We start from the raw sequence: 53279 nt of genomic DNA on the forward strand, positions 1-53279 counted from the left end.
ACGCTTTGGCAGCACCGCCGAACTTGGCAGCCAACACGGTGGTGATGGCAGCAGTCAGTGTGGTTTTGCCGTGGTCAACGTGACCGATGGTGCCCACGTTCACGTGGGGTTTGGTCCGTTCGAATTTTTCCTTAGCCATTTTTCAATCCTTAAAAAGAGCAATGCCCGTGTGTTGGTTTTATGTTTGCATCAGGTTGCTTGATCACTCCGCACGGGCACAGAGTGGCACTTGATCGCAGACAGTTTTTGAATGACTGACAAGTCACCCTGATGACTCAGGATGACTGACTGGCGTTTACTTGGCACGAGCCGCAACAATGGCTTCCGCCACGTTACGAGGAGCTTCCGAGTAGTGCTTGAATTCCATGGTGTAGGTGGCGCGACCTTGCGACATCGAGCGCAGTGTGGTCGAGTAACCGAACATTTCAGACAATGGCACTTCGGCCTTGATGGCCTTGCCGCCACCAACCATGTCGTCCATACCTTGGACCATGCCACGGCGTGAGGACAAGTCGCCCATCACGTTACCGGCGTAGTCTTCTGGTGTCTCGACTTCCACAGCCATCATGGGCTCCAGAATCACGGGCTGGGCTTTGCGGCAACCTTCTTTGAAACCAAAGATGGCGGCCATCTTGAAGGCCATTTCGTTCGAGTCCACATCGTGGTACGAACCGAAGTGCAGGGTGACCTTCACGTCCACAACGGGGTAACCCGCCAACACGCCTTGACCCAAAGCTTCGATCACGCCTTTTTCCACCGCAGGGATGTATTCGCGAGGAACCACACCGCCCTTGATGGCGTCAACGAATTCGAAGCCTTTGCCTGGCTCTTGAGGCTCAACCTTCAGAACCACGTGGCCGTACTGACCCTTACCACCGGACTGACGCACGAACTTGCCTTCGGCTTCGTCCACGGTCTTGCGGATGGTTTCGCGGTAAGCCACTTGCGGCTTGCCCACGTTGGCTTCCACACCGAATTCGCGCTTCATGCGGTCAACGATGATTTCCAGGTGCAATTCGCCCTGGCCACCAATGATGGTCTGACCGGATTCTTCGTCGGTTTGCACGCGGAAAGAAGGATCTTCAGCAGCCAAACGCGACAGGGCCATGCCCATCTTTTCCTGGTCAGCTTTGGACTTGGGTTCCACAGCCTGACGGATCACGGAGTCAGGGAACACCATGCGCTCCAAGGTGATCACGGCGTTGGGATCGCACAGGGTTTCACCGGTGGTCACGTCTTTCAAGCCCACGCAAGCGGCGATGTCGCCCGCGCGGATCTCATCGACTTCTTCACGGTTGTTGGCGTGCATCTGCACGATACGACCGATACGCTCTTTCTTGCCGCGCACGGCGTTGTACACGGTGTCGCCCTTTTTCAGAACGCCGGAGTACACGCGCACGAAAGTCAACTGGCCCACAAAGGGGTCTGTCATCAACTTGAATGCCAATGCGGAGAATTTTTCTTCGTCGTCAGCCTTGCGGGTGATTTCTTTTTCATCTTCGTCGAAGCCCTTGATGGCTTTCACATCCAAAGGAGAAGGCATCAATTCCAGAACCGCATCCAGCATACGCTGCACGCCTTTGTTCTTGAAGGCTGTGCCGCACAACATGGGCTGGATTTCGCTGTTGATGGTGCGAACGCGCAGGCCGTGCGTGATTTCTTCTTCGGTCAAGTCGCCTTCTTCAAGGTACTTGTTCATCAGCTCTTCAGAGGCTTCAGCAGCGGCTTCAACCATCTTCTCGCGCCACTCTTTGGCCACTTCGACCAAGTCGGCTGGGATCTCTTCGAAGGTGAACTTCATGCCCTGGGAAGCTTCGTCCCAGATGATGGCTTTCATCTTGCGCAGATCGACCACGCCGGTGAAGTTTTCTTCAGCGCCGATTGGGATCACGATTGGCACAGGGTTGGCCTTCAGGCGCAACTTCATCTGCTCCACAACTTTGAAGAAGTTGGCACCGGTACGGTCCATCTTGTTCACAAAGGCCAAACGTGGCACTTTGTATTTGTTGGCCTGACGCCACACGGTTTCAGACTGGGGCTGCACGCCACCCACAGCGCAGTACACCATGCAAGCGCCGTCGAGCACGCGCATGGAACGCTCAACTTCAATGGTGAAGTCCACGTGGCCGGGGGTGTCGATGATGTTGATGCGGTGGTCATCGAAAGAGCCGTCCATGCCTTTCCAGAAGCAGGTGGTGGCCGCAGAGGTGATCGTGATGCCACGCTCTTGCTCTTGCTCCATCCAGTCCATGGTGGCAGCGCCGTCGTGCACTTCACCAATCTTGTGGTTCACGCCGGTATAAAAAAGAATACGCTCTGTCGTTGTGGTCTTGCCAGCGTCGATGTGCGCCGAAATACCAATGTTGCGATAGCGCTCGATGGGGGTAGTGCGAGCCATATATTTCTCCAATGATTAAGTACCAAAGCCCGCCACCCCAAATGGGGCCAGCGGGCTGGCTTCTGACAGTGTCGGGCTTCTGTGTGAAACCCGTGTGAATCAGAAGCGGAAGTGCGAGAACGCCTTGTTGGCTTCGGCCATGCGGTGAACTTCGTCACGCTTTTTCATGGCGCCGCCACGGCCTTCATTGGCCTCGAGCAGTTCGTTGGCCAAACGCAGGGCCATGGACTTTTCACCGCGCTTGCGTGCGGCCTCTTTGATCCAGCGCATCGACAAGGCCAAGCGGCGAACAGGGCGCACTTCAACAGGCACCTGGTAGTTCGCACCACCCACGCGGCGGGATTTGACTTCCACCATGGGCTTGACGTTGTTGATGGCAATCGAGAACAGCTCGACAGGGTCTTTGCCTGTTTTCTTTTCCATGGTTTCCAAGGCACCGTAAATGATGCGCTCAGCAACCGCTTTTTTGCCGCCTTCCATGATCACGTTCATGAACTTGGACAACTCGACATTGCCGAACTTGGGATCCGGCAGGATTTCACGTTTAGGGACTTCGCGACGACGTGGCATATTTCACCTCATATTGCTTCAGTTGGCGTCTTTTCAGACACCGCGAGTGTTATTCAAAACAACTCACTTACTCGACCCACCTGGACAATTCCGGGCTTCGGGTCACTTCGCTGCATCACCGCGCCACGCGGGAAACAGCACCGAAAAATTTCAACCCAAAAGGGTTTACTTGGCCTTTGGCTTCTTCGCGCCGTACTTGGAGCGAGACTGCTTGCGGTCTTTCACGCCTTGCAAGTCCAAAGAACCGCGAACGATGTGGTAACGCACACCGGGCAAGTCTTTGACACGACCACCGCGCACCAGAACCACCGAGTGTTCTTGCAGGTTGTGGCCTTCACCGCCGATGTAGGAGATGACCTCAAAACCGTTGGTCAAGCGCACTTTGGCAACTTTACGCAGAGCGGAGTTAGGCTTTTTTGGCGTTGTGGTGTACACACGGGTGCAGACACCACGACGCTGTGGAGAGTTTTGCATCGCAGGGCTTTTGGACTTGATCGTTTCGACCTCGCGCCCCTGACGCACCAATTGATTGATGGTTGGCATTGTTTGTAACGTCCCTAAACGTTGAATTTAGACAAAAGAAACTTCCCCGCCCCAAAAGCGGAAAAGCCCGCCAGTATAACCGTGTGATGGGCCGCGTGGCAAGTTATCCACAATTTTGTGGTTCCGAAGGGAGGCAACGCCCCCTGCGCATCACTTGATCCACAGCCTCACTGCATCCCAAGCACGGCCCAACACCCCGGCTTGCTCGACCGGCTCCAGCACCAGCAAAGGCACCTCAAACAAGGCTTTGTCGCCCTGCATCACCTTCAAGCTGCCCACGGCCTGCCCTTTGGTAAAAGGTGCGACCAAAGGGTCTGGGCGAACCACCTGGGTTTTGAGTTGTGCGGCGCTGCCTGCGGGGACAGCCACCACCAAGGGTCGTACCGAGCCGAGTTTGAGCACTGGCTGCTTGCCTTTCCACACCAGTGGCGTGACCACCGCCTGGTTGGCGTCAAAGAGCTTGACCGCGTCAAAGGCCGAATAACCCCAGTTGAGCAGCTTCTGACTCTCGTTGGCGCGGGCATTTTCACTTTCCGCGCCCAGCACCACACTCAGCAACCGGCGTGTACCCACATTGGGCAGTTCCCGCTTGGCCGAGGCCACCAGGCAATAGCCAGCAGCCTGGGTGTGGCCGGTTTTGAGGCCATCGACACTGGTGTCGCGAAACAGCAACAGGTTACGGTTGGTGTCGTTGGCCGCCGGGGTGCCTTCGTAGCGGTATTTCCTGATGGCGTAATAAGGCACATAGTCCGGAAAATCGCGCATCAAGCGTGTGGCAAGCAGCGCCAGATCCCGGGCGGTGGTGGTGTGGCCTGGGGCTGTGAGACCTTCAGGGTTTTTGTAGGCTGTGCTGTTCATACCCAACAACTTGGCCTGATCGTTCATCAACTGCACAAAGCGCTCGACGCTGCCCGCCACCCCTTCTGCCAAGGCCACCGTCGCGTCGTTGCCCGACTGGACAATCATGCCTTTGATCAAGTCCTCAACGGGCACCTTCATGTTGGGATCGATGAACATGCGCGAGCCGGGCATCTTCCAGGCGCGCTCGGACACCGGCATCGTCTGCTTGATGTCGATCTTGCGGTTTTTCAGAGCGTCAAAGACCAAATAGGCCGTCATCAGCTTGGTCAGCGAAGCTGGCTCCACCGCCATGTCGGGCTCTTTGACCGCCAGCACTTGGTTGGCGGTCACATCCATCAGCAAGTAGGCTTTCACCGCCATTTCGGGCGCTTGTGGCATCTGGGCCTGGGCGATCCACGTGATGGCGGCCAGCCCAGTGCCGATCAAAAATTTCAAAAAAGTATTCATGCGCTGGTGTGTGATGCGGGTCATGGATTGCCAAGTGCGCGCCCAATTGGGTGGTGCACTGGGTGTATCAAACAAAAGAAAGGCTTGGGCAGCTGGTCAGGCGCTCAGGTGGCGCATCACCAAGGATTTGAGCAGGGGCAATTGTCCGTGAAAGAAGTGCTCACACCCGGGAATCACCGTGATGGGCAAGGATTGAGGTCGGGCCCAGTCCATCACGCTGGCCAGTGGCACCGTGTCGTCCTGCTCGCCGTGTAGCACCAGGCAGCGCTCGTGCAACTCGGGGGCCACCGGAGCCACCTCAAAACGCGATGCTGCCGTGCCTACCAAGACCAGTTGTTGCGGTGGCCGTTGATCGCCCAGGGCTTGCACCACATGGCTGGTGACAAAAGCACCAAAGGAAAACCCGGCCAGCGCCAGCGGCCCCTCGGGTGCCACCTGCGTGATGACTTGCTGCATGTCGACGGCTTCACCACGGCCTTCGTCGTAAGCGCCTTCACTCGCGCCCACGCCCCTGAAATTGAAACGCACGGCTCGCCAGCCACTTTGCACAAAAGCTCGCGCCAGGGTTTGCACCACTTTGTTGTGCAAAGTGCCGCCAAACAAGGGGTGGGGGTGGGCAATCACGGCTGTGCCCTGCACGGGGCCTTCGACGGGCTCGTCCAGCAAAGCCTCAATCTGTCCAACCTGGCCTTGCAGGCTGAGCTTGCGGGTCATGGGGTTCATCAGCGCCCCAGGTGTTCGGGGGTCAGCAAACGCTCCACCACCTGGCCATTTTTCAAATGCGACTCGACGATCTCGTCGATATCGCTTGGGTCAACGTAGGTGTACCAAACGCCTTCTGGATACACCACAGCCACAGGCCCACCCGCACAGCGGTCCAGGCAGCCCGCTTTGTTGACCCGCACTTCGCCGGGGCCAGACAGTCCGAGTGCTTTCACACGGGCTTTGCAGTGGTCAAAGGCGGCCTGGGCGTTGTGCTGTGCGCAGCATGCTTCGTTGTTTTTGCGCTCGTTCAGGCAAAAAAAGATGTGGCGCTTGAAATAAGGATTGGGGGTTTCGGTGCTCATTTGGCAATTTTAGGCCCCCGACTCACGGCAGGAAGTCACCCGGCTCAGGAAAGGCCAGGCCAGGCCAGTCGGCGCACCAGATACCCCAGCAAGGCATAAGGCCACAGCCAGCCCAACCACTGGATCAGGCCATGAAAACGGATGAAACGCCCCTGCTCCCAAGTTTGTAGCGTCAAGGAAAAATACACATCGGCCGAGGCGCTGTTGAGCAAGCTCAACTGCAGCACCAAAGCTGCTAAAGCCAGCACCCAGCACAACCGGGGTGGGCACAAGGACAGCAGCGCAGCCCCCACCAAGGCCCAGGCCATGCCCTTGACCACCTCGGGACTGATCCAACCCCAGGCGTGCACGGGGCCGTATGTCAAAGCTGCTGAAAGGGCGCTGGCCAACAAACCCGCCGCCAGGCACAAACCAGCCACCACCCAGCGCTGCGGCCTGCGGCGCACCACACCAAAGGCCAGCAAACAGGGCAACAACAAACCAACGGCCACACACAAAGTCTCGGTCAAGGGCAGCAATGGCTGCAATTCAGTGGTGCGCACAGGCCACCAATCCAGCCAGGGCGTGTCTTGCAACCACTCGATCCAGGTGGTCTCCACGCGCTCAAACACATGGCCCAAGCCAAAGGGCACGGGGGCCGGAAACAGCAAGGCCAAGGGCCACAGGGCCAACAAGGCCAGCGCGCCACTGGCCTCGGATTCAAACCAGCGGTCTCTGAACCGGCTCCATCGCTCGATCAGGCCCGCCCAAGCCAAGCCGCTCGCCACCACGGCTCCCGCCCAAGCCCCGCCCACGTTCAGCACCCAATCGAGGTTGGAAGGCACCCGCACCGGCAAGAACATCTGCAGCGACTCCATCACCAAGGACAAGACTGCGGCCACCAAAGCCGCCAAGGTGATGGCTGGCCAGTGCAGGCGGCTGCGGTGCACGGCCAACGCCAGCAAAAAGCCCAAGGGGGCATAGCCCAGCACATTGGAAAACACGTCAAACCCGGTCCAATAACGTGGCCAGGGTGCCGTCAGGAATGACCAGGACACCAGGCCCTGAAACCGCCAGTTGTCGAACGGGTACAGGCTGGCATAGACGATCAGGACCGCGTACAGCCAAAACAAAGGCCAAGCGGTTGTTTTGCGCATAAGCCTTGCTTGTCAGGCCTTAAAAAGGCTTGACCACCACCAACACAACGGCTGCAAACATCATCAACACCGGCGCTTCGTTGAACCAACGAAACCAGACATGGCTGCGCTGCATCTGCCCTTTTTCAAACTTGCGCAACATCACGCCACAACTGTGGTGGTAACCCAACAAGGCCACAACGATCAGCAGTTTGGCGTGCATCCAGCCTTGGCCAGGGCCCATGCCTATGCCGTAGTAGAGCCAAAGCCACAAGCCCAGCGCCAAGGCCGGAACGGCCAGGATGGTCATGAAACGGTAGAGCTTGCGCGCCATCAGCAGCAAGCGCTCGCGCTCGGCGCTCGAGTCTGCCGGCACCATGGCCAGGTTGACATAGATGCGAGGCAAGTAAAACAAGCCAGCGAACCAGCTGGCGATGAAAACGATGTGAAGGGCTTTGATCCAGAGCATGCGTCGAGTGTAGCCAGAGATGCACGAGCCAAGGACCTGTTCACCGGGCAAAAAAAACCCCCGACCAGAGGCCGAGGGCAGGAAGCCTTTTTGCTGTCACACATCAAGGCGCCCGCTCAGGGAGGAAAAGCGGGAGGCAGCAAGCTGCCCGCTAAGGAATTTATCAAATAACAAAACCAATAACAAGGTCATGTTTGTTTTTTATGTTGTTTTTGTCATTTTGATATGGACATGCCGTTCTTGTCCCCCGCAATGCCGCCTGAGCGACTGCGTGCACCTTGCGATTTTTGGCATCCACGAGGACTTCAGGCACAATTTTCCACATGAACTCTGTCGCCCCCTTCCCCACCAACCGCCCACGCCGCTTGCGCCGTGATGAATTCACCCGCAATCTGGTGCGCCAGCACCGGGTTACAGCACACGACCTGATCTACCCGGTCTTTGTGCTGGACGGGCAAAACCAGCGCCAGGCCGTGGGCTCCATGCCCGGCGTGGAACGTCTGAGTCTGGACCTGTTGCTGCCGGTGGCCGAAGACTGCGTCAAGTTGGGCATCCCGGTCATGGCACTGTTCCCGGTGATCGACGCCAGCCTGAAGGACCCCACAGGCAGCGAAGCCATGAACCCCAACGGTCTGGTGCCGCGCGTGGTGCGTGAGCTGAAAAAGCGCTTCCCCGAACTGGGCGTGATGACCGATGTGGCGCTCGACCCCTTCACCAGCCACGGCCAGGACGGCCTGCTGGACGAAACCGGCTACATCTTGAACGACGAAACCACGGCTGTGCTGGTGCAGCAAGCGCTCACGCAAGCCGAAGCGGGCGTGGACATGGTCGCGCCCAGCGACATGATGGATGGGCGCATCGGCGCGATCCGCCAAGCCCTCGAAGCGCGTGGCTTGATCCACACCCGCATCATGGCCTACAGCGCCAAGTACGCCAGCGCGTTTTACGGCCCTTTCCGCGACGCGGTCGGCTCGGCCGGCAATCTGGGCAAGAGCAACAAAAAGGTCTATCAGATGGACCCCGGCAACACCGACGAAGCCCTGCGCGAAGTCGCCATGGACCTGGCCGAAGGCGCGGACATGGTCATGGTCAAGCCCGGCATGCCGTATCTGGACATCGTGCGCCGGGTCAAAGACGAGTTCAAGGTACCCACCTTTGCCTACCAAGTCTCGGGCGAATACGCCATGCTGAAAGCAGCAGCACAAAACGGCTGGCTGGACCACGACCTGGTCATGATGGAAAGCTTGCTGGCCTTCAAACGGGCTGGCGCCGATGGCGTGCTGACTTACTTTGCACGCGACGCCGCACGCTGGATCGCCGCCCATCCATAAAAATACACGGGCGATTGATCGGCCAGATCAGCCCACGTGCTGCTTGAAAAACGCCAGCGTGTGTTCCCGTGCCTGCTGGGCTGAGGGTGCATGCCATGAACCGCGCTGGTCGCAGTTGAAGCCGTGGTGCGCGGCATAGGTGAACACCTGAACCGCAGGATGGGCTTTTTTGAGAATCTCGACCGTGTCCAAAGGAATCCACTTGTCCTCGTCGGCAAAGTGCGCCATGACCGGCACCCGAGGTTGGCGGGCGATTTCGGCTTCTGTGGTGACACCGCCACCGTAATAAGGCGCTGCTGCACTCAAACCGGACAGCGTGCAAGCCGCACGCCAGGTCAGCAAGCCGCCCCAGCAATAACCCACAATGCCCACCTTGCCGCCTGAGGCTTGGGCGGCATGGTCAATGGCCGCTTGAATGTCCTGCATCACACCGGGTGCAGGCAAGGCCTCTACGGCCGTTTTGTAGCCAAAACCCTCACCCATGTCGGTATCGGTGTAACCCAGCTCGACCCCTGGCTTGACCCGGTGGAATGCGGCCGGGGCCACCGCCAGATAACCGTCGGCGGCGTAGCCATCGGCCACGGCGCGAATGTGGCTGTTGACGCCAAAAATCTCCTGAATCACCACCACGGCCCCTTTGGGGGTGCCTGCAGGGTGGGCTTCGTAGGCGGGCACTGCTGTGCCGTCAGCGCTTTGGAGTTCAATCATCGTTCCCATGTTTTGGTCTTTCAGGTTCAAATGTGTTCAACCGACCAGCGCACGCTCGACAAAGTCAAGTCGGTCCTGGCCCCAAAAAATCTCGCCATCGACCACATAGCTGGGCGCTCCAAACACCCCTGCATCAATGGCCGCCTGGGTACAGGTCTCATAACGCTCTTGCACCGCCTGGGTGCGAGATGCCTCCATCAGCGAAGCCGGCAAGTCCTGCTCGCTCAGCAGCTCAGCCAGCACCTTGTCATCGGCCATGTTGCGCTCTTGCGCCCAGCAAGCCGCCAAAATCGCACCCGCGATCTTCATGGCCGCCTGAGCACCTTGGGCCAGATCGGCCGCAATGATCAGACGGGCCGAGTCGTCACCCCCAACGGGGAAGTACTTGGGCTTGAGGGTCAGGGGCACATTCAGGTGTTGGCTGAAACGCTGCAACTCCACCAAGCGGTAAGCCTGCCGCTGCGGCGCCCGCTGGCCGAGAGGCAAGCCCCCCGAAATGGGGAACACCTTGCCACCCAAGTCGATGGGCATGACACGCACCGCAGCGCCAGTGCGCTGCACGATGTCGGCCAAGCGCTGGTGGCCCAAATAAGCCCAAGGGCTTTGCGGGGCGAAGTAATAGTCCACTGTGCGACCCATGCTGTCTCCTGGTGTGTTGTGTAATCTTTGAGCTGCGGTTGTAACCGCAAGCGACCATTTTTGCAGGAGACACGCGATGAACAAGGTCTTGTTGGTGACCGGCGGCAGCCGAGGCATTGGGGCCGCTACCGCCCTGTTGGCCGCCCAAAATGGCTGGTCGGTGGCGGTGAACTACACCGCCAACTCGTTGGCGGCCGACGAAGTGGTGCGCCAGATCCGCGCCGCGGGTGGCCAAGCCATGTCGGTGCAAGCCGATGTGGCCGATGAAGCGCAGGTGCTGCGCATGTTCAGCCACATCGACGCCAAATTCGGCCGCCTGAGCGGGTTGGTCAACAACGCAGGCGTGGTTGACGTGACTGCCCGCGTGGACCAGATGAGTGTGGCCCGCTGGAAACGCATGTTCGACATCAACGTGATCGGCAGCATGATCTGCGCCCGTGAAGCCGTTCGCCGCATGAGCACGCAGCACGGTGGCGAAGGCGGCAGCATCGTCAACGTTTCAAGTGCCGCATCACGCTTGGGCTCGCCCGGCCAGTATGTGGACTACGCCGCCGCCAAAGGGGCGATTGACGCTTTCACCATCGGCTTGGCCAAAGAAGTGGCTGCCGAAGGCATCCGCGTGAACGCCGTACGCCCGGGCCTGATCGAGACCGAGATCCACGCCTCGGGCGGCTTGCCCAACCGCGTCAAAGAGCTGCAGCACTTGGTGCCTGCCCAGCGCGGCGGCACCGCCGAGGAGGTGGCCCAGGGCATTGTTTGGCTGTTGTCCGACAGCGCCAGCTACACCACCATGAGTTTTATCGACATTTCGGGAGGCCGTTGATGGCTGAATTCAAGTACTACTGGGAAGACTTTGCCCCCGGCGAAGTGCGTGACCTGGGCACCATCACACCCACCCGCGAAGAAATCATCGCCTTCGCCACACAGTTTGACCCGCAGCCCTTTCACCTGAACGACGAGGCGGCCAAGGCCTCGGTGTTTGGCGCCCTTTCGGCCAGTGGCTGGCACACCTGCTCCATGGCCATGCGCCTGATGGTGACCAACTTCCTGTGCGAAACCTCCAGCCTCGGCTCGCCGGGTTTGGAAAACATCAAATGGCTCAAACCGGTTTATCCGGGCGACACCTTGCGCCTGCAAAGCACCATGCTCGAGACCAAACCCATGGGCAAGCGCCCGGATGTGGGCATGACACGCAACCTGTGGGAAATGTTCAATCAGCACGGTGACAAAGTGCTGCACATGGAAGGCTGGGGCATGTTCAGAAGGCGCACGCCTGCGGCCTGAAAGCGACCTGAAGGGGCACAATAGGGTGATGGACTTCAAACCGCTCATCACCCTGCTGGCCATCGTCAATCCTTTGGCCATCGTCCCTTTTTTCATCCACTACACGCAGGGCTTCAGCCCGGCCCAGCGCAAAAAAACGATTTGGGTGTCGTCCTTTTCGGCCTTCGTGGTGATCGCCGCCAGCGCCTTGCTGGGCTTGCAGATCCTAGAGTTTTTTGGCATCTCGCTGGCCAGCTTTCAGGTCGGCGGCGGCATGCTGCTCTTGACCGCCGCACTGTCGATGCTGAATGCCCAACCCGCTGAAGCCCGCGCCAGTGCCGACGAAGTGCATGACGCTGAAGCCAAAGCCGCCATGGGCGCCAGCATCGCCGTGGTGCCGCTGACCATCCCCCTGCTGACGGGTCCGGCCACCATGTCCACCGTGGTGATTTACGCGGAAAAAGCCAAGAACTTCGCCCAACTCGGCACCCTGGTCGGCTACGGCGTGGTCATTGCGCTGGCCACAGGCCTGTGCTTTTCGTTGGCCACACCGATTGCACGCATTTTGGGAAAAACCGGCATCAACGTCATGACCCGGCTGATGGGTTTAATTTTGGCCGCGCTCGCGGTCGAGGTGATGGCCGACGGGCTGACCAAGCTGTTTCCGGTGCTGGCGAGGGGGATTTGAAAGGAAGCAAGCCTGTCGTTCTTTCAGAACAAAGACGACACTCTTTGAGTGCTGCGCCGTAAGTGCCTAAACCGCTAAACGGCAGGAATAGCGAATTTCTTCAACCATCGATCCACCCAGCTCAAATGTTTTTGCAGTGAATTCGTCCCGGTCAAACCCGACTGCTTGATAAAAACGGATCGCTCGCGCGTTTTGCGCCAGCACCCATAAATGACACTGCCGATAGCCTTGTTCGATCAAACGATTCCGGGCTGACACCCAAAGTTGCCGACCCACGCCCTTGGACCAGACAACGGGCGACACATAAAAAGCCCAAATTTCGGCTTCGTCTCTCGCCAAACCCTCGTCCCGGCAGGGCCCGGTATTGATCCAGCCAAACATGCAGTCGCCTTCCATGGCCACATGCAAATCACCTTGTTTGTCTGCCAGAAACCGACCCCAGAATGCCTGGCGTGATGACACCGTCAAGGAAGCCAGAAACGCTTCAGGCAGGATGTCCGCATAAGCGGCTCGCCAAGCATCAACATGGATTTCAGCGACCGCCCTTGCGTCTTCAGGCACTGCATGACGAATCTGCATCATTCGATCACTTCCAGCGTGCGGTTCCAGCGCGGCAACCAATTGCCCAAGATATTGGCCGACACCAGCACCCGGTGTGCGCGTCCGATCAGCAAGTAGCGCGGCACCATGCCGATGAAGCGAGAGTCGGCGCTGTTGTCACGGTTGTCGCCCAAAAAGAAATACTGTCCCTGCGGCACCTGCACCGGGCCAAAACTACGCAACGCATTCAGTTCAGGCAAGACCTGCACGGAACGTTCATGCCCAGCAACTCGCTCGCGGGCCTGAATGGCGGGAGTGGTCAACCCGCCGCCCAGTGGCTCGGTCACGGCCACTGGGACAAGGTATTTAGACGCGACACCATTGAGGTACAGCACTTCGTCACGCATTTCCACCACATCACCGGGCACCGCCACCAACCGCTTGATCATGCGCACGCCATCTTTGGGCGAGATGAACGTGACCACATCCCCACGCTGCGGCTCAGCCAGCGGCGCTACCACCACATCGGTCAAAGGCAACTTGACATCGTAGGCCAGTCGGTTGACCAGCACCACATCGCCTTCGAGCAAAGTCGGGCGCATGGAGCCCGACGGGATCGGGTTCCAGTCGGCCACGGCCAAGCGGAAAACGCCGAAACAGCACATGAACAAGATGAAGCTGCGGTTGTCTTTGAACCAGGATTTCATGGAAAACATCCTTTGATCACAAAATAAAATAGGTCTTTATAACTCATTAAATCCTCATGTCTCTGAATTTCTCCATGGCCTTTGAGGGAAGCAGCAACCGCTGCTGGTGGCAGGCTCTCAGAGCTCGTGACGCCCTTCGAAGAAAATCAACTGTCCGCCAAATTAAAAAGCACCCGTGCAGGAACCGCCATCGCAGACTCGCTTCTGATAAAAAATATGCAAGTCGGGTATGAGAAAAAGTTCTTGAAAAAATTGCAACACCCACGTAACGGGTTAAGCGCTTTCAACCCAACTCATCTTGCCAAATTTTGCCAAACCCACTATCCTGAGCAGATGAGCACCATGAACATTTCCCTGCCCGAGACCTTGAAGACCTTCGTGGATGTGCAAGTTAGCCAGCGCGGTTACGGCACCAGCAGCGAGTACGTACGTGAGTTGATACGCAAGGACCAAGATCGCCTGCAATTACGTGAACTGCTGATGAACGGTGCCAGTTCCGCACCTACGGCTCCCGTCGATGCGACTTACTTTGACGGCTTGCGTGAGCAGGTTCACCAAGCCGCCCGGACCCACTCACCCCGGTGAAAACAAAGCCAGTCACCCCACGCGAATTGGCCCTTCGGGATGTTGAGCAAGCTGTTGCCTATTATTTAGGCGAGGGTGCGCCTTCTGCGGCTCTCGGTTTGATTGATGCGCTGGAAAAAGCCTATGCCCACATCGGTCGGCACCCCGCCACGGGATCTCCAAGGTATGCCCACGAATTGAACCTGCCGGGTCTACGGTTTTGGCCACTGACCCGCTACCCATATTGTGTTTTTTACACCGAAAAATCAGACCACATCGATGTTTGGCGGGTGTTGCACGGTCAACGAGATATTCCTGCCTGGCTTCAAACCGAACCCGATTGAGTTCACCTTGGCGGCAATTAAACAGCGGTGCAAAGTCTCATCGGTGGCCGGAAATCACACCCCAAACCCGCCCTCAAGCCCCTTCTTCAAGTGACCCACCAGCGCCGCCACGGCCCGGGGCACATGCGGCGCATAAGGGCGAATGGCGTAAATGGTTTCGGCAAAGGCCCCCACAGGTTTCCAACCCGGCAGCACGCGCACCAACTGGCCTTTGCGCAACTCGGCTTGGGCGCTGAAGTCAGGCAAAAGTGCGATGCCTGCGCCGGTCAGGGCCGCTTCGCGCAAGGCTTCGCTGTTGTTGGCGGCAAAGCGGCCACCCACGGGTACCGTGATGCGATCGCCCTCGCCTGAAGGTTGACGCGGCTCAAAGGTCCAGGCCGGGGTGTCTTGAGAGCGGGGGTAGTGCAGGCAGTTGTGGGTTTGCAGGTCGACCGGGTTTTGCGGTTCGCCAAATTGACCGATGTAAGCGCGGGTGGCCACGAGCACCGATTCGGTCGCGCACAGCGCCCAAGCCACATGCGTGTCCGGCGGGCGGGCGGTGTGGCGTATGGCCAAGTCATACCCTTCTGTGGCCAGAGCGCTCAGGCGGTCAGACAGGTCCAGCTCGATGCGAACGTCCGGAAAATCTTTCAAAAAAGCGGCGAACAAAGGCACGAGTTGCTGCCTGGCCAGCGCCACGGGCGCGGTCACGCGCAGCAAGCCGCTGGGCTGCTCGGCCAAGTCGCGTACCTGGGCAAAGCTTTGCGCGATCTGCTCGAATGAAGCGCGGGTGTCATCCACCAGCCTTTGGCCTGCCTCGGTCAGGCGCAGGCTGCGGGTGGTGCGCTGCACCAGGGTGACCTTGGCCGCACGCTCGAGCTCAGCGATGCGCTGACTCATAGCGGCCTTGCTCACGCCCAAACGGGCGGCCGCTGCCGTGTAGCTGCCCTGCTGGGCCAGTACGCTCAGCCAATGCAGGTGTGTCCACAAGGCGTTGATTTTTTGCTCTTCCATCTGCACATTGTTCACTATTTTGAACAATCAATTCAGATTTGCGGTATTGCAGGGGGGAATGTGGGTGCCTACACTGCAAGGCGAAATGTAGGGGCCCACCCTTTGGGCGATTTTTTGGTCAGCTGACCATGGGGCAATCGCCCACAGGGCGGGCTCCTACAAGAGACACATCGACAAGCAACCGGCACAAGCCACAAGGAGTCCCCCATGAGCATTTCCCAAATCGGTCATTACATTGGCGGCCAAGTCGCCGCAGGCGCTTCGGGCCGCAGCCAACCGGTCACCAACCCCGCCACCGGCGCCGTCACCGGCAACGTGGCTTTGGCCAACAGAGCCGAAGTGGACAAGGCCGTGGCCGCCGCGCAAGCCGCTTTCCCCGCCTGGTCCGACACACCGCCGCTGCGCCGCGCCCGCGTGATGTTCAAGTTCCTCGAACTGCTGAACACCCACAAAGACGAGCTGGCCCACATGATCACCGCCGAGCACGGCAAGGTGTTCACCGACGCCCAAGGCGAAGTCAGCCGTGGCATCGACATCGTGGAATTCGCCACCGGCATTCCGCAACTGCTCAAGGGCGACTTCACCGACCAGGTCTCCACCGGCATCGACAACTGGACGCTGCGCCAGCCGCTGGGCGTGGTCGCGGGCATCACGCCCTTCAACTTCCCCGTCATGGTGCCCATGTGGATGTTCCCGGTGGCCATCGCGGCCGGCAACACCTTCATCTTGAAGCCCAGCCCGACCGACCCGACGCCGTCGCTGTTCATCGCCGAATTGCTCAAAAAGGCCGGTCTGCCCGATGGCGTGTTCAACGTGGTGCAGGGCGACAAAGAAGCCGTGGACGCGCTGCTGGAACACCCGGACGTCAAAGCCATCAGCTTTGTCGGCTCCACCCCGATTGCCAACTACATCTACGAAACGGGCGCCCACCACGGCAAGCGCGTGCAGGCCCTGGGCGGCGCGAAAAATCACTTGGTCGTCATGCCCGACGCCGACATCGACCAGACCGTGGACGCTTTGATTGGTGCGGGTTACGGCTCGGCCGGCGAGCGCTGCATGGCGATCTCGGTGGCCGTGCTGGTGGGCGATGTGGCCGACAAAATCATCCCGAAATTGATCGAGCGCACCAAGACCTTGAAGGTCCTCAACGGTGAAAACCTCGCGGCTGAAATGGGCCCCATCGTGACCGACGCGGCGCGTCAACGCATCAAGGGCTACATCGACGCGGGCGTGGCCGAAGGCGCCAAGCTCTTGATCGACGGCCGCGAATTTGACGGCGCCAAGGCGGGTGCCGGTTGCGAGCAAGGTTTTTGGTTGGGCGGCACGCTGTTCGACCACGTCACCACCGACATGAAGATCTACAAAGAAGAAATCTTTGGCCCGGTCTTGAGCTGCGTGCGCGTGCCCGACTTCGCCACCGCCGTGCAAATCATCAACGACCACGAATTCGGCAATGGTGTGAGCTGCTTTACCCGCGATGGCAACGTGGCCCGCGAGTTCTCGCGCCGCATCCAAGTGGGCATGGTCGGCATCAACGTGCCGATCCCCGTGCCCATGGCCTGGCACGGCTTTGGCGGGTGGAAGCGCTCGCTGTTTGGCGACATGCACGCGTATGGCGAAGAGGGTGTGCGCTTCTACACCAAGCAAAAGTCGATCATGCAGCGCTGGCCTGAGTCGATTGGCAAGGGTGCTGAGTTCGTGATGCCGACGGCCAAGTAAGCGGCTTGACCCTCGGGCTTGCCTGAGGGTTTGCTTGCCTGAAGGAGCAGATGCCGCATCCGCGCCTCAGGCTGAGCCACATGGCCTCATCGGGCGCTTCCGCGCCAGCAAATCGGTCGCGCGGCCCATCCTGAGTCACGGACGCTACGTTCGTTCTGAACGAGATGACCATTCCAAAGGCACAATGATCGGCTGAGGAGACCGGCCAGACCATGAACCACAACAGCTTTGACTACATCGTCATCGGCGCAGGCACCGCAGGGTGTTTGCTGGCCAACCGGCTCAGTGCCGACCCCAGCAAGCGGGTCTTGCTGGTGGAGGCGGGCAAAAAAGACAACTACCACTGGATCCACATCCCGGTGGGTTACCTGTACTGCATTGGCAACCCGCGCACCGACTGGCTGTACCAAACCGAAGCAGCCCAGGGTCTGAACGGGCGCAGCCTGCGTTACCCGCGTGGCAAGGCGCTGGGCGGCTGCAGCAGCATCAACGGCATGATTTACATGCGCGGGCAGTCGCGCGATTACGAGCACTGGGCCGAGGTCACGGGTGACGAGGCCTGGCGCTGGCAGCCCTGCTTGGCCGACTTCAAAGCGCACGAAAACCACCACAAACTCGATGCAGCGCTGGCACCTGACTTTGCCCGCCAGCACGGAGGCGCTCGGGGTGACTTTGTCCAACTGCACGGTCACGGCGGTGAGTGGCGCATTGAAAAGCAGCGCCTGCGCTGGGAAGTGCTGGACGCCTTTGCACAGGCAGCGGTGCAGGCGGGCATCCCGGCCACGCCGGACTTCAACACGGGCAACAACGAAGGTGTGGGATACTTTGAGGTGAACCAGAAAGACGGTTGGCGCTGGAATGCGTCCAAGGCGTTTTTGCGCCCCGCCCAGCAGCGCCCCAATCTGACGGTCTGGACCGAAACCCGGGTACAAGCGCTCCAGCTGGCCCCCCAATCCGATGGCAGCATGCGCTGCGTGGGCGCGAACTTGGTGCGCAAGGGGCAGGCGGTGAATGTGAGCGCCCAGGCCGAGGTGATCTTGAGCGCGGGCAGCATCGGCTCGGTGCAGATTTTGCAGCTCTCGGGCATTGGCCCCGCCGAGCTGCTGCGGGCCAAAGGCGTGCCCGTGCAGGTTGACCTGCCCGGAGTGGGCGCCAACTTGCAAGACCATTTGCAGATCCGCTCGGTCTACAAAGTTCAAAACACCAAAACCCTGAACACCTTGGCCAGCAGCTTGTGGGGCAAGGCCATGATCGGGCTGGAATACGCCCTCAAGCGCACCGGCCCCATGAGCATGGCGCCGAGCCAGCTCGGTGCATTCACCAAGAGCGATCCGTCGCAGCCGCACGCCAACATCCAATACCACGTTCAGCCGCTCAGCCTGGACGCCTTTGGAGAGCCGCTGCACAGCTTTCCGGCGATCACGGCCAGCGTGTGCAACCTCAACCCCACCAGCCGGGGCAGAGTTGAGATCAAGACGCCGCACTTCGAAGATGCGCCCGCCATCGCCCCCAACTACCTGGCCACCGAAGCCGACCGAAAAGTGGCCGCTGACAGCCTGCGGGTGACGCGCCGCATCATGGCGCAACCCGCCATGGCCCCTTTTGCACCCGAAGAGTTCAAGCCCGGCGTGCAGTACCAAAGCGACGAAGAGCTGGCCAAACTGGCTGGGGACATCGCCAGCACCATCTTCCACCCTGTGGGCACCACCCGCATGGGGCGGGGTGACGACCCGATGGCCGTGGTCAACTCGCGCCTGCAGGTGCGTGGCGTAGCGGGCCTGCGCGTGGTCGATGCCGGCGTGATGCCCACCATCACCAGCGGCAATACCAACAGCCCCACGCTCATGATTGCGGAAAAAGCAGCGCGTTGGATCGTGCAAGACGCAGCCCGCTGACCCCCACACGCCAACCCCAAAACCCATTTAGCCGGGGCTGAACGTCTGCGTCAGCCGCAAAATTTCACTTTTTGACCTTTGGCACGGCTTTGCGTCTCAGGGATTTCCCCCAAATGGGGAAATCCCTGAGAAAACTTGGGGTCTTGTTACCGTACATTTCATGCACTCGATGCAAAGCAGTAACTGCATCCTGAGGGCCGAGGAGACATTTCGAGACCCGAAGAACAAGTACATCAAGCAACATCCAAACGAGGTGTGATTTCCCCAAGCGTCGCGCAAGCGGCGCTTTTTTTTGGCCGCGTCATGACGCCTTGACAGGACCAACGTCGCCAAAACCCGATGCCACAATCGACCCCATGGAATTACTGATTGTTTCGCTGGCCTCGCTGCTGGCCGGGCTGATCGACTCGATCGTGGGCGGTGGTGGCCTGATCTTGCTGCCCGCGCTGTTTGCCACCTTTCCTGGTGCGGCCCCCGCCACCTTGTTTGGCACCAACAAAAGCGCCTCCATTTGGGGCACGGCCTTTGCCACGGTGCAGTACAGCCGCAAAGTGGTCATGCCCTGGCGCTCTTTGCTCCCGGCGGCTGGCGCGGGCCTGGTGGGTTCGGTCATCGGGGCCTGGATGGTCACGCAGGTCGACCCAGCCCTGTTTCGCAAAGCCCTGCCCGTGATGCTGGCGGTCTTGCTCGTCTACACCCTGGCCAAAAAAGACATGGGCCGCCGTCACGCCCCGCGTTTTGCTGGCCGCCAAGAGGCCTGGATCGCCTCGGGCATCGGTTTGACGATCGGTTTTTATGACGGTTTTTTTGGCCCCGGCACAGGCAGCTTTCTGGTGTTTGCTTATGTGCGGCTGCTGGGTTATGACTTTTTAAACGCCTCGGCCTCGGCCAAACTGATCAACGTCGCGACCAATTTTTCGGCCCTGATGTTGTTCGCCTACCAAGGCCATGTGTGGTGGCACCTGGCGCTGGCCATGGCGGTGTCCAACATCATCGGCAGCATCATCGGCACGCGCCTGGCCCTCAAGCACGGGGCGGGCTTTGTGCGCCAGATTTTCATCTTTGTGGTGCTGGCCCTGATCTGCAAAACCGCCTACGACACCTGGCTGCTTTGACCACCGTTCAGCGCAAGCGCCACTTGATTTGCCCAGCGTACTGCGCCAGCGCAACGCCCAGCAAAGTCACGCCGGCTCCAGCGATCTTGATCCAGGTGTAGTGCTCACCCGACAGCGCCCAGGCAAACAGGCCCGCCATGGGCGGCATCAAATAGATCAAAGGCGCTGTGCGGGCCACGCCACGCACATTGTTGATCCAGCCCCAGGCCAACCAGCCGATGAAGGCCGACACCAACACCGACCAGAACAGGCCCACCCAGGCCCAAACATCGAGCGCTGCCCAGTTCGCATCCAGGCCTGCAGGCAGCGACAGCAGCATGACCGGCAAACCACCCAACAAGGTGGCATAACCCATGGTCAGCACCGGACCGTGTTCTTGCATCACAGGCTTGACCGCCACGGTGTAATAAGAGAACAAACTGGCAGCCACCAGCAAGACCAAGTCTCCCCCGCCAGCACGCCAGTTACCGCCCAATAATTTGTCCGAGAGAAACATCAAGACGCCACCCAAGGCCAAAGTCACGCCGGACAACTGCGCCGCCGTCAAGCGCTCCAAGCCCTGGATGCGCAGTATCAACAAGGTAAAAATTGGTCCGCACGCCAAAATAACCGAGCTGGAAAATGCGGTGGACCAATGAATGCCATAAGTGACCAGCCCCACATGCAAAGAGTGGCCTATGAAGCCCAACCAGGCCATATGCAGCCACACTGGGCGCGGTAGCGGCGGCAACCAGCGTCCAAAGCGCCAGCGCATCAGCAGCAACGCGCACACGGGCATGATGAGGTAACGCGCCCACAAAAAACCACCGGGGGTGATCAGGTCAAACAGGTACTTTTGCAGCGTGAAGTTGCCCCCCCAGATGACAATCAAGACCAACGCCACCCACAAGGCGAGTTGGTCATGGACGTGAGGCGGGGCGCGATGAGGCATGAACCCGATTGTGCGGCCACAGGCCTGGGGCCCATGTCTCGCCCGCAGCAAGCTTTCAGTCTTGCACCAACACGGGCACGCGCTGCGCGAGCGCACACATCAGCTCGTAACCCACGGTGCCCGCCGCTTGCGCCACCTCGTCGATGCCGAGCACCGCACCTTGGGCCGACTGCCCCCACAGCGTGACAGTGCTGCCCACACCTGCATCGGGAAAGGGACTCAGGTCCACCGTCAGCATGTCCATGCTCACGCGGCCCACGGTGCGGCCCCGTTGACCGTCCACCAGCACGGGCGTGCCCGTGGGGCAGATGCGCGGGTAACCGTCGGCGTAGCCGCAGGCCACCACGCCAATGCGCAGGGGGGCATCGGCCACAAAGCTAGAGCCATAACCCACGCTGTCGCCCGCCTGCAGTTGCTGAACGGCGATGATTTTGGCGTTCAAACTCATAGCGGGCTGCAGGCCCCAGTACGCCGCGCTGTGTTCTGGAAAATCGGGCGAGCTACCGTAAACCGCGATGCCAGGGCGGATCCAGTCGGCTTTGACAGCGGCATCCTGCGCATGACGCAAGGTGGCGGCGCTGTTGCTGAGGCTGCGCTCGCCCGGCAGGTCGCGGGTGGCTTCTTCAAAGCGGGCCATCTGCTCGGCGATGCCCTTGGGGCCATCGGCGTCGCTGAAATGGGTCATGAGCGAAATTTCGTCCACCTGCGGCAAAGCGTTCAAGCGTGTCCAGGCCGAGCGAAAACGCTGCGGTGCAAAGCCCAGCCGGTTCATGCCCGAGTTCATCTTCAAGAACACCCGGTGCGGCTCGTGCGTCTTGTGCAGCGCCAGCATATCGATCTGCTCGTCGCAATGCACCGTGTGCCACAGGTGCAGGCGGGAGCACAACTCCAGGTCACGCGCCTCAAAAGCGCCTTCGAGCAGCAAGATCGGGCCGCGCCAGCCCAGGGCACGCACCCGCTCGGCCTCACCCAGGTCCAAGAGAGCAAAGCCATCGGCCCCTCGCAAACCATCAAACACCCGCTCGATGCCATGGCCATAAGCATTGGCCTTGACCACGGCCCAAGCTTGAGCATCGGGCGCGGCTTGCTGGGCACAGCTCAGGTTGCGGCGCAGCGCGGCGGTATGGATGGTCGCTTGAATGGGGCGGGGCATGGGGTCTGGGCTTGCACAAAAGAGGTTTGCAAGTGTGCCAGCAAAGTCGTGGCTCTGGCCAAACGAAGGCCGCACTGTCCGCTGCAGGCCCACGCCGCCAGGCCCCGGGAATACCCGCCTGACCCGTCTCTGGAAGGGGCTTGCAAATGCTTTACACTGGCGCGCAGCCTGCTGACCCCCTGCATTTCGCCACCGGGTTTTGCGCCGCCAGACTTTGAAATCCATGGAAGTTTTTGAGTTCTTGATGCCCATCTTCACCGAATACGGCTATTTGGCCGTGTTCGTGATGCTGTTGATCTGCGGCTTTGGCGTGCCCGTGCCTGAAGACGTGACCTTGGTCACTGGCGGCGTGATCGCAGGTCTGGGGCATGCCGACGTGCACACCATGTTTGCAGTGGGCATGGCGGGCGTCATGGTCGGTGATGGCCTGATGTTCACCTTGGGCCGGCTGTACGGTGAGCGCATTTCCAAATTGCCCGGCTTTCGCAAAATCCTCACACCCGAGCGCTTTGCCAGCGCCCAAGACGCCTTCCAGAAATACGGCAAATGGGTCATGTTCGTGGCCCGGTTTTTGCCCGGTTTGCGCACACCGGTGTTCTTCTCGGCCGGCATGAGCCGACGCGTGAGCTTTACCACCTGGTTTTTCATGGATGGCTTTGCCGCCTTGATCAGCGTGCCGATCTGGGTGTACCTGGGCTACTTAGGTGCGCAAAACTGGGACTGGATGTTTGGCGTGCTGCACCAGTTCCAGTACGGCATCTTTGCGCTGCTCGGCATCGGCGGTGGCTGGCTGGGCTGGCGCTGGTGGCAAAAGCGCCGGTCCACTGCAGCAGCTGCCAAAGCCCCCGGCGACGCTTCTTAAGCTGCCCCACGCATGGGCCGCACCTCCCCCAAAAGCCTGGCGATTGCCGGGCTCTTGTTCAACGCCTTTGTCTGGGGCGTGTGCTGGTGGCCCTTCAAACAACTCGAAGCCCAGGGCCTGCACCCGTTGTGGGCTACGGCGCTGGTCTACGCCTTCGTCTTTGTGTCCATCGCCTTGTGGTTGTGGCGCAGCGGGCAACTGCTGAGCTGGCGCGGCCACTCCGGGTTGTGGCTCTTGTTGCTGGCCTCGGGCCTGACCAATGTGGGCTTCAACTGGGCCGTGACGGTGGGCGACGTGGTGCGCGTGGTGCTGCTGTTTTATTTGATGCCGGCCTGGTCGGTGCTGGTGGCCTGGTGGCTGCTGGGTGAAAAACCCACCCCCATGGCCCTGCTGCGCTTGCTTTTAGCGCTGGCCGGTTTGTTCATCGTGCTCAAAACCCCCGAAACGCCTTGGCCCGTGCCCGAAAGCCTGGCCGATGGCCTGGCCCTGATGGGGGGTCTGACGTTTGCCATCACCAACGCCTTGCTGCTCAAACTCAAGGACACCCCCAGCTCGTCGCGCACCCTGGCCATGTTTGGCGGTGGCGCGGTCATGGCCACGCTAGCGGCCTTTGTGGGTTTGGCCACGGGCGTCGTGGTCATCGGCGCGGCCCCCACTTGGAGCTGGCTGCCCTTGGTGGCCCTGCTGAGCATCTCCTTTTTGTTGGGCAACCTGGCGCTGCAATACGGCGCCGCCCGCCTGGCCGCCCACACCACGGCACTGGTCATGCTGTCCGAAGTGCTGTTTGCCAGCGTGTCCTCGGTGCTGCTGGGCGCATCCAGCTGGGACAGCCGCACCCTGATCGGCGGGTCTTTGATCTTGCTGGCGGCGTTGCTGTCCATCGTCGGGCCGGGCCACAAGGCCAAATGACACAGCTTGTACCGCCATCGGCTGTCGCTGGCATGATGTCCTTTTGCCCACTTCCACCGGAAAGCACCCCATGAGCCTGTACGACCTCGAAGCCCAAAGCATCGACCACCAAACCGTGCCCCTGTCGCGCTACCAAGGTCAGGTGATGCTGATCGTCAACACCGCCAGCGCCTGCGGCTTCACACCCCAGTTCACTGGCCTTGAAAAGCTGCACAAAACCTACGCCGACCAAGGCTTGGCCGTGCTGGGCTTTCCCTGCAACCAGTTCGCCAGCCAAGACCCGGGCGAAGACGCACAGATTGCCAACTTTTGCCAAAAGAACTACGGCGTGAGCTTTCAGATGATGAGCAAGGTCAAAGTGAACGGCGACGACGCCCACCCGCTGTACCAATGGCTCACGGCTGAAGCGCCTGGCATTTTGGGCAGCAAGGCCATCAAATGGAACTTCACCAAATTTTTGGTGGGGCGCGACGGGCGTGTGATCAAGCGCTATGCGCCGCAAGATTCGCCCGAAAAGATCGCCAAGGACATTGAGGCGGCGCTGACGGCTTGATGGTGTTTTGATGTTATTTTGAGGGTAGTTTGATATCAAGTCATTGGCTTCCGTACCCGGCGGCTGGGGCTGCCAGACTGAACCAACGGCTCTGCATGAAGAGCCTCCAACCCATTCAAGCGCCTCGGCTCAAGCCCACCACGTCAGCACCGCCAACCACACCAACACAGCCGCGCCACCCCACACCAACACCCGCGTGCGCAGGCGCAACACTTCCACAGCACTGACCAAGCGCGCATTTTGTTCGGCCAACTCGGCCAGGGTTTCGGTGAGTTCGCGCTGGGTCTGGGCTTGGCGATCGATCTGGCCTTGCGCAGCGATCAAGGCGTTTTTAAGCTCGCCCAAGCTGGGCACCGCACTGACCGGGGTCGTTGTGGCGGGGGTGCCCGCTTCGCCTGGGGGCTGAGCGGGTTGGCGGTCCATCAGCTTGCGTGCGGCTTTGAGCACCGAAGGCGCGTGTTCGATCACATCGCCCCAGGGAATCACTTTGAGCGCCATCAACCAAGGTATCGCCATCGTCTTGTCCTTTGTTTGCGCTGAGCAAGCGCTGTCTGCCGTCCAGTGCTGAATCCTACCCGGGTGGGCATTTTGGCGTGCATCGGCGCTGGTCTTGCCGGATGAGGAAAAGGACTTATAGGGCTGGCAACTCAGGTCGGCGAGGCAGGATTTATCCATTAAACATTGAAATACCAACGTCACACGTTAAAATTTCAAGGATGATTGACCGTCAAACCCTCACCACGCTGTCTGAGCGCCTGCACGAAGCCCCGGCAGTGGTGCTGCTCGGACCGCGTCAGGTCGGCAAAACCACCTTGGCGCTCACGCTGGCCGACACCTGGCCAGCTGGCTCAACTTACCTCGATCTGGAACGTCCGGCAGACCGTTTGCGGCTGCAAGACGCCGACGCATTTTTGCGCGCTCAAGGCGGCAAATTGGTCATCCTCGATGAAATCCACCGCATGCCGGGCCTGTTTGAAGTCCTGCGCGGCATCATCGACGAGCGCCGCCGTGCAGGCCAGCGCTTTGGCCATTTCTTGCTGCTGGGATCTGCCTCGCTTGACTTGATGCAGCAAAGCAGTGAAACGCTGGCCGGGCGCGTGGCTTATCTGGAGATTGGCCCTGTTCACGGGCTCGAATGGCCCGCCGCCGATCTGGACACGCTGTGGCTGCGTGGCGGTTTTCCGGACAGCCTCTTGGCCGCCAGCGATGGGGCCAGCCTGCGCTGGCGCGAAGACTTTGTGCGCAGCTACCTGCAACGCGACGTGCCCATGTTTGCGCCACGCCTGCCGGCCGAAACCGTGGGGCGCCTGTGGACCATGCTGGCACACCAACAAGGCGCTCTGCTGCAACAAAGCCGTTTGGCCAGTGGCTTGGGCGTGAGCAGCCCGGCAGTAGAGCGCTACATCGACTTGCTGGTAGACCTGCAACTGGTGCGCCGCCTGCGGCCCTGGAGCGGCAATGTGGGCAAACGCCTGGTCAAAGCGCCCAAGGTCTATGTGCGCGACAGCGGGCTGGTGCACGCTTTGCTGGGCTTAGGCAGCTTGCATGACCTGGCAGGTCACCCTGTGTGCGGCCCAAGTTTTGAGGGCTTTTGCATCGACAACCTGATGGCCGCCGCCCACCCGCAATGCACGGCTTACAGCTACCGCACTCATACGGGTGCCGAGATCGACCTGCTGATTGAGCGTGCCGGTCAGCCGTGGATGGCCATCGAAATCAAACGATCCACCGCGCCCACACTGAGCAAGGGCTTCGACATCGCCTGCGCAGACCTGAACATCGACCAGCGCTATGTGGTTTATCCCGGCACCGAACGCTTTCCGATGCGTTACGGCACACAAGCGATTGGCTTGGTGGAGTTGATGCAGGTGCTACGCGAGGCTTGATCGGCAAGGCTGTCCTTTTTCGTCCCCTTCTGGTCTTGCCCAGCCCTGTGCAACGCCCGGTCTGATTCGCACCATGACGACATGTTCAACGCCTGAGCCAGCGCACCATGACCCGCCTCACCAAGCCACCCAAATCCGCTCTGCTCATCATCGATGTGCAGCCATCTTTTTTGCACATGCCTTATTGGTCGTCTGGCCATGAAGCGCCATTTCAGCAAGCGCTCCTGAAGCTGGAAGCAGGTTGTCGCGCAGCGGATGTACCGGTGGTGCACATTTTTCACATCGACGACGATGCACCTTTTCGTGCCGACTCGGGCCTGATCCGTGCCATGGACTGGCTGCCGGGCGAGCCCGCCGCACGCTTTGACAAGCATGTGCACAACGCCTTCACCGACACCGGGCTCGACAACTGGCTGCGCCGTCAAGGCGTGCAGCGCCTCATCATCAGCGGCATCCGCACAGAGCAGTGCTGCGAGACCACAGCCCGAGTGGGCTCGGACTTGGGTTATGCGGTGGACTTTGTGTCTGAAGCGACGCTGACTTTCCCGATGACGCACAAAAGCAGCGGCCAGACCTTCAGCGCCCAAGACATCACCACACGCACCGAGCTGGTGTTGGCCAACAGCATTGCGCGCATCGTGAACGTGGATACTTGCCTGTCCAGCCTTTAAACCGCCCACCGGGGAACCCCATGCTCCAACTGCGCCCCAACTGTGAATGCTGTAACCGCGACCTGCCGCCTGCGGCGCAAGATGCACGCATCTGCTCGTTTGAATGCACTTTTTGCGCCGACTGCGCCGACACCCACCTGCACGGCTACTGCCCCAACTGCGGCGGCGAACTGGTGCGCCGCCCGGTGCGGCCAGCAGCCAAGCTGTTGAACAACCCGGCTTCGACCGAACGGGTGTTCAAACCGCAGGGCTGCGCGTCCGAATGACTGGCCTTTAAAAACCAGGCATGACAGTCAAGCTGCACAACCGCTGGCCATGGAAAACTTGAATCTGTCGGTTTATCTGGTTGTCACGCCCGGCGTGTTGATGCTCGACTACGCTGGCCCGGCCGAAGCCCTGCGCATGGCGCGAGACATGGGCGCACCGCTCACGCTGTACACCTGCGGGCCGCTGCCCGATGTGCCCACATCGCTGGACACCCAACTGACCGGGCTTGAACCCTTGCCCCAGCCACTGCCGCCCAACAGCCAGGTGCTGATCACCGGCAACAGCCACGAACGCGAAGACTATGCAACGCCCGCAGCTCAGCAAGTGGTGAGCTGGCTGCAAACCGCCATGCGGCCGGTGCCGCACTGGCAGCGCAAGTGGCACGGCGCTTGGTGTTGTACACCCGGCGCGGCCCCAACGACCCACAGCTGTCGCCCTGGTTAGCGCACCGCAACCACATGCACCCAGCGGTGCACCGCGCACAAGACGCCATCGCGCAAAGCCTGAGCCAAGACCCGGCCCACCGCTGGTCATTGGACGAACTGGCCAATGTGGCGTGCGTGAGCTCCCGGCATTTGTCGCGTCTGTTCATGCAACACACGGGTATCAGCGTGCTGGACTACCAGCAGCAACTGCGCATGGCGCGTGCGCAAGAGTTGATGGCGCACAAACCGTCACTGACCCAGGAGCAACTGGCCGAGGCCTGCGGCTTTGCATCGGCAAGGGATTTCAGGCGGGTGTGGGGAAGCTGGGGATCGCGCATTTCATAAAGTCAAACGACGCTGCTCGCTCAAATATGCTCCGTCCAAATACTGAGCCAACACATCCATGTCAGCATGGCGCACATTTAAGCGACTGAACAGATCTTGCTGCTGCGCATGCACTTGATCGGGATGCGCTAGGCTGCCACCTCTAAGCCGAACCGAACCATCCAATCAACCAAATAGTTTTAACAGCCCTGCTTCTTGATCTGGCGTGTACATCACTACGCCCACAGGAATTTTGTGATTCGTTTGATCCAGATGCGCAGCGCCCACAATACGCGTTGAGAATTGATCAGAAGAAAGTTCCGTGCTGTGCTTCTCAGCAGAATAGCCCGGGGCTTTGACAATATATGCAAATTTTTTAAGCAGCATCAGACCATGAACTCATGCTGTATTTGAGTTGACTGAACCAGGTCTCAACACATCTCCCGGCCTGCGCGACATGCGTCGACTGCGCTGGCGCACCGCCTCAATGTCCTGCTCCAGCGCGTTCAGGTCTTGCGCCGGAGCGGCCACTTCAGGCAGCGCAGCATGACGCCCCATGAGCCACAGCGCCGTGGCATAGACACCCATGCCCACCGAAGGATCGCCCTTTTCCATGCGGATGAGCGTGGGCACCGACACCGCCATGCGACTGGCCCAGGCGCGCAGGCTTTCCTTGCGGCGCTGGCGAGCCAGTGCCAGGTTTTCACCCAAATCTCTCAGCGCCTTGGCGGCTGAAGCGGGCAATTGATCGGCGGCAAGAGAGGGTTTTGGCATAACACAAACTTTAACAGAACGCGTTTTTTATGCCGTTTTATGAAACTCAATCGGCTTGGCCAGCGCTTGCGTTCTGCGCCCGGTGGTAGGCCACCAGCGCGTTGGCGTGGCCGTGGCCCAGGCCGTGCTCGGTCTTGAGGTGCGCCACCTGCTCCATGTGCTTTTTGCCTTGCATGCCGTCCAGCATGCTCAACCAATGCGACACAGGTTGCCCGTAGGTTTTTTCAATCGAGGGGAAATACGATGCCGGACCCTGAACTTTGCCTGTTGTGGCCATGGTGTGCTCCTGATTGTTTTTGCTCTGCCCGAGCGACCCGGTAAATGCCGGGTGCCATTAAAAACAGCAGTGCCATGGATGATATCTATCCGTCTGGCATCAAATCAGCACTTGCCGTTCACTGTTGGCTTTGGACCAGTGCAGGATTTCATAGCTTTGCCGCAGCCCTGCCAGATAAAAAGGATCGGTCTGAAGCAGCGCTTCAAGCTGTTGTTTGGATGCGGCTTGCGCGATCCACAAACCGCCTTTGGGCGTTTGTGAAGGTTCATGCCGCAACGACCCGCCCACAGGGATCACATCCCTGTGCCGCTCCAACCAATCGATGTGCGCCTGCAAATACTCAGCCCGGACGTGTCCGTGATCGGGCTTGTCGGTCAAAAAACAGCAAACAACATGTGGGAACACCCTTCACACGATCCGCCTGACCGCCCTCTTTTTTAACGGATTGCCTCATCGAGCAACTCCACCCAGTGCCGTACAGGCAAGCCGCTGCCGCTTTGCAGGTGGGTGATGCAGCCGATGTTGGCGCTCAGCACGCCCTGGGGCTCCAGTGCATTCAAGTGGCCCAGCTTGCGGTCGCGCAGTTGCTTGGACAAATCGGGGTTGAGCACGCTGTAAGTGCCGGCTGAGCCGCAGCACAGGTGCGACTCATTGGCCGTGACCTTGATCTTGAACCCCAGATCGCCCAAATGCTTTTCGACACCGCCTTTGAGTTGCTGGCCGTGTTGCAGCGTGCAGGGTGGGTGGTAGGCCTGCAGGCCTGCGGCTTTCAATGCTTCGGGTTTGAGCTTGCCCTTGAGCAACGGCACCAGCTCGGGCAGCAACTCGCTCAGGTCTTTGGTCAACGCACCGATGCGAGCGGCTTTGTCGGCATAAGCTGGGTCGTCTTTCAGCACATGGCCATAGTCCTTGACCATCACGCCGCAGCCCGAGGCGTTCATGATGATGGCTTCGACTTCACCCGACGCGACCAACGGCCACCAGGCATCAATATTGGCGCGCATGTGGTCCTTGCCACCGTCATGGTCGTTCAGGTGGAATTTGACGGCGCCGCAGCAACCGGCCTTGGGGGCGGTCACGGCTTGTATGCCTGCGGCGTCGAGCACGCGGGCGGTGGCGCTGTTGATGTTGGGGCTCATGCTCGGCTGCACACAACCGGCCAGCATCAGCACCTTGCGGTCGTGCTGCGCCGTGGGCCAGGCACCGGCGTTTTGCGGCGCGGGCACTTTGGCTTTCAGGCTTTCGGGCAGCAGGCCGCGCACCATCTGGCCCATCTTCATGGCGGGGGCAAACAGCGGCGAAGGCAGGCCTTCTTTGAGTGCCCAGCGCACCAGCTTTTCGCTGGCGGGGCGCTCAACTTTGGCATCCACCAGTTTGCGGCCAATGTCGACCAAGTGGCCGTATTGCACGCCGCTCGGGCAAGTGCTTTCGCAGTTGCGGCAAGTCAGGCACCGGTCCAGGTGCATCTGGGTTTTGCGGGTGGGCGTTTCGCCTTCAAGCACCGCCTTCATCAAATAGATGCGGCCACGCGGGCCGTCCAACTCGTCGCCCAGCAACTGGTAGGTGGGGCAAGTGGCGGTGCAAAAGCCGCAGTGCACACACTTGCGCAAGATGGCTTCGGCTTCTAGGCCATCGGGGGTGTTTTGGTATTCGGGGGCGAGATTGGTTTGCATGGAGGTTCGTCCCGCGATCAGAGTGGGTGCAGGCGACCGGTGGCGAACACGCCTTTCGGGTCAAACTGTTTTTGCAATTGTTGCTGGATGCGCTTTTGCACGGCGTCCAGCGGGGTGTTCACGCCCACGGATTTGTCCGCCTCAGCATGGGCGACCCTGACTCTGGACAGCGTGGCATGGCCACCGACCTTCTGCGCCACTTCACGCAAAGTCACTGCGGCCGATGCGGGAGCCCACAGCCAGCGCTGCGCGCCTTGCCATTCAATGTATTGGGCGAAAGGCAAATCCAGCACCGGCGCGGTTTGTGGCACCGACAGCCGCCAGAGGCAGGCATCCGGGCTGGGCGCATCAAAGAAAGGCAAGGTTTGCTCGCCACTGCCACGCCAGTCTTGCGCGGCTTCGGCGTTGTCCATGGCTTGCACTTGGGCGCCCAAAGCTACGGCATCGGCTGCCATCTTGCCGGTGGCCGACTGCACCGCCGCCACCGCACCGCGCAGGCGCACAAACAAATAGTCCGCCGCAGGCTGGGCGGTGGTGTCGCGCACCCAGGCGCTGGCATTCAGGGGCAGGGGGTGGCCACCCCAGCGGTGCAGCAAATCAAGTGCCGGGCCTTGGGCCAGGCCCGCGATCATCAAAGTCGCCTCGGCCGGGGCCACCGGCAAGACCTTGAGGCTGACCTCCGTGATCAGGCCCAGCGTGCCCCAGCTGCCGGCCATGAGGCGGCTCACGTCGTAACCCGCCACGTTTTTCATGACCTGGCCGCCAAAGGTCAGGTGCTCGCCCAAGCCGTTGATGAAACGGGCGCCGAGCACATAGTCGCGCACAGCGCCAGCGGTGGCACGGGCCGGGCCGCTCAGACCGGAAGCGACCATGCCGCCCACCGTCGCACCAGATCCAAAGTGCGGTGGCTCAAACGCCAGGCACTGCCCTTTTTCAGCCAAAGCAGCTTCCAGCTCGACCAGCGGCGTGCCGCAGCGGGCCGTGACCACCAACTCGCTGGGCTCGTAACTCACGATGCCCTGGTAAGACCGTGTGTCGAGCACCTCGCCCGTGAGGCTTTGGCCCCAAAAATCTTTGGTGCCGCCACCGCGCAAGCGCAAAGTGCGGCCATCCGCAGCGGCTTGGCGCACGGCATCGATAAGGGAATTGAGTTGAGCTTCCATGGGTAAAGATGGTAACGCCCGCGCCCTGACGCGTGCGTGAATTTTTTGAACGGGCAGGTTGTGGGAAATTGCTTCTTCTGAGCTTTTCGAATGCAGCAAGGGCAGTCACCGCAAAGGGGGTATTTGAATTATTAGGTATTCTTTGCAGGATGAAGCCTTTGCCCCGCAACCCCATGCCCCCACCGAACCTGGGCCACTTACGCAGTCTTGCCATCGAGCGAGTCAAAAAACGCCTGATGCAGGCGTCATTCCCCAGGCTACAGATGACGCTGATCGTTGCACTCACGGGCGGGGTGGGCTTGCTGTCTTCATTGGTCATGTTGCCCTTGGGCGTAGAGACCATGGCGATCCGCTACCCCTTGGCGCTGGCGGTGGCCTATTTGTTCTTTCTGTTCCTGATGTGGCTGTGGCTGCGGACAAAGGCACAAGACTACCTCGACATGCCAGATTGGACCCATGCCTTGCCTGGACCGAGAACGTCCACCCGTTTGCCTGATTTCAAAAGCGGCGGTGGTGGTGATTTCAGCGGCGGCGGTGCCACTGGCTCTTTTAACGGCGGAGCGACATCGCTGCCTTCGGACGCTTCTTCACCTTTGGGGGCGGTCGGTGAGTCCCTCGGGGCTGTGGCCGAAGCTGACGATCTGGCCATCCCACTCCTGGCCATCACCTTGGTCATCGGCGCGGTCACCGGGTTGGCGCTCGCATGTTTCTACCTTGTCTACCTTGCCCCCATTCTTTTTGCAGAGGTGCTGGTCGACGGTGCGCTTTCCTACGCCCTTGTCCGCCATTTGCGCGGGCAATCGCCTCAGCATTGGCTGTCAAGCACCTTGCGGCGTACCGCGCTGCCCTTTGCTGCAACGGCCCTGTTCCTGGTTGCAGTCGGTTCGGCCATGGCCGCTTACGCACCCCATGCGACATCTGTCGGCGAAGTCATTCATCAGGCCATGGGCCAGCCGTCAACGGGGCCGCGCTGAAGGTTGGCTCGGTTGACCTTCAACGAATCGAACAAACCGCTGAAAAGTTCAAAGCCATCGCCCCGCTCTCAACTGATCCAGGCATGACGGGGATCAAATGCCTGACTGATCCCGCAGACGATCAATGAGTTCATTGGTGATTTTCACCCCTCTTGCTGGCAAGGGCTCGATACCCAAATCCGCCAATTTTTTTGGAACCCGGTCCACAAACCCATTTACCGGCACCCCCGCCACATCCACCCGCATCGCCCACACGCACCCCGCACCGGGGTACTGCGCCAGCTCCGCCTGGCTGCGACCATGCCGGGCAGTGGTGATGAACAAGGTCTTGAGGTCCTCCCCGCCAAAGCAGGGCATGGTGGGGCACAGCGCCGGGGTGGGCAGATCGGCCAGCACTTCACCTTGTGGCGACAGGCGCAGCAGTCGCCCACCTTCATATTGAGCAGACCAGTAGCAGCCCTCAGAATCCACAGCCGCGCCGTCGGGACGGCCGCCATAGAACTCAGCATCACCCCAAGTCCACCCGGCGGGCTTGGGAGCCATGTGGTGGAAGACGCGCCCAGCACTCAGTTGGCCGCTCGCGGCGTCAAAGTCAAAAGCACGCACCTGGTGTGCGGCCGTGTCGGCCCAATAAGCCGTGCGGCCGTCGGGCGACCAAGCCAGGCCGTTGGCGGTGACCACACCGTCCTTGTCGCCACCCAGCATGGCATGCAGGCCTTGGCCGTCCAGCATGTACAACACGCCTAACTTCTGGTCTTTCGGCTCGTACAGGCTGCCGGCCCAAAATCGGCCTTGGGCATCGCACTTGCCGTCGTTGAAGCGTTGCTTGCCCGTGTCATACGGCGCAGCCGCCAGCAGCTGCAAGGGGCCACCCCACTCGCGTGCCAGATAAATGCCATCGCGCAGCGCCATGACCAAGCCGCCACCTTGCACGGGGGCGATGCAGCCCGGCTCCTGGGTCAAAGGCCAATAGTCGACCGGTCCTTGAGCCTGCAGGCCTTGCACCCCCACGCGGCCAATACGCCGGCCGGGGATGTCCACCCAATACAAGCGCTCTTCTTGCGGGTGCCAAAAAGGCGATTCGCCCAAGCCATCGGGTTCGGTGGTCAGGGCGGTCCAGTGGGGTATCAACAAGGCAGGTGCGGGCATGCAATCCATTGTGCCCGAGGCCGTGAGACCCAGCGCCGCGTCAGCGGGCACGTACCCCGATCAATCCTCAGGCCCTAGCAGCCAAAACCTCACCTCCCAAAGAAACAGCCCGCAGGGCCGAAGCACTGCGGGCTGATGAGGGGGTGGCTTTCGCCACCGCTTGCAATGAAATTTGCAGTGACCGGCTTTTAGCCGTGGTAGGCCGACTCACCGTGTGAGGAGATGTCCAGACCTTCGCGCTCTTCTTCTTCCGTGACACGCAGACCCACCAACATGTCCACGATCTTGAAAGCCACATAAGCGACGATGGCAGACCAAACCATGGTGATGACCACGCCCTCGGCCTGGACAAACAACTGGCTGGCAATCGAGTAATCGCCGCCCTTGATGCCGCCCAACGAAGCCGCCGAGAACACGCCGGTCAGCAAGGCACCCACGATACCGCCTACGCCGTGCACACCGAACACGTCCAGCGAATCGTCTGCGCCCAGCATCTTCTTCAGACCCGTCACGCCCCACAGGCACAGGAAGCCAGAGACGAGGCCGATGATGATGGCGCCCATGACACCCACCGTACCGCAAGCGGGGGTGATGGCGACCAAGCCAGCCACGGCACCCGAAGCTGCACCCAGCATGGAGGCTTTGCCTTTGGTCAGGGTCTCGCCGACGCACCAGGCCAGCACCGCAGCCGCAGTGGCCATCAAGGTGTTGATGAAGGCCAGGGTGGTGCCACCGTTGGCTTCCAGGTTAGAGCCCGCGTTGAAACCGAACCAACCCACCCACAGCAAGGAAGCACCCACCATGGTCAAGGTCAGGCTGTGCGGGGCCATCGATTCACGGCCGTAACCCAAACGCTTGCCAATCACATAAGCACCCACCAAACCAGCCATGGCCGCGTTGATGTGCACCACCGTGCCGCCAGCGAAGTCCAAAGCACCCTTGTCAAACAGGTAACCACCAGCACCCCAAACCATGTGTGCAATGGGCAGGTAGCTGAAAGTGAACCAGATGGTGCAGAACAACAACACGGCTGCGAACTTGATGCGCTCGGCAAAAGAGCCGACGATCAGCGCGCAGGTGATGCCCGCAAAGGTGCACTGGAAAGCGATGAAGATGAACTCGGGGATCATCACGCCAGGCGTGAAGGTCGCTGCCAATGAGTCGGGTGTGACGCCTTTGAGGAACAACTTGTCAAAGTTGCCATAGATCAGGCCCTCGCCGCCAAACGCCAGGCTGTAGCCGTAAACGGCCCACAACACCGAGATCAGCGAGAACACCACCATGACCTGCATCAGTACCGACAGCATGTTCTTGCTGCGCACCAAGCCGCCGTAAAACAGCGCCAGGCCCGGAATGACCATCATGATGACCAACACGGTGGAGATCATCATCCAGGTGACGTCGCCCTTGTCGACGGTTTCCTTGATGGCGGCCGCGGCCGCTTCGGCTGCAGGTGCGGCATCGGCCGAAGCCGGCGCAGTCACGGCTGCAGGGGTATCGGTGGCAGCTGGGGTCTGGGCCAGCGCCAGCGTGCCCGAAGCCAACAAACTCAGGCCCAAGGCCAGTGAGACAAACAGTTTTTTCATATGCAACTCTCTTTCTGATCCATCAAAGGGCTTCGCCGCCGGTTTCACCGGTGCGGATGCGAACCACTTGTTCGAGGTCGTACACGAAGATCTTGCCGTCGCCGATCTTGCCGGTGCGGGCACCGGATTCGATGGCTTCGATCACGCGCTCGACCAGGTCCTCCGAAACAGCGGCTTCGATCTTCACTTTGGGCAAAAAGTCGACCACGTATTCCGCGCCACGGTACAGCTCGGTATGGCCCTTTTGACGGCCGAAGCCTTTGACTTCGGTCACGGTGATGCCCTGCACGCCGATGCCCGAAAGTGCTTCACGCACCTCGTCCAGCTTGAAGGGTTTGATGATGGCGGTCACCAGTTTCATGATGGCTCCTTGGATTGAATGAGGTTAGGTCCAGCTCACATGGCTTTGGACAGGGACAAAACCACGCGGTTGTCGTTGGCAAAGCCGTAAGCCGCCTTCTTGGTCGCACCCACATAGGCACCGCCCAAGCTGTAACCGTCGCCCAGGTCATAAGACAGGCCCAGGCTGTAGTCAGAAAAATCAGTGCCTGACTTGAAGTTCGTCATGCCCACGGCGGCTTTGAGCGTCAGACCGGTGGTCAGTTCGGTGGCGTAACCAACGTTGAAGTAAGAAGCCTTGGAGCCACCGAAGTACTGGCTCGACACAGTCTGTGAATATTTGGCCGAGAAGGGGCCATAGCTCAAGCCGCCATAAACCTCGGTGGTGTTGGCTGCCGAAGCACCTGGGTAGGCATACACCAGCACGCCCACGTCATAACCCAAGCCCGGGCTCAGTTCACCCTTGTAGCCGCCGTAAACATCCATCTCCAGCGAGTTGCCAGACAGCCAGTTCACGCTGGAGTTCCAGTTACCCACATACAAACCATTGCCAAAGGCGTAGTCAAAACCACCCTGCAAAGCGGGCTTGAAATCAGCCGATTTGGAAGCGTCCTGATCCTGTCCCCGGAACTTGTAGTTGGTGGTCAGGGAAATGTTGCTCGACAGTTGGGCGCTGGCGACAAAAGGCAAAACAGCGAACAGGGAAACCAACAAAGATTTTTGAGTAACGAATTTCATGAAGAACTCCAAAAGTAAATAAAGGACATAGTCTTTAAGCAGGGACCGTGCCAAGCTGTTGGCCACACCCCTGCATAGGCATTGAGGGACGTTTTTCCCTCTGAACGGGCACCCCCGGCATTCCACTCCGTTCGCTGGACATGCACTGTGGGCCAGCACACCCAGTGCGCACCAATTTGAGGCATTGGCGACTTTCGGGTCTCAGTTTGGTGCGCGAACACGCATGGCCAGGCCCAGATGCACGCCTTGACACCTTTGCGGTGCACGCACGGACCCACGCCCGTCTGAGTGCGTGAGCGGCGTGCTTGACAGACCCACAACACTCACCCAAAACAGCAGCCCTCCTCTACACTGGTGCCCATAAAAAAGAGGGAGGACGAGACATGGCACTGGCCACCATCCACAGCCGCGCCCTGGTGGGCCTGACCGCTCCGGCCGTCATGGTCGAGGTGCATCTGGCCAATGGCCTGCCCAGCTTCACGCTGGTGGGGCTGGCCGATGTCGAAGTCAAGGAAGCCCGCGAGCGCGTGCGCTCGGCCCTGCAAAACAGCGGGCTGGACTTTCCGCACAACCAGCGCATCACCGTGAACTTGGCCCCGGCCGATTTGCCCAAGGATTCAGGACGGCTGGACTTGCCGATTGCGCTGGGCATCTTGGCGGCCAGCGGCCAGATCGATGCCAGCAAGCTGGCGGGTCACGAGTTCGCGGGCGAGCTGTCACTGTCAGGCGAATTGCGCCCGGTGCGCGGCGCCTTGGCCATGAGCCTGGTGCTTCGCCAGCAGCATGTGCGCACCCGGCTGGTGTTGCCACCGGGCAGCGCCGAGGAGGCGGCCCTGGTGCCCGATGCCGAAGTTTTTCGTGCCCAGCACCTGCTGGATGTGGTGCAGCAGTTTTTACCGCCCTCCAGCGAGGCCCCGCCCGAGCCCACCGACGGCTGGGCCCGCATGGCCGCCACCACGCCCAGCGCACCACCGCGCTACGCCGACTTGGCCGACGTGAAAGGCCAAGCGGGCGTCAAGCGCGTGCTGGAGATCGCCGCCGCCGGTGGGCATTCGCTTTTGATGGTCGGCCCGCCAGGCTCGGGCAAGTCGATGCTGGCGCAGCGCTTTGCGGGTTTGCTCCCGCCCATGTCGATTGAGGACGCGCTGGAATCGGCAGCTGTGGCCAGCCTGGCCGGACGCTTTGATCTGAGCCAATGGGCACAGCGCCCCACAGGCCAGCCCCACCACTCGGCCAGTGCGGTGGCTTTGGTGGGCGGCGGCTCGCCCCCGCGCCCCGGCGAAATTTCGCTGGCGCACCACGGCGTGCTGTTTCTGGACGAACTGCCGGAGTTCCCGCGTGCGGCGCTCGAAGCCCTGCGCGAACCGCTGGAGACGGGCAGCATCACCATCGCCCGGGCCGCACGGCGGGCCGAATTTCCGGCGCGCTTCCAACTGATCGCGGCCATGAACCCCTGCCCCTGCGGCTATTTGGGGAGCAGCACTCGGGCCTGCCGCTGCTCACCCGATCAGGTCAGCCGCTACCAAGGCAAGCTCAGCGGCCCCTTGCTCGACCGCATCGACCTGCACATCGAAGTGCCCAGTCTGGGTGCGCAAGACCTGCTGAACGCCCCACCCGGCGAAAGCACAGCGGCCATCGCCACCCGCAGCGGGGCCGCCCGTGAACGCGCGCTGGCACGCCAAGGCTGCACCAACGCCGCCCTGCAAGGCCAGGCCATCGACCAAGAATCGCGGCTGGAGGACAGCGCTACTGCCTTGCTGCAAAAAGCCGCCACCAAACTCGGCTGGAGCGGGCGCAGTGTGCACCGCAGCCTCAAAGTCGCCCGCACCATCGCCGACCTGGCAGGCAGTGACACGATCGCTTCGGTGCATGTGGCCGAGGCCCTGCAGTACCGGCGGGTGTTACAGGGGCAGTGAGCACTGGGCTCCTTTTTTCGTCCTAGCGAAGCAAGAAGCGACCAATGGACTGCCGCGCTGCGCTCGCAGTGACGGAGGGGAGCCGTCATCGCGAGGAACGAAGCGATCCATGCATCACTGCATCAACGACCCCGGATAATCGGCGCATGCCCGCCACACGCCAGATGCCTCCTCATCCCACAGCACTGGGACCCTTCAGCGTCTGGCTGTCCCTGCCTCAGCTGATCACCTGGGGCAGCGTTTTCTACACTTTTTCCTTGCTCATGGTGCCTCTGGAGGCCGAGCTGGGCATGGGGCGGGCTGAGTCTTCGCTCGCGTTCAGCCTGGCGCTGCTGGCCGAAGGGCTGATGGCTTACTGGGTGGGTCGCTGGATCGATGCCGGACACGAGCGACGGGTGATGACGCTGGGCTCGGTGTGGGTGGGCTTGGGGCTGCTGGGGCACAGCTTTGTGACTTCGGTGGCGGGCTTTTATGCCGCCTGGATCTGGCTGGGCCTGGGCATGGCGGCCACGCTGTACAACCCGGCGTTTGCGGTGGTCACACGGCGCTTTGCCCAAGACTTTCGCCGCGCCATCATCACACTCACGTTTTTGGGCGGGCTGGCCAGCACGGTGTTCATTCCGCTGTTTGCCTGGTGGATGGCGTTGTGGGGCTGGCGGCAAGCCTTGTGGGCTTTGGCTGCGCTGCAGCTGCTGGTGTGCGCGCCTTTGCACGGCTGGTTGTTGCACGGGGCGCCGCGCCCCCACACCAGCCACACCAGCCACACCGACCGCACGCAGCCCCAACACGCCGAGACGCAGAACCCCGCCGTAACCGTGCGCGAGCACCTGCACCATGCGCCGTTTTGGTTGCTGGCCTTGTTCATGGTGCTGACCATGTCGGTGACTTCAGCCCTGCCCGCGCACATGATCGCCTTGCTGCAGGAATCTGGGCTGTCCCCCGCTTGGGTGCTGGCCATTCCAGCGGCCATTGGGGTGATTCAGGTGCTGGGGCGCTGGGTGCTGTTTGTGTTTGAGCGTTATTGGGATGTGCACGCTGCCAACCGCTGGATTCCGACCCTCATCCCGGCGGGGATCGTGGCCTTGCTGATCGGTGGGCTGAGCCCTGTGGCCTCGCTGGTGTTTGTGGTGCTTTACGGCCTAGGCAATGGCATGAACACCATCGTCAAAGGCACGGCCATGGCGCAGTACGTGAGCCGCGCGCATGTAGGCCAACTCAATGGTTTGCTGGGTTTGCCGATTGCGCTGGCCCGCGCTGCGGCACCCCTGATCCTGGGTTTGCTCTGGTCTCCGCAGCACGGTTACACCCTGGCGCTGTGGTGGCTGCTGGCGGCCAGTTTGCTGGGCACTGGGGCGCTGTGGGCGGCACAACGCTTCGCCCTTCAAGCCACACGCTGAGCCGAGTTCTTCGCGTCTTTATATCTGCACTGGCATATATAACCAACAAAAAAATCGTTCCCATGTCTGAAGCGGCTGGCCAAAATCGCGCCATCTTCTGTTCATCACCTTCTGGAACGACCCTCATGAAACGCATCTCTGCCCTGGTTCTGGCCTTGTCGGCCACAGCTTTTTCTTTGCCCGCTTTGGCCGCCCAGCCCCTGCTCAGCCCTGCCGAGCTGCAAGCCAAACTGTCCGATGCCAACGTGCGCGTGATCGACATCCGCGACCCCAAGTCATACGCCGCCAACCACATCCCCGGCGCCCTCAATGCGCCTTATGGCACTTGGCGCGGCCCGGCCAACAACCCTGGCGAGTTGCCTGCCCTGCCCAAGCTGACCACCTTGGTACAAAGCCTGGGCCTGACCCCCAGCACGCACGCGGTGATTGTGTCCAGCGGTGCGGATGCCACCGACTTTGGGGCTTCGGCTCGGGTTTACTGGACGCTCAAGGTTTTGGGTCTGAAAGAGCTGTCGGTGCTCAACGGCGGCGTCAAGGGCTGGACCACAGCTGGTTTGCCACAAAACAACCAGGCCGTGAAAGTCGCGGCCAGCAGCTTCCAGCCACAAATCGACCCCAGTCTGGTCGCCACCAAAGAAGAGCTGGTGGCCCGTGTGAAAGCCGGTGACGCTGCCTTGATCGACGCACGCCCGGCCGAATTCTTCAAAGGTGACACCCGCCATGTGGCCGCCAGCGTGCCCGGCACCTTGCAAGGCGCGGTGAACGTGGAGCACTACAAATGGTTTGCGCCCGGCACATCCACTTTTGTGAGCACCGATCAGGCCCAAAAAGTGGCAGCCGCCAGCCCGATCGACCCGGACAAAGAAACCGTGTCGTTTTGCAACACCGGCCACTGGGCCGCGACCAACTGGTTTGCCATGTCCGAAGTGCTGGGCCAGAAAAACGTGAAGCTCTATGCGGGCTCCATGGTGGAGTGGTCCAAAGACGCCAGCGGCCTGCCCATGGCCAACGTGCCCAGCCGCCCCAAGCAGCTCCTGATCGACGCCAAGTTCTGGGCCGAGAAAACCTTCAAATAAGCACAGGTCATGAAACGCCTTCCTTTGGCGGCCTTGCTGGCCGCCTTTTTCATCTTTTTGGCACTGTCCGTGTCCATCCGCCAAGCCGTGCTGATGCTGGTGGGCGTGGGCATGGGCGCGGCTTTGGCCGCCGCCCGCTTTGGTTTCACCACCGGCTGGCGTCAGCTCATTGAGCAACGCAACCCACAAGGCGTCACCGGCCAGGTGCTGCTGCTGGCCTTGGCCAGTTTGGCGGCCCTGCCGCTGCTGGGCCAGTTCTCTGAACTGCACGCCGCCTTGGGCCCCCCCAGCGTGAGCCTGCTGGTGGGCGCCTTTGTGTTCGGGCTGACCATGCAAATTGCCGACGGCTGCGGCTCGGGCAGTTTGTACAAGGCGGGCCTGGGCGTGCCGCTGAACATGGGCATCTTGCCGCTGTTCGCCTTGGGCAGTTTTTTAGGCTCGGTGCACCTGGACAGCTGGTTGTCACTGGGCCAAACGGCCCCGGTCAGTTTTTCTGCCGAATACGGCACGGGCGGCGCTTTGGCCTTGACGCTGGCCCTGCTGGCCGCCGTGTTGGTGGCCGTTCGCCTGTGGGTGGGCGCAGGCCAAAGCTGGTTCGACAAACGCTGGGTCTGGGGCGCGGTGGCGCTCGCCGTTTTGGCCACATTGAATTTGTTGCTGGCTGGGCAGCCTTGGGGCGTGGTGTACGGCTTTGGCCTGTGGGCGGCCAAGATCTCGGTGGCGCTGGGCGCTTTTGACCCCACAGCCAACGCGTTTTGGGGCCAGGCGGGCAACGCGCAGCGCCTGACGCAAACCGTGTTCATGGACGTGACCACCATCACCAACATCGGCATTCTGGGCGGTGCGCTGTGGGTCTCCGCCAAGGCCCCGGCCAGCAACAAGCCCCTGACCACGCAGCAATGGATCATTGGCCTGGTGGCCGGTTTCGTCATGGGTTACAGCTCGCGCCTGGCCTTTGGGTGCAACATCGGCGCCATGTTGAGCGGCATCTCCACCGGCAGCTTGCACGGCTGGCTTTGGGTACCTCTGGCCTTTGCGGGCACGCTCATTGGCGTGCGCGTGCGCCGCCACTACCAGTTCTGATGGAGGCCACATGAACACGACGCACCAACTGCAAGCGGTTTTCTGGCTGACGCTGGCCGCTTTTTTGGCCTGGGACTTTCAGGCCTCCGACCCGGTGGACCTGCGCAATGAACCACCCCTGATCGCTGCAGGCTCCGGCCAGGCCAGCAGCGGGGGGCATTGCTCGATGGCGAAGTGACCGAGCCCCATCATTGGCAACGCCTTCACACCTGAACTTGCCGCAAATGCAATCGCGCAGCGGCTTTGACGGCTTCGGTCAAGCGCTGGGCTGAGGGGGCCTCTCGGGCCCAGTGCTGCCAGTACAGGGCCACATCCACCGTGGCACCGGGCAGCAGCTCCTGCAGGGTTTGCGCAGGGTCCGCCTGCAGCGCAGCGCGTTGCGCCAAGTGCTGCTCGGGCACCATGCCCCAGCCCAAGCCCAATTCGATGGCGGTCTCGAAGGCCTCGACCGCCGGGGCGAAGTGGCGTGGGTAGTGGGGTTGCTGCAGGCCAAAGTGCTGGGCCAAAAATGCGTCTTGCAAGGCGTCCTTGCGGTTGAAGATGACCGCCGGCTGGGCCAACATTTTGTGCAGTGACACCGCGCCGCTGGGCGTTTGGGAGCGCTTGACCACCGCAGGCGTGGCCACACAGCAATAGCGCATGATGCCCAGCGGCTCGGCCACGCAGCCGCGCATGGGCTCGGCCAAGGTGCTCACACAACCGATCACGTCGCCGCTTTTGAGGGCGTCGTGCGTGTGGTCTTGGTCGTCGATCAGGATTTCGAGCAACAAATGGTGCTTCAGCAGCAAAGGGGCCACACCGGGCAAAAACCAGCTGGCCACCGAGTCGGCGTTGACGGCCACGCTCAGCGATTGCCAGCGCTGGGCCTTGCGCGGACCGCTTGGGGCAGACGTGCCTTGCAGGCCGCCCAGCAAGTCGGCCTCCATCATGCGCACTTGTTTGACATGGGCCAGCAAGCTCTGCCCAGCCGGGGTGGCCCGCACCTGCTTGCCCCGCACCAGCAGTCGCTGGCCGAGGGTGTCTTCCAACGCCTTGATGCGCAAGGACACGGCCGCCAAAGTGAGCGACAGCGCCTGGGCCGCCGCACCAAAACTGCCGTGCTCGACCACGGCGGCCAGGGCTTCGAGTTGACGGGCGTCCAGCATGATTGAATTAAATATTTATTGAGTGATATGAGTTTAATTCAACTTGGTTTAAATCAAGGCGCTTGACGCGCACACTCGTGGCCATTCACCGGCAGCCTCATCAAGCTGCCCCAGCATCACACCGCCTCTAAGGCGCCCGGAGATTCCCATGGTTCTGAGCATTCCCACTTTCACCGCCGGCATGGTGCTGAGCATCTCGCTGATCATGGCCATTGGCCCACAAAACGCGCATGTGCTGCGCATGGGTCTGCAGCGCCAGCACCTGTGGCTGACGGTGACCGTCTGCGCCGTGGCCGATGTGGCGCTGATTGGCCTGGGCGTGCTGGGTCTGGCACAGCTGGGGGGGCTGAGCGACAAACTGCACGGCGCACTGGTGGGTGCTGGCATGCTGTTTTTGGCGGTCTATGGCTGGCAAGCTTTTCAGCGGTTTTTGCAGCCCCGTGTTTTGTCATTGGATCTGCCTTCCGGCGACACCTCCTGCGCATCGGTGAACACCGCGGCCAGCCCCCGGCCAGAACCCGTCACGCGTCGGCAAGCCGTGCTGTCGGCGCTGGCGTTTTCCTGGCTCAACCCACACGCGTGGCTGGACACGGCCGTGCTGATCGGCACCGCCTCGCTGGCCTATGGGCAAGGCAGCACGATCTTCGGTCTGGGCGCAGCGGCGGGCTCTTTGCTCTGGTTTTTGGTGTTGGGCACAGCCGCCTTCTGGCTCGGCCGTCGCCTGCATTCCCTGCACATCTGGCGTGCACTCGACGGCGCCGTGGCGCTGATGATGTGGGGCACAGCGCTGTGGCTGGGGTTCAGTCTGGTTTGAGCGCGACCGATTTGAGGGTGCATCAACATTTCCTCATCGCCGCTCTGTACCATCTCGCCCCATGACCCGCAAAAAACCTTCTGCCCTCAGCCTCGCACTGCCCGAAGTCAATTTCTCCGAAGACGGTGAGATCCGTTATCTGCACCTGGGCACCGAATGGATTCAGGGCTCGATGTTTCTAGACCGCCCATTTGACATTGAGCTGGAATATGTCCAGCGCATGTTCGGCTGGCTGCTGTTTTTTCCGCATGCCGAAGTCAAGGGCGCTCACGCCATGCAACTGGGGCTGGGTGCAGGCACCATCACCAAGTTTTGCTACAAGAAACTCAAAATGACCTGCACGGCTGTGGAGTTGAATCCGGGCGTGTTGCACGCTTGCCGGGGTTGGTTTCGCCTGCCGCCCGATGACGAGCGTTTGCGCGTGGTGTTGGCCGATGCGTCGCTGGAAATTCAAAAGGACGAATGGCGTGGCACTGTGGATGCGCTGCAAGTAGACCTCTACGATGAAGAGGCTGCAGCCCCGGTGCTCGACACACCCGACTTTTACCGACATTGCCGCGAACTCCTCAGCCCGCAAGGCTGCATGACAGTGAACCTGTTTGGCCGCTCGTCGAGTTACGCCGAGAGTGTGGAGAAAATCTGCGCGGCCTTTGGCGAAGACGCCGTGTGGGAGTTCAAACCCACCCGCGAAGGCAATGCCATCGTGCTGGCGCAACGCACGCCGCATCGGCCATCGCGCGATGCGATGCTGCAAGCGGCCAGTGCCATCGAAGAAAAATGGGGCCTGCCCGCACCGAAATGGCTCAAGGTCTTCAAGCCGCTGACCAAATGAGTGCATTCGCGGGGAATCACTCACAACAGTGTGCGCGTCAGGGTTAACCATGGGGTCGTCACCCCGGGGACATAGGTGTAACCCACATCCTTGAAGTCGTCAGTTTCACGCAGAATCACCTCAACTCAAAACAGAGGAGATATCGCGTGAATATCAAGAGTCAGAAAGACTTTTTCGCAGGCCTGTTGTATGCGGTCGTGGGTGGCGCCTTCGCCATTGGTGCCACCAACTACAACATTGGCACGGGTGCCCGCATGGGCCCAGGTTACTTTCCACTGATGCTAGGCGTTTTGCTCGGTCTCATTGGCTTGTACATCATGTTCAAGTCCCTGGTGATGGAAACCGCCGATGGCGACAAGATCGGCAAGTGGGCCTGGAAGCCCTTATTTTTCATCATTGCCGGCAACTTGCTGTTTGGCGTGCTGCTCAGCGGCTTGCCAAGATTTGGCATCCCTGGCATGGGTCTGATTGTGGCCATCTACGGCGTGACGATTGTGGTCAGCAAGGCGGGCGGTGAAGCCAACATCAAGGAATCTCTGATCTTGGCCACCATTTTGTCGACCATCAGCTATTTGGGCTTCATCAAACTGCTCAACCTGCAGTTCCCGGTCTGGCCATCTTTCATCACAGGTTGAGGAGAAAACATCCATGGAACTTTTTGACAACCTGGCGCTTGGTTTTGGGGTGGCCTTCACCTTCCAGAACCTGATTTATGCGTTCATTGGCTGCCTCTTGGGCACGCTGATTGGTGTGTTGCCTGGCGTGGGCCCTGTGGCCACCATTGCCATGCTGCTGCCCGCCACTTACTCACTGCCTCCTGTGGCGGCGCTGATCATGTTGGCCGGTATCTACTACGGCGCGCAATACGGTGGCTCCACCACGGCCATTTTGGTCAACCTGCCGGGCGAAGCCTCGTCGGTGGTGACCATGATTGACGGCTACCAAATGGCCCGCAAAGGCCGTGCTGGCCCCGCTTTGGCGGCGGCTGGTATCGGCTCTTTCTTTGCCGGTTGCGTGGGCACCTTGGTGTTGGCCGGTTTTGCGGTGCCGCTGACCGAAGTGGCTTTCAAGTTCGGCCCGGCCGAATACTTCTCGCTCATGGTGCTGGGCCTGATCGGTGCGGTGGTGCTGGCTTCGGGCTCGCTCATCAAGGCCGTGGGCATGATCATCTTGGGTCTGTTGTTGGGCCTCATTGGCACTGACGTGAACTCCGGTGTGGCCCGCTACAGCTTTGACATCCCTGAGTTGACCGATGGTCTGGGCTTCATCGTGATTGCGATGGGTGTGTTCGGTTACGGCGAGATCATCTCCAACCTGGCCAAGCCTGACGAAGAGCGCGAAGTGTTCGCCAAAAAGGTCGATGGCTTGATGCCCACCAAAGAAGACTTCAAGAACATGATACCGGCCATTTTGCGCGGCACGGCCTTGGGTGCGGCCTTGGGCATTTTGCCTGGGGGTGGTGCCACTTTGTCGGCTTTTGCGGCTTACACCATCGAGAAGAAAACCAAACTCAAGCCCGGTGAAGTGCCATTCGGCCAAGGCAACATCCGTGGTGTGGCAGCGCCAGAGTCGGCCAACAATGCCGGCTCGCAAACCTCCTTCATTCCGTTGCTCACACTGGGCATTCCACCCAACGCCGTGATGGCCTTGATGGTGGGTGCCATGACCATCCACAACATCCAGCCTGGCCCCCAGGTGATGACCAGCAACCCCGAGCTGTTCTGGGGTCTGATCGCCTCGATGTGGATCGGCAACGCCATGCTGATCATCTTGAACCTGCCGCTGATTGGCATCTGGATCAAGTTCCTGACTGTGCCTTACCGTTGGTTGTTCCCGGCCATTGTGTTGTTCTGCGCCATTGGCGTGTACTCGACCAACAACAACACCTGGGACATCTGGATGGTGGGCTTGTTCGGCGTTGTGGGTTATGTGTTCATCAAATTGGGCATGGAGCCTGCCCCCTTGCTGCTGGGCTTGATTCTGGGCCCGATGATGGAAGAAAACTTGCGCCGCGCCATGCTGCTCTCGCGTGGTGACTGGAGCGTGTTCGTCACGCGCCCCCTGTCGGCCACCTTGCTGGCCATGGCGGTGCTGCTTTTGATCATCGTGGCCTTGCCATCCATCAAGTCCAAACGCGAAGAGGCCTTCGTCGAAGAGTGACGAGGCATTGATGCCCCCAAAGACAACGGCCTCCTCGGAGGCCGTTGTCTTTGGGGGCGCTTGCGCTTGTGCCTACCGTGGTCTTGTCACTTGGGTGCAGCAGCGGCGCATGCCCTCTGAGACAATCATTTTGATTTTGCGGCCGAGTTCGGCAGAGGAACATCACCATGAAAAATCGACACCTCTTGCGTGGCCTGTGCGACGCCACCTTGGCTTTGGCCAGCCTGGGCTTGGTCCATGCGCAGAGCTACCCCAGCAAAGCTGGTGCGCCTGATCGTGCCGTTCCCGGCAGGTGGCGCGACCGATTTTTTCACCCGCATCAACACCGCGGCCAACCAAGTGCTCAAAGACCCTGAAGTGATGGAAAAACTGCTGCGCTTTGGCATTGAGCCAGTCGGCGGCACGCCTGCCCAATTCACCACCACGCTGGCCAGCGAATCGGCCAAGTGGAAAAAGATCATCACCGAGCGCAAGATCACCCTGGAATAACATGAACTTCGATTACCAATTCCCCTACACCAGCACCCGATTGCCACTGTTTGCACGCAATGTGGTCTCCACCTCGCACCCCTTGGCTGCGCAAGCGGGCTTGCGCATGATGCTCAAAGGCGGCAACGCGGTCGACGCCGCCATTGCCGCCGCCGCCGTGATCACCCTGACCGAGCCGGTGAGCTGCGGTTTGGGGTCGGACGCATTCGCCATTTTGTGGGACGGCAAAGCGCTGCACGGTCTGAACTCGTCTGGCCCCGCGCCCGCCACCTGGACGCCCGAGTACTTCCACCGCAAATACGGCGCCGAGACCAAAACACCACCCAAGCGCGGCTTTGACTCGGTCACCGTGCCGGGTGCCGTGGCCGGCTGGGTCGCTTTGAGCGACCGTTTTGGCAAGCTGCCTTTTGCCGATTTGATGGAGCCCGCCATTGAGGTGGCTGAGCGCGGTTATTTGATCCCCGTGGTGGTGCAGCAAAAGTGGGCCGCTGCCACTCCCGAGTTGCAGTCGCAGCCCGGCTTTGCGCAAAGCTTTTTGCCCTGGGGCCGTGCGCCGCAGGTGGGCGAGTTGTTCCAGTTCAAAAATGCGGCGCGGGGCCTGAGGGCCATCGCGGCCACCAAGGGCCAAGCGCTGTATGGCGGCGAGATCGCCGAAGCCATTGAAAAGTTTGCCAAGGACAACGGCGGCAGCATCACCGCCAAAGACCTGGCCGACTTCAAGCCCGAGTGGGTCAAGCCCATGGCGCAAGACTACCGGGGCTACACCCTGCACGAGATCCCGCCCAACGGCCAAGGCATCGCCGCGCTGATCGCATTGGGCATCTTGTCCAACTTCGACATGGCCAGCCACAAGGTGGACAGTGCCGACTCGCAGCACCTGCAGATCGAGGCGATGAAACTCGCCTTTGCCGACACGTACCGCTATGTGGCCGACCCGCGTTTCATGGAGCTGCCGCCCGAGCAAATGCTGGACCCGGCCTACCTGGCCAGCCGCGCCAAACTCATCGACATGAAAAAGGCGCAAGACTTCAAGGCGGGCAATCCGGTCAAGGGCGGCACGATTTACCTCACGGCCGCCGACGAAAACGGCATGATGATCAGCTTCATCCAGAGCAACTACATGGGCTTTGGCTCGGGCGTGGTCGAACCCACTTACGGCATCAGCTTGCAAAACCGGGGTCATGGTTTCAGCACCGACCTGCAGGGCCAAAACCCCGCCAACTTGGTGTTGCCGGGCAAGCGCCCCTTCCAGACCATCATCCCGGCCTTTGTCACCAAAGACGGCCAGCCCGTCATGAGCTACGGCGTGATGGGCGGCAACATGCAGCCCCAAGGCCACATGCAAACCCTGGTGCGCATGCTGGACTACGGCCAAAACCCGCAAGCGGCGTGTGATGCACCGCGCTGGCGCTACAACTCGGGCCTGAACATCAACGTCGAAGCCACGATGAATGGCGCCACGGTGCAAGAGCTGATCGCTCGCGGCCACCAGCTCGACATCATCAGCGACTCTTACCAGGACTTTGGTGCTGGCCAGTTCATCTGGCGCATGGGTGACCCGGCCGTACAGGGCTACCAAGTCGCCAGTGACCCGCGCCGCGACGGTCAAGCTGTGGGCTTTTGATGGTGCCCAGCCCCACGCCGCACCTGACGGCGGGTCTGTTGCTGGCGGCTGCCGGCTCCATGGCTTTCAGTGGCAAGGCCATCATCGTCAAGCTGGCCTACCGGCACGGCGTGGATGCGGTCACCCTGGTCATGTGGCGCATGCTGCTGGCCCTGCCTTTGTTTGTGCTCATGGCTTGGTGGGCCGGGCGGGGTAAAGCGCCCCTGACCCGGCGTGACTGGTTGGGCGTGCTGGGTCTCGGTTTTTGTGGCTACTACCTGTCGAGCTTTCTGGATTTTTGGGGCCTGGAGTTCATCAGCGCTTCTTTGGAGCGCCTGATCCTCTACCTCAACCCCACGCTGGTGCTGTTGCTGGGCTGGTTTTTGTTCAAAAAACGCATCACCCAGCGCCAGGGCGTGGCCATGGCCATCAGTTACTCAGGCGTGTTGCTGGTGTTTGGGCACGAGCTGGGGCTGGCCGGGCCGCACGCGGCTTGGGGCGCTTTGCTGGTGTTTTTGAGCGCGACCACTTATGCCATTTATTTGACCTACAGCGGTCAGCTCGTGCAGCGCTTAGGCTCTTTGCGTCTGGCAGGTCTGGCCACCTCGGTCGCTTGCGGTTTTTGTCTGCTGCAGTTTGTGCTGCTCAGGCCCTTGGCCACGGCGGTGGTGCCCGAGCCCGTGATGTGGCTGTCGCTGCTGAACGCCACTGCCTGCACCGTGCTGCCCGTCCTTTTGGTCATGATGGCTATTGAGCGCATTGGGCCAAGCCTGACTGCGCAAACGGGCATGATCGGCCCCATGTTCACCCTGCTCATGGGCGTGTGGATTTTGGACGAGCCGTTCAACATGTGGATCATCGCCGGGACCGTGCTGGTCTTGAGCGGTGTGTTTTGGGTCACGCGGCCGGTGAGCCGCACAACATCAACTTCAGGAGATTGACATGGACTTGGGCATTGCAGGCAAGTGGGCTTTGGTGGGTGGCGCAAGCAAAGGCTTGGGCTGGGGTTGTGCACGGGCCTTGGCCCTGGAAGGCGTGAACGTCGTCATGGTGGCCCGCGGCGCCGAGGTGCTGAACAAAGCCGTGGAAGACTTGCGTGCCGAGACAGGCGGCAAGGTGCAGTTGATCGCTGTCGCGGAGGACATCACCACCGAAGCCGGACGCGAAGCCATCTGGAACGTGGCAGGCGGCCCCGGCAAAGACTACGACATCGTGGTCACCAACGCAGGCGGCCCGCCGCCCGGCGACTTCCGCGACTGGGACCGCGAGGCCTGGCTCAAGGCCATCGACGGCAACATGCTCACCCCCATCGAACTCATCAAAGCCACCGTGGACCGCATGGCCGCACGCGGCTTTGGCCGCATCGTCAACATCACCTCCAGCGCCGTGAAGGCGCCCATCGATGTGCTCGGCCTGTCCAACGGCGCACGCAGCGGCCTCACGGGCTTTGTGGCGGGGGCTTCGCGCAGCGCCATCGCGGCCAAAGGCGTGACCATCAACAACCTGCTGCCCGGCAAATTTGACACCGACCGCATCCGCGCCACGCTGCCCGCCATGGCGCAAAAGCAAGGCAAAACAGTGGAAGAGCTGCGCGTGATCCAGCAAGCCCAAATCCCGGCCGGGCGCTACGGCAACCCCCAAGAGTTCGGCGCGATCTGCGCCTTCTTGTGCAGCCAGCATGCGGCTTACATGACGGGCCAAAACGTGTTGGCCGATGGTGGGTCTTACGCAGGGACGTTTTGATAACGTTCAGTAGGCTGCAATGAAAAGCAGCCTTCGAAACGCTCATTCCAAGAGTTGTCGCCAAATTAGGCCGCATCGCCTGATTGATCTCGCAAGTGCCAGGGGATACAGACTTCAGGCATCACCAGGCCCTCCGCAGGCGCCTTGGCGACGAAACTGGATCACCTGGGACCCTTTGAATTCTGATCGGCAGTATTCTTGATAACCGGCCTTTTGAGCAACTCGAATGGATGCGGCGTTCCCTGGGTCAATGATGCACGCCGTCGTTTTGGCTCCGAACTTTTCATCCATCCATGCAAGCGCAGCGTTCACAGCTTCAGTGGCCATGCCGCGCCCATGCGCTTCGGTTGAGAACACCCAACCACCTTCCGGCAGACCCTCCAGGGGAGGGCTTATGTTTCGCTCCCAGTTCGCAAAGCCAACGTCACCGATGAGCTGTGCACCGTCCTTCCTTTGCACGGCCCAGTAGCCAAAGCCAAGCAACTCCCAGTGCCCGGCATAACGAAGAAGCCGCGCCCAGCAATCCTCCCGCGTTGAAGGCTGCCCGCTAATGAAACGAGCGACTACGGGATCACCCCACATGGCTGCCAATGCAGGAAAGTCACCCAGACGATGCGCACGCAAAATCAGCCGTTCGGTTTCAATCGTGGGTGCGCCCATGTTCTTCGACTCCAGTTGCTCCATTGCAGTGACTCAATCTACCACCGGTCGGTTGGCCCGAGCGTGACATCTAACCCCTTGCCCTGCTTAGCGCCTCGCGTCTTATTTTCTGGATGACACCCAAATCCCGCCAATGATCAGCGCGAATGCCAGCCCATGGAACAGTTGGGGCAACTCGCCCAAAAAGGCGGCTGAGAAGATCGCTGCAAACAGCGGCGTGAGATTGGCAAAAAAACCGGCCACGGCAGGCCCTGCTTGCTGGATGCCCAGGCCCCAGCAGCGGTAGGCCAACACGGCCGGGCCCACCGCCACAAAGGCCAGCGCACTGACGAGCGGCCAGCCCCAAGTGATCTGCGCATCGGTCAGGCCCCATTCCATGCCTGCAAACAGGCCTGACCAAGCCAGACCAAACACCACTTGCGCCAGCAAAAAGGCGGCCCAGTCATTGCGGATGGCCTCGGGCTCGTCTTTGCGACTGAGCAGCCAGCTGTACCAGGACCAGCAGGCCGTGGCCAGCAAAATGAAAAAGTCACCGATCACCAAGCGCACCGCCATGAGTTGCGCCCAGTCGCCCCGCGACAAGACCACCAGCACGCCCAGAATGGACAGCACGGCTCCATAAATTTGTGCACGGCGCACCGGTGCTTTGAAAAAAAGTGCCCCGATGGCCAGCATCCACACCGGGCCACTGGCGGCCACCAAGGTCACGTTCAGCGGTGTGGAAGTTTGCAGGGCCAGGTATTGCAACGCGTTGTAGCAGCCCACGCCCAGCAAGCTGAGCAGCGCAAAACGACGCCAGTGCTGCCACAGGCCACTGTTGCGCTTCAAGACCCAGGCCGCCAAAGGCAGCAAGAGACACAAGGCCACAGCCCAGCGTAAAAAGTTGAGCGTGATGGGCGGCACCAAATCGCTGACCAAGCGACCCACCACCGCATTACCAGCCCACATCAGGGGCGGAATGGTCAAGAGCAAGGCGGTTGAGGGCGAGAGTTTTTGAGTCATGCGGCACTGTATCGGTATTCGGGTTTTCCCGCTGTCGCCAAACTGTCCCCCAACTGCCCCTGTTGGGGGCTGGGGCTCGCGTTTCGTGGCAAAGTGTTTGGTTTAAAACCACATTCCAACAGGAGAACACCATGAGCCTTGCAGTCCAAATCGACCAGAACGGCGGTCCCGAAGTCATGAAACTGGTCGATGTCACCGTCGGCGAGCCTGGCCCCGGCGAGATCCGCATCCGCCACAAAGCCATCGGTCTGAACTTCATCGACGTTTACCAGCGCGGTGGTTTGTACCCGCTGCCCATGCCCCTCAAATTGGGCATGGAGGGTTCAGGCGTGATCGAAGCCGTGGGCGAGGGCGTGACCCATTTGCAAGTAGGCGACCGCGCAGCGTATGCCAGCCAGCCACCCGGCAGCTATTGCGAAGTGCGTGTGATGCCCGCCAAGTGCGTGTGCAAGTTGCCCGACGCGATCTCGTTCGAGACGGGTGCGGCCATGATGCTCAAGGGCCTGACAGCGCAGTATTTGCTCAAGCGCACGCTGCCCCAGGGTGGCCTCAAAGCCGGTGACTTTGTTTTGTTCCATGCCGCAGCCGGGGGCGTGGGCCTGATCGCTTGCCAATGGGCCAAGGCGCTGGGCTTGCGCCTGATCGGCACGGCCGGCAGCGACGCCAAGTGCGCACTGGCTTTGGCCAATGGCGCGGAGTTCTGCATCAACTATTCGACAGAAGACTTCC

The 53279-nt window shown here is 60.7% G+C and carries 63 protein-coding genes (1 of these 63 running past the window's edge); 32 read left to right on the forward strand and 31 right to left on the reverse strand.

All coding sequences use genetic code 11. From position 1 onward, the window contains the following. From B9Z50_RS14365 to B9Z50_RS17635, 10 genes are all read right to left on the reverse strand, one after another. The coding region (locus B9Z50_RS14365) for a GTP-binding protein (RefSeq protein ID WP_233200730.1) at positions 1-139 on the reverse strand (139 nt) is incomplete at its 3' end. 156 nt (positions 140-295) lie between these two features. Continuing rightward, positions 296-2398: an elongation factor G gene (fusA, locus tag B9Z50_RS14370; RefSeq protein WP_108365463.1), complete on the reverse strand. Its 2103-nt coding sequence runs from the start codon at positions 2396-2398 to the stop codon at positions 296-298. 99 nt (positions 2399-2497) lie between these two features. Further along, entirely contained in the window at positions 2498-2968 is a 471-nt protein-coding gene (gene rpsG, locus B9Z50_RS14375; RefSeq protein ID WP_062406807.1) for a 30S ribosomal protein S7, read from the reverse strand. 165 nt (positions 2969-3133) lie between these two features. Continuing rightward, on the reverse strand, positions 3134-3511 hold the full coding sequence (rpsL, locus tag B9Z50_RS14380) for a 30S ribosomal protein S12 (RefSeq protein ID WP_011466063.1): 378 nt from the start codon (positions 3509-3511) through the stop codon (positions 3134-3136). A 150-nt stretch (positions 3512-3661) separates the two neighbouring features. After that, positions 3662-4819: a D-alanyl-D-alanine carboxypeptidase family protein gene (locus B9Z50_RS14385; RefSeq protein ID WP_108365667.1), complete on the reverse strand. Its 1158-nt coding sequence runs from the start codon at positions 4817-4819 to the stop codon at positions 3662-3664. Positions 4820-4915: 96 nt separating this feature from the next. After that, the gene (locus tag B9Z50_RS14390; protein WP_108365464.1) at positions 4916-5542 is read right to left on the reverse strand and encodes an alpha/beta hydrolase; all 627 of its coding nucleotides are present in this window, start codon (positions 5540-5542) and stop codon (positions 4916-4918) included. Beyond that, a complete protein-coding gene (locus B9Z50_RS14395) occupies positions 5542-5886 on the reverse strand; it encodes a ferredoxin (protein ID WP_108365465.1) in 345 nt (114 codons plus the stop codon). The genes B9Z50_RS14390 and B9Z50_RS14395 overlap by 1 nt, the downstream gene beginning before the upstream one ends. A gap of 44 nt (positions 5887-5930) precedes the next feature. Further along, a complete protein-coding gene (locus tag B9Z50_RS14400) occupies positions 5931-7022 on the reverse strand; it encodes a VanZ family protein (protein WP_108365466.1) in 1092 nt (363 codons plus the stop codon). Between the two features lie 19 nt (positions 7023-7041). Continuing rightward, complete coding sequence (locus B9Z50_RS14405) at positions 7042-7470, reverse strand: CopD family protein (RefSeq protein WP_108365467.1); 429 nt, start codon at positions 7468-7470, stop codon at positions 7042-7044. Positions 7471-7633: 163 nt separating this feature from the next. Continuing rightward, on the reverse strand, positions 7634-7795 hold the full coding sequence (locus B9Z50_RS17635; protein ID WP_158270689.1) for a hypothetical protein: 162 nt from the start codon (positions 7793-7795) through the stop codon (positions 7634-7636). Here B9Z50_RS17635 and hemB point away from each other — a divergent pair. Then, entirely contained in the window at positions 7794-8801 is a 1008-nt protein-coding gene (gene hemB / locus B9Z50_RS14410; RefSeq protein ID WP_108365468.1) for a porphobilinogen synthase, read from the forward strand. The two genes, B9Z50_RS17635 and hemB, sit on opposite strands and share 2 nt — an antisense overlap. Positions 8802-8828: 27 nt before the next feature. Here hemB and B9Z50_RS14415 read toward each other — a convergent pair whose 3' ends face one another. Next, positions 8829-9518 carry a dienelactone hydrolase family protein gene (locus B9Z50_RS14415; protein ID WP_108365668.1) on the reverse strand — a complete coding sequence of 230 codons (690 nt, stop codon included), beginning with the start codon at positions 9516-9518 and terminating at the stop codon, positions 8829-8831. A gap of 27 nt (positions 9519-9545) precedes the next feature. Next, positions 9546-10148 (reverse strand): 2-hydroxychromene-2-carboxylate isomerase, encoded by a 603-nt coding sequence (locus B9Z50_RS14420; protein ID WP_108365469.1) that lies wholly within the window; start codon positions 10146-10148, stop codon positions 9546-9548. Between the two features lie 76 nt (positions 10149-10224). On the opposite strand from B9Z50_RS14420, the gene B9Z50_RS14425 reads away from it, so the two are divergent. The 3 genes from B9Z50_RS14425 to B9Z50_RS14435 are packed head-to-tail and all read left to right on the forward strand — an operon-like array spanning position 10225 to position 12099. Then, a complete protein-coding gene (locus B9Z50_RS14425) occupies positions 10225-10971 on the forward strand; it encodes an SDR family oxidoreductase (RefSeq protein WP_108365470.1) in 747 nt (248 codons plus the stop codon). After that, positions 10971-11432 carry a MaoC family dehydratase gene (locus tag B9Z50_RS14430; protein WP_108365471.1) on the forward strand — a complete coding sequence of 154 codons (462 nt, stop codon included), beginning with the start codon at positions 10971-10973 and terminating at the stop codon, positions 11430-11432. Before B9Z50_RS14425 ends, B9Z50_RS14430 begins: the two co-directional genes overlap by 1 nt. 28 nt (positions 11433-11460) lie before the next feature. After that, on the forward strand, positions 11461-12099 hold the full coding sequence (locus B9Z50_RS14435; RefSeq protein ID WP_108365472.1) for a MarC family protein: 639 nt from the start codon (positions 11461-11463) through the stop codon (positions 12097-12099). 66 nt (positions 12100-12165) lie between these two features. Here B9Z50_RS14435 and B9Z50_RS14440 read toward each other — a convergent pair whose 3' ends face one another. Both B9Z50_RS14440 and lepB read right to left on the reverse strand, forming a co-directional pair. Beyond that, a complete protein-coding gene (locus B9Z50_RS14440; RefSeq protein ID WP_199221758.1) occupies positions 12166-12681 on the reverse strand; it encodes a GNAT family N-acetyltransferase in 516 nt (171 codons plus the stop codon). Continuing rightward, positions 12678-13346: a signal peptidase I gene (gene lepB / locus B9Z50_RS14445; protein ID WP_108365670.1), complete on the reverse strand. Its 669-nt coding sequence runs from the start codon at positions 13344-13346 to the stop codon at positions 12678-12680. Before lepB ends, B9Z50_RS14440 begins: the two co-directional genes overlap by 4 nt. Before the next feature lie 333 nt (positions 13347-13679). On the opposite strand from lepB, the gene B9Z50_RS14450 reads away from it, so the two are divergent. Next, a complete protein-coding gene (locus tag B9Z50_RS14450; RefSeq protein WP_108365671.1) occupies positions 13680-13931 on the forward strand; it encodes a type II toxin-antitoxin system ParD family antitoxin in 252 nt (83 codons plus the stop codon). Then, positions 13928-14254 (forward strand): type II toxin-antitoxin system RelE/ParE family toxin, encoded by a 327-nt coding sequence (locus tag B9Z50_RS14455; RefSeq protein ID WP_108365473.1) that lies wholly within the window; start codon positions 13928-13930, stop codon positions 14252-14254. The genes B9Z50_RS14450 and B9Z50_RS14455 overlap by 4 nt, the downstream gene beginning before the upstream one ends. A 54-nt stretch (positions 14255-14308) precedes the next feature. On the opposite strand, the gene B9Z50_RS14460 is transcribed toward B9Z50_RS14455, so the two are convergent. Beyond that, positions 14309-15247 carry a LysR family transcriptional regulator gene (locus B9Z50_RS14460; RefSeq protein ID WP_108365474.1) on the reverse strand — a complete coding sequence of 313 codons (939 nt, stop codon included), beginning with the start codon at positions 15245-15247 and terminating at the stop codon, positions 14309-14311. A 207-nt stretch (positions 15248-15454) separates the two neighbouring features. On the opposite strand from B9Z50_RS14460, the gene B9Z50_RS14465 reads away from it, so the two are divergent. The 3 genes from B9Z50_RS14465 to B9Z50_RS14475 all read left to right on the forward strand — a co-directional run bounded on the left by B9Z50_RS14465 (position 15455) and on the right by B9Z50_RS14475 (position 19976). Then, entirely contained in the window at positions 15455-16966 is a 1512-nt protein-coding gene (locus B9Z50_RS14465) for a CoA-acylating methylmalonate-semialdehyde dehydrogenase (RefSeq protein WP_108365475.1), read from the forward strand. Between the two features lie 212 nt (positions 16967-17178). Next, complete coding sequence (locus B9Z50_RS14470) at positions 17179-18861, forward strand: GMC family oxidoreductase (protein ID WP_108365476.1); 1683 nt, start codon at positions 17179-17181, stop codon at positions 18859-18861. 356 nt (positions 18862-19217) lie between these two features. Then, on the forward strand, positions 19218-19976 hold the full coding sequence (locus B9Z50_RS14475) for a TSUP family transporter (RefSeq protein WP_108365477.1): 759 nt from the start codon (positions 19218-19220) through the stop codon (positions 19974-19976). A gap of 7 nt (positions 19977-19983) precedes the next feature. Here the strand turns inward: B9Z50_RS14475 and B9Z50_RS14480 are convergent, their stop codons facing one another. Both B9Z50_RS14480 and alr read right to left on the reverse strand, forming a co-directional pair. Further along, the gene (locus tag B9Z50_RS14480) at positions 19984-20907 is read right to left on the reverse strand and encodes a DMT family transporter (protein WP_108365478.1); all 924 of its coding nucleotides are present in this window, start codon (positions 20905-20907) and stop codon (positions 19984-19986) included. A 55-nt stretch (positions 20908-20962) separates the two neighbouring features. After that, a complete protein-coding gene (alr, locus tag B9Z50_RS14485) occupies positions 20963-22060 on the reverse strand; it encodes an alanine racemase (RefSeq protein WP_108365479.1) in 1098 nt (365 codons plus the stop codon). A gap of 223 nt (positions 22061-22283) precedes the next feature. Here alr and B9Z50_RS14490 point away from each other — a divergent pair, with 223 nt between their 5' ends. The 3 genes from B9Z50_RS14490 to B9Z50_RS14500 all read left to right on the forward strand — a co-directional run bounded on the left by B9Z50_RS14490 (position 22284) and on the right by B9Z50_RS14500 (position 24384). Further along, on the forward strand, positions 22284-22922 hold the full coding sequence (locus tag B9Z50_RS14490; protein WP_108365480.1) for a DedA family protein: 639 nt from the start codon (positions 22284-22286) through the stop codon (positions 22920-22922). Between the two features lie 12 nt (positions 22923-22934). Further along, a complete protein-coding gene (locus B9Z50_RS14495) occupies positions 22935-23831 on the forward strand; it encodes a DMT family transporter (RefSeq protein WP_108365481.1) in 897 nt (298 codons plus the stop codon). A gap of 70 nt (positions 23832-23901) precedes the next feature. Next, a complete protein-coding gene (locus tag B9Z50_RS14500) occupies positions 23902-24384 on the forward strand; it encodes a glutathione peroxidase (protein ID WP_108365482.1) in 483 nt (160 codons plus the stop codon). A 129-nt stretch (positions 24385-24513) separates the two neighbouring features. Here B9Z50_RS14500 and B9Z50_RS14505 read toward each other — a convergent pair whose 3' ends face one another. Continuing rightward, positions 24514-24900, reverse strand: a complete 387-nt coding sequence (locus B9Z50_RS14505) for a hypothetical protein (protein WP_108365483.1) — start codon at positions 24898-24900, stop codon at positions 24514-24516. 200 nt (positions 24901-25100) lie between these two features. Here B9Z50_RS14505 and B9Z50_RS14510 point away from each other — a divergent pair, with 200 nt between their 5' ends. The 5 genes from B9Z50_RS14510 to B9Z50_RS17795 all read left to right on the forward strand — a co-directional run bounded on the left by B9Z50_RS14510 (position 25101) and on the right by B9Z50_RS17795 (position 27978). After that, a complete protein-coding gene (locus B9Z50_RS14510) occupies positions 25101-26270 on the forward strand; it encodes an ATP-binding protein (RefSeq protein WP_108365484.1) in 1170 nt (389 codons plus the stop codon). Between the two features lie 107 nt (positions 26271-26377). Next, entirely contained in the window at positions 26378-26941 is a 564-nt protein-coding gene (locus B9Z50_RS14515) for an isochorismatase family protein (protein ID WP_108365485.1), read from the forward strand. 20 nt (positions 26942-26961) lie between these two features. Continuing rightward, positions 26962-27207, forward strand: coding sequence for a DUF1272 domain-containing protein (locus B9Z50_RS14520; protein ID WP_108365486.1), 246 nt, complete (start codon positions 26962-26964; stop codon positions 27205-27207). Positions 27208-27256: 49 nt separating this feature from the next. Then, positions 27257-27652 (forward strand): hypothetical protein, encoded by a 396-nt coding sequence (locus tag B9Z50_RS17790; RefSeq protein WP_199221759.1) that lies wholly within the window; start codon positions 27257-27259, stop codon positions 27650-27652. A 14-nt stretch (positions 27653-27666) separates the two neighbouring features. Continuing rightward, on the forward strand, positions 27667-27978 hold the full coding sequence (locus B9Z50_RS17795; protein ID WP_199221760.1) for a helix-turn-helix domain-containing protein: 312 nt from the start codon (positions 27667-27669) through the stop codon (positions 27976-27978). Between the two features lie 165 nt (positions 27979-28143). Here the strand turns inward: B9Z50_RS17795 and B9Z50_RS17500 are convergent, their stop codons facing one another. The 6 genes from B9Z50_RS17500 to glcE form a co-directional block, all read right to left on the reverse strand. After that, positions 28144-28344 (reverse strand): hypothetical protein, encoded by a 201-nt coding sequence (locus B9Z50_RS17500; RefSeq protein WP_146183223.1) that lies wholly within the window; start codon positions 28342-28344, stop codon positions 28144-28146. Positions 28345-28356: 12 nt separating this feature from the next. Next, positions 28357-28731 carry an XRE family transcriptional regulator gene (locus B9Z50_RS14530; RefSeq protein WP_108365487.1) on the reverse strand — a complete coding sequence of 125 codons (375 nt, stop codon included), beginning with the start codon at positions 28729-28731 and terminating at the stop codon, positions 28357-28359. Positions 28732-28777: 46 nt separating this feature from the next. Further along, on the reverse strand, positions 28778-29008 hold the full coding sequence (locus tag B9Z50_RS14535; RefSeq protein ID WP_108365488.1) for a DUF4287 domain-containing protein: 231 nt from the start codon (positions 29006-29008) through the stop codon (positions 28778-28780). Positions 29009-29107: 99 nt separating this feature from the next. Beyond that, positions 29108-29386, reverse strand: coding sequence for a YciI family protein (locus B9Z50_RS14540; protein ID WP_108365489.1), 279 nt, complete (start codon positions 29384-29386; stop codon positions 29108-29110). Positions 29387-29445: 59 nt separating this feature from the next. Next, complete coding sequence (gene glcF / locus B9Z50_RS14545; protein ID WP_108365490.1) at positions 29446-30681, reverse strand: glycolate oxidase subunit GlcF; 1236 nt, start codon at positions 30679-30681, stop codon at positions 29446-29448. A gap of 17 nt (positions 30682-30698) precedes the next feature. After that, on the reverse strand, positions 30699-31844 hold the full coding sequence (gene glcE / locus B9Z50_RS14550) for a glycolate oxidase subunit GlcE (RefSeq protein WP_108365491.1): 1146 nt from the start codon (positions 31842-31844) through the stop codon (positions 30699-30701). 173 nt (positions 31845-32017) lie between these two features. On the opposite strand from glcE, the gene B9Z50_RS14555 reads away from it, so the two are divergent. Continuing rightward, a complete protein-coding gene (locus B9Z50_RS14555; protein ID WP_233249889.1) occupies positions 32018-32818 on the forward strand; it encodes a hypothetical protein in 801 nt (266 codons plus the stop codon). Between the two features lie 93 nt (positions 32819-32911). Here the strand turns inward: B9Z50_RS14555 and B9Z50_RS14560 are convergent, their stop codons facing one another. The 4 genes from B9Z50_RS14560 to B9Z50_RS14575 all read right to left on the reverse strand — a co-directional run bounded on the left by B9Z50_RS14560 (position 32912) and on the right by B9Z50_RS14575 (position 36630). Continuing rightward, positions 32912-34018, reverse strand: a complete 1107-nt coding sequence (locus B9Z50_RS14560) for an SMP-30/gluconolactonase/LRE family protein (protein ID WP_370463083.1) — start codon at positions 34016-34018, stop codon at positions 32912-32914. Positions 34019-34155: 137 nt separating this feature from the next. After that, positions 34156-35553 (reverse strand): ammonium transporter, encoded by a 1398-nt coding sequence (locus B9Z50_RS14565; protein ID WP_108365492.1) that lies wholly within the window; start codon positions 35551-35553, stop codon positions 34156-34158. A gap of 22 nt (positions 35554-35575) precedes the next feature. Further along, positions 35576-35914 (reverse strand): P-II family nitrogen regulator, encoded by a 339-nt coding sequence (gene glnK / locus B9Z50_RS14570; RefSeq protein WP_108365493.1) that lies wholly within the window; start codon positions 35912-35914, stop codon positions 35576-35578. Between the two features lie 35 nt (positions 35915-35949). Beyond that, positions 35950-36630: a TorF family putative porin gene (locus tag B9Z50_RS14575; RefSeq protein WP_108365494.1), complete on the reverse strand. Its 681-nt coding sequence runs from the start codon at positions 36628-36630 to the stop codon at positions 35950-35952. Positions 36631-37013: 383 nt separating this feature from the next. Here B9Z50_RS14575 and B9Z50_RS14580 point away from each other — a divergent pair, with 383 nt between their 5' ends. The 5 genes from B9Z50_RS14580 (at position 37014) to B9Z50_RS17800 (ending at position 42280) form a co-directional block, all read left to right on the forward strand. Continuing rightward, positions 37014-38546, forward strand: coding sequence for a YifB family Mg chelatase-like AAA ATPase (locus B9Z50_RS14580; RefSeq protein ID WP_108365495.1), 1533 nt, complete (start codon positions 37014-37016; stop codon positions 38544-38546). Between the two features lie 146 nt (positions 38547-38692). Continuing rightward, on the forward strand, positions 38693-39943 hold the full coding sequence (locus B9Z50_RS14585; protein WP_233249890.1) for an MFS transporter: 1251 nt from the start codon (positions 38693-38695) through the stop codon (positions 39941-39943). Between the two features lie 125 nt (positions 39944-40068). Then, positions 40069-41019: a sulfurtransferase gene (locus B9Z50_RS14590; protein WP_108365496.1), complete on the forward strand. Its 951-nt coding sequence runs from the start codon at positions 40069-40071 to the stop codon at positions 41017-41019. 9 nt (positions 41020-41028) lie between these two features. Then, positions 41029-42102 (forward strand): YeeE/YedE thiosulfate transporter family protein, encoded by a 1074-nt coding sequence (locus B9Z50_RS14595; RefSeq protein WP_108365497.1) that lies wholly within the window; start codon positions 41029-41031, stop codon positions 42100-42102. A 10-nt stretch (positions 42103-42112) separates the two neighbouring features. Next, positions 42113-42280 carry a hypothetical protein gene (locus tag B9Z50_RS17800; protein ID WP_199221761.1) on the forward strand — a complete coding sequence of 56 codons (168 nt, stop codon included), beginning with the start codon at positions 42113-42115 and terminating at the stop codon, positions 42278-42280. Between the two features lie 25 nt (positions 42281-42305). Here B9Z50_RS17800 and B9Z50_RS14600 read toward each other — a convergent pair whose 3' ends face one another. After that, the gene (locus B9Z50_RS14600) at positions 42306-43247 is read right to left on the reverse strand and encodes an HTH-type transcriptional regulator ArgP (RefSeq protein WP_108365498.1); all 942 of its coding nucleotides are present in this window, start codon (positions 43245-43247) and stop codon (positions 42306-42308) included. Between the two features lie 148 nt (positions 43248-43395). On the opposite strand from B9Z50_RS14600, the gene B9Z50_RS14605 reads away from it, so the two are divergent. The 8 genes from B9Z50_RS14605 (at position 43396) to B9Z50_RS14640 (ending at position 50888) form a co-directional block, all read left to right on the forward strand. Then, positions 43396-44061, forward strand: coding sequence for a LysE/ArgO family amino acid transporter (locus B9Z50_RS14605; RefSeq protein ID WP_108365499.1), 666 nt, complete (start codon positions 43396-43398; stop codon positions 44059-44061). Positions 44062-44122: 61 nt separating this feature from the next. After that, positions 44123-44893 carry a spermidine synthase gene (locus B9Z50_RS14610; RefSeq protein WP_108365500.1) on the forward strand — a complete coding sequence of 257 codons (771 nt, stop codon included), beginning with the start codon at positions 44123-44125 and terminating at the stop codon, positions 44891-44893. Between the two features lie 146 nt (positions 44894-45039). Further along, positions 45040-45528 (forward strand): tripartite tricarboxylate transporter TctB family protein, encoded by a 489-nt coding sequence (locus B9Z50_RS14615; RefSeq protein WP_108365501.1) that lies wholly within the window; start codon positions 45040-45042, stop codon positions 45526-45528. A 13-nt stretch (positions 45529-45541) separates the two neighbouring features. Next, positions 45542-47053 carry a tripartite tricarboxylate transporter permease gene (locus B9Z50_RS14620; RefSeq protein WP_108365502.1) on the forward strand — a complete coding sequence of 504 codons (1512 nt, stop codon included), beginning with the start codon at positions 45542-45544 and terminating at the stop codon, positions 47051-47053. 237 nt (positions 47054-47290) lie between these two features. Continuing rightward, positions 47291-47542 carry a tripartite tricarboxylate transporter substrate-binding protein gene (locus tag B9Z50_RS14625; RefSeq protein WP_233249891.1) on the forward strand — a complete coding sequence of 84 codons (252 nt, stop codon included), beginning with the start codon at positions 47291-47293 and terminating at the stop codon, positions 47540-47542. A gap of 1 nt (position 47543) precedes the next feature. Further along, entirely contained in the window at positions 47544-49166 is a 1623-nt protein-coding gene (locus B9Z50_RS14630; protein WP_108365503.1) for a gamma-glutamyltransferase family protein, read from the forward strand. Further along, positions 49166-50086, forward strand: a complete 921-nt coding sequence (locus B9Z50_RS14635) for a DMT family transporter (RefSeq protein WP_108365504.1) — start codon at positions 49166-49168, stop codon at positions 50084-50086. Before B9Z50_RS14630 ends, B9Z50_RS14635 begins: the two co-directional genes overlap by 1 nt. A 1-nt stretch (position 50087) precedes the next feature. After that, positions 50088-50888: an SDR family oxidoreductase gene (locus tag B9Z50_RS14640; RefSeq protein WP_108365505.1), complete on the forward strand. Its 801-nt coding sequence runs from the start codon at positions 50088-50090 to the stop codon at positions 50886-50888. Between the two features lie 114 nt (positions 50889-51002). Here B9Z50_RS14640 and B9Z50_RS14645 read toward each other — a convergent pair whose 3' ends face one another. Together B9Z50_RS14645 and B9Z50_RS14650 are read right to left on the reverse strand one after the other, a co-directional pair. Further along, on the reverse strand, positions 51003-51572 hold the full coding sequence (locus B9Z50_RS14645) for a GNAT family N-acetyltransferase (protein ID WP_233249892.1): 570 nt from the start codon (positions 51570-51572) through the stop codon (positions 51003-51005). 78 nt (positions 51573-51650) lie between these two features. Next, entirely contained in the window at positions 51651-52550 is a 900-nt protein-coding gene (locus tag B9Z50_RS14650; protein WP_108365506.1) for a DMT family transporter, read from the reverse strand. A 131-nt stretch (positions 52551-52681) separates the two neighbouring features. Here B9Z50_RS14650 and B9Z50_RS14655 point away from each other — a divergent pair, with 131 nt between their 5' ends. Further along, positions 52682-53279, forward strand: the 5' portion of a protein-coding gene (locus B9Z50_RS14655) for a quinone oxidoreductase (protein ID WP_108365507.1). The gene runs 386 nt beyond the window's last position; the window shows 598 of its 984 coding nt (coding positions 1-598); the start codon lies at positions 52682-52684; the stop codon falls past the right edge of the window.

The organism is Limnohabitans sp. Bal53 (assembly GCF_003063355.1).
Classification (GTDB): domain Bacteria; phylum Pseudomonadota; class Gammaproteobacteria; order Burkholderiales; family Burkholderiaceae_C; genus Limnohabitans_A.

Bases quoted from the DNA above. Each gene is read 5' to 3' on its own strand.
- B9Z50_RS14490 (WP_108365480.1), top strand. From the start codon at position 22,284: ATGGAAGTTTTTGAGTTCTTGATGCCCATCTTCACCGAATACGGCTAT.
- B9Z50_RS14535 (WP_108365488.1), bottom strand. From the start codon at position 29,008: ATGGCCACAACAGGCAAAGTTCAGGGTCCGGCATCGTATTTCCCCTCG.
- B9Z50_RS14395 (WP_108365465.1), bottom strand. From the start codon at position 5,886: ATGAGCACCGAAACCCCCAATCCTTATTTCAAGCGCCACATCTTTTTT.
- B9Z50_RS17635 (WP_158270689.1), bottom strand. From the start codon at position 7,795: ATGTGGAAAATTGTGCCTGAAGTCCTCGTGGATGCCAAAAATCGCAAG.
- B9Z50_RS14640 (WP_108365505.1), top strand. From the start codon at position 50,088: ATGGACTTGGGCATTGCAGGCAAGTGGGCTTTGGTGGGTGGCGCAAGC.
- B9Z50_RS14595 (WP_108365497.1), top strand. From the start codon at position 41,029: ATGAAACGCCTTCCTTTGGCGGCCTTGCTGGCCGCCTTTTTCATCTTT.
- B9Z50_RS14555 (WP_233249889.1), top strand. From the start codon at position 32,018: ATGCCCCCACCGAACCTGGGCCACTTACGCAGTCTTGCCATCGAGCGA.
- B9Z50_RS14400 (WP_108365466.1), bottom strand. From the start codon at position 7,022: ATGCGCAAAACAACCGCTTGGCCTTTGTTTTGGCTGTACGCGGTCCTG.
- B9Z50_RS14420 (WP_108365469.1), bottom strand. From the start codon at position 10,148: ATGGGTCGCACAGTGGACTATTACTTCGCCCCGCAAAGCCCTTGGGCT.
- B9Z50_RS14495 (WP_108365481.1), top strand. From the start codon at position 22,935: ATGGGCCGCACCTCCCCCAAAAGCCTGGCGATTGCCGGGCTCTTGTTC.
- B9Z50_RS14650 (WP_108365506.1), bottom strand. From the start codon at position 52,550: ATGACTCAAAAACTCTCGCCCTCAACCGCCTTGCTCTTGACCATTCCG.
- rpsL (WP_011466063.1), bottom strand. From the start codon at position 3,511: ATGCCAACCATCAATCAATTGGTGCGTCAGGGGCGCGAGGTCGAAACG.
- B9Z50_RS14585 (WP_233249890.1), top strand. From the start codon at position 38,693: ATGCCCGCCACACGCCAGATGCCTCCTCATCCCACAGCACTGGGACCC.
- B9Z50_RS14390 (WP_108365464.1), bottom strand. From the start codon at position 5,542: ATGAACCCCATGACCCGCAAGCTCAGCCTGCAAGGCCAGGTTGGACAG.
- B9Z50_RS14590 (WP_108365496.1), top strand. From the start codon at position 40,069: ATGAAACGCATCTCTGCCCTGGTTCTGGCCTTGTCGGCCACAGCTTTT.
- B9Z50_RS17800 (WP_199221761.1), top strand. From the start codon at position 42,113: ATGAACACGACGCACCAACTGCAAGCGGTTTTCTGGCTGACGCTGGCC.
- B9Z50_RS14475 (WP_108365477.1), top strand. From the start codon at position 19,218: ATGGAATTACTGATTGTTTCGCTGGCCTCGCTGCTGGCCGGGCTGATC.
- B9Z50_RS17795 (WP_199221760.1), top strand. From the start codon at position 27,667: ATGCACCCAGCGGTGCACCGCGCACAAGACGCCATCGCGCAAAGCCTG.
- B9Z50_RS14460 (WP_108365474.1), bottom strand. From the start codon at position 15,247: ATGGAAGAGCAAAAAATCAACGCCTTGTGGACACACCTGCATTGGCTG.
- B9Z50_RS14575 (WP_108365494.1), bottom strand. From the start codon at position 36,630: ATGAAATTCGTTACTCAAAAATCTTTGTTGGTTTCCCTGTTCGCTGTT.
- B9Z50_RS14605 (WP_108365499.1), top strand. From the start codon at position 43,396: ATGGTTCTGAGCATTCCCACTTTCACCGCCGGCATGGTGCTGAGCATC.
- B9Z50_RS14610 (WP_108365500.1), top strand. From the start codon at position 44,123: ATGACCCGCAAAAAACCTTCTGCCCTCAGCCTCGCACTGCCCGAAGTC.
- hemB (WP_108365468.1), top strand. From the start codon at position 7,794: ATGAACTCTGTCGCCCCCTTCCCCACCAACCGCCCACGCCGCTTGCGC.
- B9Z50_RS14530 (WP_108365487.1), bottom strand. From the start codon at position 28,731: ATGCCAAAACCCTCTCTTGCCGCCGATCAATTGCCCGCTTCAGCCGCC.
- rpsG (WP_062406807.1), bottom strand. From the start codon at position 2,968: ATGCCACGTCGTCGCGAAGTCCCTAAACGTGAAATCCTGCCGGATCCC.
- B9Z50_RS14620 (WP_108365502.1), top strand. From the start codon at position 45,542: ATGGAACTTTTTGACAACCTGGCGCTTGGTTTTGGGGTGGCCTTCACC.
- B9Z50_RS14635 (WP_108365504.1), top strand. From the start codon at position 49,166: ATGGTGCCCAGCCCCACGCCGCACCTGACGGCGGGTCTGTTGCTGGCG.
- B9Z50_RS14440 (WP_199221758.1), bottom strand. From the start codon at position 12,681: ATGATGCAGATTCGTCATGCAGTGCCTGAAGACGCAAGGGCGGTCGCT.
- B9Z50_RS14465 (WP_108365475.1), top strand. From the start codon at position 15,455: ATGAGCATTTCCCAAATCGGTCATTACATTGGCGGCCAAGTCGCCGCA.
- B9Z50_RS14480 (WP_108365478.1), bottom strand. From the start codon at position 20,907: ATGCCTCATCGCGCCCCGCCTCACGTCCATGACCAACTCGCCTTGTGG.
- B9Z50_RS14435 (WP_108365472.1), top strand. From the start codon at position 11,461: ATGGACTTCAAACCGCTCATCACCCTGCTGGCCATCGTCAATCCTTTG.
- glnK (WP_108365493.1), bottom strand. From the start codon at position 35,914: ATGAAACTGGTGACCGCCATCATCAAACCCTTCAAGCTGGACGAGGTG.
- glcE (WP_108365491.1), bottom strand. From the start codon at position 31,844: ATGGAAGCTCAACTCAATTCCCTTATCGATGCCGTGCGCCAAGCCGCT.
- B9Z50_RS14645 (WP_233249892.1), bottom strand. From the start codon at position 51,572: ATGGAGCAACTGGAGTCGAAGAACATGGGCGCACCCACGATTGAAACC.
- B9Z50_RS14625 (WP_233249891.1), top strand. From the start codon at position 47,291: ATGCGCAGAGCTACCCCAGCAAAGCTGGTGCGCCTGATCGTGCCGTTC.
- B9Z50_RS14515 (WP_108365485.1), top strand. From the start codon at position 26,378: ATGACCCGCCTCACCAAGCCACCCAAATCCGCTCTGCTCATCATCGAT.
- glcF (WP_108365490.1), bottom strand. From the start codon at position 30,681: ATGCAAACCAATCTCGCCCCCGAATACCAAAACACCCCCGATGGCCTA.
- B9Z50_RS14500 (WP_108365482.1), top strand. From the start codon at position 23,902: ATGAGCCTGTACGACCTCGAAGCCCAAAGCATCGACCACCAAACCGTG.
- B9Z50_RS14405 (WP_108365467.1), bottom strand. From the start codon at position 7,470: ATGCTCTGGATCAAAGCCCTTCACATCGTTTTCATCGCCAGCTGGTTC.
- alr (WP_108365479.1), bottom strand. From the start codon at position 22,060: ATGCCCCGCCCCATTCAAGCGACCATCCATACCGCCGCGCTGCGCCGC.
- B9Z50_RS17500 (WP_146183223.1), bottom strand. From the start codon at position 28,344: ATGCTGCTTAAAAAATTTGCATATATTGTCAAAGCCCCGGGCTATTCT.
- lepB (WP_108365670.1), bottom strand. From the start codon at position 13,346: ATGAAATCCTGGTTCAAAGACAACCGCAGCTTCATCTTGTTCATGTGC.
- B9Z50_RS14425 (WP_108365470.1), top strand. From the start codon at position 10,225: ATGAACAAGGTCTTGTTGGTGACCGGCGGCAGCCGAGGCATTGGGGCC.
- B9Z50_RS14430 (WP_108365471.1), top strand. From the start codon at position 10,971: ATGGCTGAATTCAAGTACTACTGGGAAGACTTTGCCCCCGGCGAAGTG.
- B9Z50_RS14385 (WP_108365667.1), bottom strand. From the start codon at position 4,819: ATGAATACTTTTTTGAAATTTTTGATCGGCACTGGGCTGGCCGCCATC.
- B9Z50_RS14505 (WP_108365483.1), bottom strand. From the start codon at position 24,900: ATGGCGATACCTTGGTTGATGGCGCTCAAAGTGATTCCCTGGGGCGAT.
- B9Z50_RS14600 (WP_108365498.1), bottom strand. From the start codon at position 43,247: ATGCTGGACGCCCGTCAACTCGAAGCCCTGGCCGCCGTGGTCGAGCAC.
- fusA (WP_108365463.1), bottom strand. From the start codon at position 2,398: ATGGCTCGCACTACCCCCATCGAGCGCTATCGCAACATTGGTATTTCG.
- B9Z50_RS14580 (WP_108365495.1), top strand. From the start codon at position 37,014: ATGGCACTGGCCACCATCCACAGCCGCGCCCTGGTGGGCCTGACCGCT.
- B9Z50_RS14520 (WP_108365486.1), top strand. From the start codon at position 26,962: ATGCTCCAACTGCGCCCCAACTGTGAATGCTGTAACCGCGACCTGCCG.
- B9Z50_RS14450 (WP_108365671.1), top strand. From the start codon at position 13,680: ATGAGCACCATGAACATTTCCCTGCCCGAGACCTTGAAGACCTTCGTG.
- B9Z50_RS14630 (WP_108365503.1), top strand. From the start codon at position 47,544: ATGAACTTCGATTACCAATTCCCCTACACCAGCACCCGATTGCCACTG.
- B9Z50_RS14565 (WP_108365492.1), bottom strand. From the start codon at position 35,553: ATGAAAAAACTGTTTGTCTCACTGGCCTTGGGCCTGAGTTTGTTGGCT.
- B9Z50_RS14510 (WP_108365484.1), top strand. From the start codon at position 25,101: ATGATTGACCGTCAAACCCTCACCACGCTGTCTGAGCGCCTGCACGAA.
- B9Z50_RS14415 (WP_108365668.1), bottom strand. From the start codon at position 9,518: ATGGGAACGATGATTGAACTCCAAAGCGCTGACGGCACAGCAGTGCCC.
- B9Z50_RS14470 (WP_108365476.1), top strand. From the start codon at position 17,179: ATGAACCACAACAGCTTTGACTACATCGTCATCGGCGCAGGCACCGCA.
- B9Z50_RS17790 (WP_199221759.1), top strand. From the start codon at position 27,257: ATGGAAAACTTGAATCTGTCGGTTTATCTGGTTGTCACGCCCGGCGTG.